The 57,671-nt window shown below is 29.5% G+C and carries 59 protein-coding genes; 56 read left to right on the forward strand and 3 right to left on the reverse strand.

Annotation, left to right across the window (positions count from 1 at the left end; genetic code table 11):
* Positions 1-32 precede the first annotated feature (32 nt).
* The 40 genes from flgK (at position 33) to BM119_RS01285 (ending at position 35,240) form a co-directional block, all read left to right on the forward strand.
* The gene (gene flgK, locus BM119_RS01090) at positions 33-1,802 is read left to right on the forward strand and encodes a flagellar hook-associated protein FlgK (protein WP_090037999.1); all 1,770 of its coding nucleotides are present in this window, start codon (positions 33-35) and stop codon (positions 1,800-1,802) included.
* A 12-nt stretch (positions 1,803-1,814) separates the two neighbouring features.
* Positions 1,815-2,876, forward strand: a complete 1,062-nt coding sequence (gene flgL / locus BM119_RS01095) for a flagellar hook-associated protein FlgL (RefSeq protein WP_090038001.1) — start codon at positions 1,815-1,817, stop codon at positions 2,874-2,876.
* 12 nt (positions 2,877-2,888) lie between these two features.
* A complete protein-coding gene (gene fliW / locus BM119_RS01100) occupies positions 2,889-3,314 on the forward strand; it encodes a flagellar assembly protein FliW (protein ID WP_090038004.1) in 426 nt (141 codons plus the stop codon).
* A gap of 4 nt (positions 3,315-3,318) precedes the next feature.
* Positions 3,319-3,528, forward strand: a complete 210-nt coding sequence (gene csrA, locus BM119_RS01105; RefSeq protein ID WP_090038006.1) for a carbon storage regulator CsrA — start codon at positions 3,319-3,321, stop codon at positions 3,526-3,528.
* A 26-nt stretch (positions 3,529-3,554) separates the two neighbouring features.
* Entirely contained in the window at positions 3,555-3,902 is a 348-nt protein-coding gene (locus BM119_RS01110; RefSeq protein WP_090038009.1) for a flagellar protein FlaG, read from the forward strand.
* A 24-nt stretch (positions 3,903-3,926) separates the two neighbouring features.
* Entirely contained in the window at positions 3,927-4,304 is a 378-nt protein-coding gene (fliS, locus tag BM119_RS01115) for a flagellar export chaperone FliS (RefSeq protein ID WP_090038468.1), read from the forward strand.
* Positions 4,305-4,320: 16 nt separating this feature from the next.
* On the forward strand, positions 4,321-6,348 hold the full coding sequence (gene fliD, locus BM119_RS01120; protein ID WP_090038012.1) for a flagellar filament capping protein FliD: 2,028 nt from the start codon (positions 4,321-4,323) through the stop codon (positions 6,346-6,348).
* Positions 6,348-6,674 carry a flagellar protein FliT gene (locus BM119_RS01125; RefSeq protein WP_090038014.1) on the forward strand — a complete coding sequence of 109 codons (327 nt, stop codon included), beginning with the start codon at positions 6,348-6,350 and terminating at the stop codon, positions 6,672-6,674. Before fliD ends, BM119_RS01125 begins: the two co-directional genes overlap by 1 nt.
* Before the next feature lie 250 nt (positions 6,675-6,924).
* The gene (locus BM119_RS01130) at positions 6,925-8,286 is read left to right on the forward strand and encodes a flagellin N-terminal helical domain-containing protein (protein ID WP_090038017.1); all 1,362 of its coding nucleotides are present in this window, start codon (positions 6,925-6,927) and stop codon (positions 8,284-8,286) included.
* A gap of 418 nt (positions 8,287-8,704) precedes the next feature.
* Entirely contained in the window at positions 8,705-9,559 is an 855-nt protein-coding gene (locus BM119_RS01135; protein WP_177199280.1) for a flagellin N-terminal helical domain-containing protein, read from the forward strand.
* An 879-nt stretch (positions 9,560-10,438) separates the two neighbouring features.
* A complete protein-coding gene (gene flgB / locus BM119_RS01140) occupies positions 10,439-10,849 on the forward strand; it encodes a flagellar basal body rod protein FlgB (protein WP_090038022.1) in 411 nt (136 codons plus the stop codon).
* A 1-nt stretch (position 10,850) separates the two neighbouring features.
* Positions 10,851-11,279: a flagellar basal body rod protein FlgC gene (gene flgC / locus BM119_RS01145; protein ID WP_090038025.1), complete on the forward strand. Its 429-nt coding sequence runs from the start codon at positions 10,851-10,853 to the stop codon at positions 11,277-11,279.
* Between the two features lie 10 nt (positions 11,280-11,289).
* Positions 11,290-11,595: a flagellar hook-basal body complex protein FliE gene (gene fliE / locus BM119_RS01150; protein WP_090038027.1), complete on the forward strand. Its 306-nt coding sequence runs from the start codon at positions 11,290-11,292 to the stop codon at positions 11,593-11,595.
* Positions 11,596-11,611: 16 nt separating this feature from the next.
* The gene (gene fliF, locus BM119_RS01155) at positions 11,612-13,201 is read left to right on the forward strand and encodes a flagellar basal-body MS-ring/collar protein FliF (RefSeq protein WP_090038030.1); all 1,590 of its coding nucleotides are present in this window, start codon (positions 11,612-11,614) and stop codon (positions 13,199-13,201) included.
* Between the two features lie 5 nt (positions 13,202-13,206).
* The gene (gene fliG / locus BM119_RS01160; RefSeq protein WP_090038469.1) at positions 13,207-14,223 is read left to right on the forward strand and encodes a flagellar motor switch protein FliG; all 1,017 of its coding nucleotides are present in this window, start codon (positions 13,207-13,209) and stop codon (positions 14,221-14,223) included.
* Positions 14,207-14,980, forward strand: a complete 774-nt coding sequence (locus BM119_RS01165) for a FliH/SctL family protein (RefSeq protein ID WP_090038033.1) — start codon at positions 14,207-14,209, stop codon at positions 14,978-14,980. The genes fliG and BM119_RS01165 overlap by 17 nt, the downstream gene beginning before the upstream one ends.
* Entirely contained in the window at positions 14,981-16,291 is a 1,311-nt protein-coding gene (gene fliI / locus BM119_RS01170) for a flagellar protein export ATPase FliI (protein WP_090038035.1), read from the forward strand.
* A gap of 14 nt (positions 16,292-16,305) precedes the next feature.
* Complete coding sequence (fliJ, locus tag BM119_RS01175) at positions 16,306-16,743, forward strand: flagellar export protein FliJ (RefSeq protein WP_090038038.1); 438 nt, start codon at positions 16,306-16,308, stop codon at positions 16,741-16,743.
* An 8-nt stretch (positions 16,744-16,751) separates the two neighbouring features.
* Complete coding sequence (locus BM119_RS01180) at positions 16,752-18,209, forward strand: flagellar hook-length control protein FliK (protein WP_090038042.1); 1,458 nt, start codon at positions 16,752-16,754, stop codon at positions 18,207-18,209.
* Between the two features lie 11 nt (positions 18,210-18,220).
* The gene (locus BM119_RS01185; protein WP_090038045.1) at positions 18,221-19,063 is read left to right on the forward strand and encodes a flagellar hook assembly protein FlgD; all 843 of its coding nucleotides are present in this window, start codon (positions 18,221-18,223) and stop codon (positions 19,061-19,063) included.
* A 2-nt stretch (positions 19,064-19,065) separates the two neighbouring features.
* Positions 19,066-19,449 carry a TIGR02530 family flagellar biosynthesis protein gene (locus tag BM119_RS01190; RefSeq protein WP_242948265.1) on the forward strand — a complete coding sequence of 128 codons (384 nt, stop codon included), beginning with the start codon at positions 19,066-19,068 and terminating at the stop codon, positions 19,447-19,449.
* An 80-nt stretch (positions 19,450-19,529) separates the two neighbouring features.
* Positions 19,530-20,564 carry a flagellar hook-basal body complex protein gene (locus BM119_RS01195; protein WP_090038050.1) on the forward strand — a complete coding sequence of 345 codons (1,035 nt, stop codon included), beginning with the start codon at positions 19,530-19,532 and terminating at the stop codon, positions 20,562-20,564.
* A 97-nt stretch (positions 20,565-20,661) separates the two neighbouring features.
* The gene (locus tag BM119_RS01200) at positions 20,662-20,853 is read left to right on the forward strand and encodes a flagellar FlbD family protein (protein WP_090038053.1); all 192 of its coding nucleotides are present in this window, start codon (positions 20,662-20,664) and stop codon (positions 20,851-20,853) included.
* An 18-nt stretch (positions 20,854-20,871) separates the two neighbouring features.
* On the forward strand, positions 20,872-21,681 hold the full coding sequence (locus BM119_RS01205; protein ID WP_090038055.1) for a motility protein A: 810 nt from the start codon (positions 20,872-20,874) through the stop codon (positions 21,679-21,681).
* On the forward strand, positions 21,674-22,399 hold the full coding sequence (locus tag BM119_RS01210; protein ID WP_090038058.1) for a flagellar motor protein MotB: 726 nt from the start codon (positions 21,674-21,676) through the stop codon (positions 22,397-22,399). Before BM119_RS01205 ends, BM119_RS01210 begins: the two co-directional genes overlap by 8 nt.
* Positions 22,399-22,893, forward strand: coding sequence for a flagellar basal body-associated FliL family protein (locus BM119_RS01215; RefSeq protein ID WP_090038060.1), 495 nt, complete (start codon positions 22,399-22,401; stop codon positions 22,891-22,893). The genes BM119_RS01210 and BM119_RS01215 overlap by 1 nt, the downstream gene beginning before the upstream one ends.
* Before the next feature lie 13 nt (positions 22,894-22,906).
* Positions 22,907-23,266 (forward strand): flagellar biosynthetic protein FliO, encoded by a 360-nt coding sequence (fliO, locus tag BM119_RS01220; RefSeq protein ID WP_090038063.1) that lies wholly within the window; start codon positions 22,907-22,909, stop codon positions 23,264-23,266.
* A gap of 5 nt (positions 23,267-23,271) precedes the next feature.
* Positions 23,272-24,054, forward strand: coding sequence for a flagellar type III secretion system pore protein FliP (fliP, locus tag BM119_RS01225; RefSeq protein WP_090038065.1), 783 nt, complete (start codon positions 23,272-23,274; stop codon positions 24,052-24,054).
* 13 nt (positions 24,055-24,067) lie between these two features.
* Entirely contained in the window at positions 24,068-24,337 is a 270-nt protein-coding gene (gene fliQ, locus BM119_RS01230; protein ID WP_090038067.1) for a flagellar biosynthesis protein FliQ, read from the forward strand.
* Positions 24,338-24,345: 8 nt separating this feature from the next.
* Positions 24,346-26,175: a fused FliR family export protein/FlhB family type III secretion system protein gene (locus tag BM119_RS01235; RefSeq protein ID WP_090038071.1), complete on the forward strand. Its 1,830-nt coding sequence runs from the start codon at positions 24,346-24,348 to the stop codon at positions 26,173-26,175.
* A 12-nt stretch (positions 26,176-26,187) separates the two neighbouring features.
* Complete coding sequence (gene flhA / locus BM119_RS01240; protein WP_242948267.1) at positions 26,188-28,257, forward strand: flagellar biosynthesis protein FlhA; 2,070 nt, start codon at positions 26,188-26,190, stop codon at positions 28,255-28,257.
* Between the two features lies 1 nt (position 28,258).
* Complete coding sequence (gene flhF, locus BM119_RS01245; RefSeq protein ID WP_090038074.1) at positions 28,259-29,431, forward strand: flagellar biosynthesis GTPase FlhF; 1,173 nt, start codon at positions 28,259-28,261, stop codon at positions 29,429-29,431.
* On the forward strand, positions 29,425-30,282 hold the full coding sequence (locus BM119_RS01250) for a MinD/ParA family protein (RefSeq protein ID WP_090038077.1): 858 nt from the start codon (positions 29,425-29,427) through the stop codon (positions 30,280-30,282). Before flhF ends, BM119_RS01250 begins: the two co-directional genes overlap by 7 nt.
* Before the next feature lie 24 nt (positions 30,283-30,306).
* Positions 30,307-30,939, forward strand: a complete 633-nt coding sequence (locus BM119_RS01255; RefSeq protein WP_090038081.1) for a flagellar brake protein — start codon at positions 30,307-30,309, stop codon at positions 30,937-30,939.
* A 2-nt stretch (positions 30,940-30,941) separates the two neighbouring features.
* Positions 30,942-31,667 (forward strand): FliA/WhiG family RNA polymerase sigma factor, encoded by a 726-nt coding sequence (locus BM119_RS01260; protein ID WP_177199281.1) that lies wholly within the window; start codon positions 30,942-30,944, stop codon positions 31,665-31,667.
* A 13-nt stretch (positions 31,668-31,680) separates the two neighbouring features.
* On the forward strand, positions 31,681-32,106 hold the full coding sequence (locus BM119_RS01265) for a DUF6115 domain-containing protein (protein WP_090038087.1): 426 nt from the start codon (positions 31,681-31,683) through the stop codon (positions 32,104-32,106).
* A gap of 20 nt (positions 32,107-32,126) precedes the next feature.
* Entirely contained in the window at positions 32,127-32,318 is a 192-nt protein-coding gene (locus BM119_RS01270) for a hypothetical protein (RefSeq protein WP_090038090.1), read from the forward strand.
* The gene (locus BM119_RS01275) at positions 32,311-33,081 is read left to right on the forward strand and encodes a flagellar hook-basal body complex protein (protein WP_090038093.1); all 771 of its coding nucleotides are present in this window, start codon (positions 32,311-32,313) and stop codon (positions 33,079-33,081) included. Before BM119_RS01270 ends, BM119_RS01275 begins: the two co-directional genes overlap by 8 nt.
* Positions 33,082-33,098: 17 nt before the next feature.
* The gene (locus tag BM119_RS01280; protein WP_090038096.1) at positions 33,099-33,887 is read left to right on the forward strand and encodes a flagellar hook-basal body complex protein; all 789 of its coding nucleotides are present in this window, start codon (positions 33,099-33,101) and stop codon (positions 33,885-33,887) included.
* 582 nt (positions 33,888-34,469) lie between these two features.
* Complete coding sequence (locus BM119_RS01285) at positions 34,470-35,240, forward strand: hypothetical protein (protein ID WP_090038099.1); 771 nt, start codon at positions 34,470-34,472, stop codon at positions 35,238-35,240.
* 783 nt (positions 35,241-36,023) lie between these two features.
* On the opposite strand, the gene BM119_RS01290 is transcribed toward BM119_RS01285, so the two are convergent.
* Positions 36,024-37,658 carry a putative manganese-dependent inorganic diphosphatase gene (locus BM119_RS01290; RefSeq protein ID WP_090038102.1) on the reverse strand — a complete coding sequence of 545 codons (1,635 nt, stop codon included), beginning with the start codon at positions 37,656-37,658 and terminating at the stop codon, positions 36,024-36,026.
* A gap of 216 nt (positions 37,659-37,874) precedes the next feature.
* On the opposite strand from BM119_RS01290, the gene BM119_RS01295 reads away from it, so the two are divergent.
* The gene (locus BM119_RS01295; protein ID WP_090038104.1) at positions 37,875-40,424 is read left to right on the forward strand and encodes a calcium-translocating P-type ATPase, PMCA-type; all 2,550 of its coding nucleotides are present in this window, start codon (positions 37,875-37,877) and stop codon (positions 40,422-40,424) included.
* Positions 40,425-40,502: 78 nt separating this feature from the next.
* Here BM119_RS01295 and BM119_RS01300 read toward each other — a convergent pair whose 3' ends face one another.
* Positions 40,503-40,907, reverse strand: coding sequence for a hypothetical protein (locus tag BM119_RS01300; protein ID WP_090038107.1), 405 nt, complete (start codon positions 40,905-40,907; stop codon positions 40,503-40,505).
* 211 nt (positions 40,908-41,118) lie between these two features.
* Here BM119_RS01300 and deoC point away from each other — a divergent pair, with 211 nt between their 5' ends.
* The 12 genes from deoC to holA all read left to right on the forward strand — a co-directional run bounded on the left by deoC (position 41,119) and on the right by holA (position 54,132).
* A complete protein-coding gene (gene deoC / locus BM119_RS01305; protein WP_090038110.1) occupies positions 41,119-41,793 on the forward strand; it encodes a deoxyribose-phosphate aldolase in 675 nt (224 codons plus the stop codon).
* A 412-nt stretch (positions 41,794-42,205) separates the two neighbouring features.
* Entirely contained in the window at positions 42,206-44,530 is a 2,325-nt protein-coding gene (locus BM119_RS01310) for an AAA family ATPase (RefSeq protein ID WP_242948268.1), read from the forward strand.
* Between the two features lie 317 nt (positions 44,531-44,847).
* A complete protein-coding gene (gene spoIIAA / locus BM119_RS01315; RefSeq protein ID WP_090038473.1) occupies positions 44,848-45,183 on the forward strand; it encodes an anti-sigma F factor antagonist in 336 nt (111 codons plus the stop codon).
* 14 nt (positions 45,184-45,197) lie between these two features.
* Positions 45,198-45,629 (forward strand): anti-sigma F factor, encoded by a 432-nt coding sequence (spoIIAB, locus tag BM119_RS01320; protein WP_090038113.1) that lies wholly within the window; start codon positions 45,198-45,200, stop codon positions 45,627-45,629.
* A gap of 11 nt (positions 45,630-45,640) precedes the next feature.
* Positions 45,641-46,396: an RNA polymerase sporulation sigma factor SigF gene (gene sigF, locus BM119_RS01325; RefSeq protein WP_090038116.1), complete on the forward strand. Its 756-nt coding sequence runs from the start codon at positions 45,641-45,643 to the stop codon at positions 46,394-46,396.
* A 360-nt stretch (positions 46,397-46,756) separates the two neighbouring features.
* Positions 46,757-47,215: a stage V sporulation protein AC gene (gene spoVAC, locus BM119_RS01330; protein WP_090038474.1), complete on the forward strand. Its 459-nt coding sequence runs from the start codon at positions 46,757-46,759 to the stop codon at positions 47,213-47,215.
* A gap of 159 nt (positions 47,216-47,374) precedes the next feature.
* Positions 47,375-48,403: a stage V sporulation protein AD gene (spoVAD, locus tag BM119_RS01335; RefSeq protein WP_090038118.1), complete on the forward strand. Its 1,029-nt coding sequence runs from the start codon at positions 47,375-47,377 to the stop codon at positions 48,401-48,403.
* Positions 48,403-48,759: a stage V sporulation protein AE gene (spoVAE, locus tag BM119_RS01340; RefSeq protein ID WP_090038476.1), complete on the forward strand. Its 357-nt coding sequence runs from the start codon at positions 48,403-48,405 to the stop codon at positions 48,757-48,759. Before spoVAD ends, spoVAE begins: the two co-directional genes overlap by 1 nt.
* 107 nt (positions 48,760-48,866) lie before the next feature.
* Positions 48,867-51,164: a P-type ATPase actuator domain-containing protein gene (locus BM119_RS01345; RefSeq protein ID WP_090038121.1), complete on the forward strand. Its 2,298-nt coding sequence runs from the start codon at positions 48,867-48,869 to the stop codon at positions 51,162-51,164.
* A 52-nt stretch (positions 51,165-51,216) separates the two neighbouring features.
* Complete coding sequence (locus BM119_RS01350) at positions 51,217-51,447, forward strand: hypothetical protein (RefSeq protein ID WP_090038124.1); 231 nt, start codon at positions 51,217-51,219, stop codon at positions 51,445-51,447.
* 5 nt (positions 51,448-51,452) lie between these two features.
* Positions 51,453-53,123, forward strand: coding sequence for a ComEC/Rec2 family competence protein (locus tag BM119_RS01355; RefSeq protein ID WP_090038128.1), 1,671 nt, complete (start codon positions 51,453-51,455; stop codon positions 53,121-53,123).
* The gene (holA, locus tag BM119_RS01360; protein ID WP_090038131.1) at positions 53,110-54,132 is read left to right on the forward strand and encodes a DNA polymerase III subunit delta; all 1,023 of its coding nucleotides are present in this window, start codon (positions 53,110-53,112) and stop codon (positions 54,130-54,132) included. Before BM119_RS01355 ends, holA begins: the two co-directional genes overlap by 14 nt.
* Positions 54,133-54,162: 30 nt before the next feature.
* Here holA and rpsT read toward each other — a convergent pair whose 3' ends face one another.
* On the reverse strand, positions 54,163-54,429 hold the full coding sequence (gene rpsT, locus BM119_RS01365; RefSeq protein ID WP_090038134.1) for a 30S ribosomal protein S20: 267 nt from the start codon (positions 54,427-54,429) through the stop codon (positions 54,163-54,165).
* Positions 54,430-54,638: 209 nt separating this feature from the next.
* Here rpsT and gpr point away from each other — a divergent pair, with 209 nt between their 5' ends.
* The 3 genes from gpr to BM119_RS01380 all read left to right on the forward strand — a co-directional run bounded on the left by gpr (position 54,639) and on the right by BM119_RS01380 (position 57,666).
* Entirely contained in the window at positions 54,639-55,613 is a 975-nt protein-coding gene (gpr, locus tag BM119_RS01370; RefSeq protein ID WP_090038137.1) for a GPR endopeptidase, read from the forward strand.
* Between the two features lie 167 nt (positions 55,614-55,780).
* Positions 55,781-56,839, forward strand: a complete 1,059-nt coding sequence (locus BM119_RS01375) for a stage II sporulation protein P (RefSeq protein ID WP_090038140.1) — start codon at positions 55,781-55,783, stop codon at positions 56,837-56,839.
* 488 nt (positions 56,840-57,327) lie between these two features.
* The gene (locus tag BM119_RS01380) at positions 57,328-57,666 is read left to right on the forward strand and encodes a hypothetical protein (RefSeq protein WP_090038143.1); all 339 of its coding nucleotides are present in this window, start codon (positions 57,328-57,330) and stop codon (positions 57,664-57,666) included.
* Positions 57,667-57,671: the final 5 nt, after the last annotated feature.

The following is a 57,671-nucleotide window of genomic DNA, read 5'->3' on the forward strand; positions in this document are numbered from 1 at the left end:
ATGGAAAAATAAAAAGATAAGGATGTGAAAAAATGTCAGGATTATTCAGTACTTTTAATGTGGCAAAGAGAGGAATATCTGTTCAACAAAGATGTATAGATGTTACTTCTCATAATATTGCCAATGCAAACACACCAGGTTATAGTAGACAAAGGGCAAATATAACAACAACAAGACCTTTTGGAATGCCATCTATGCAGGGGGCTTTTGAACCTGGACAACTTGGAACAGGGGCAGAAGTTTCGTCAATAAGTAGAATAAGAGATACATTTTTAGACTATCAGTTTAGAAGTGAGAGTAGCACTTATGGGAAGTATGAACAAAGATATAAATTTTTAACTGAGGTTGAAGGGATTTTTAATGAGCCTTCAGACTCAGGAATATCAGATTTGATGGGAAAATTTTTTGATGCATGGCAAGAAGTTTCGAAAAATCCAAGTATTTCAAGAAATGTTCTTGTAGAACAAAGTAAAGCATTATCAAATGCTTTAAATCATGCAAGTAATCAGCTTGATAAGGTAAGTAAAAATGCTGAAGGATTAATAAAAGATAGTGTATTTGAAATAAATAATATATTTAATCAGGTTAATCAATTAAATAAAGAGATAAGAGCAGTAACAGTATCGGGGAAGACTCCAAATGATTTAATGGATAGAAGAGATTCACTGTTGGACGAGCTTAGTAAAAAGTTCAATATAGATATAGATAGAGAGCAACTTAATACAGTAACAGTGGGAGCTAATGATTCAGAGTATGGTGATTTTACATTTATCCAAGATACAGATGATAAAGATTTTAATAGATTATCATATGTTAATTCTATAGAGCCTAATCTCAAGCCTGATGGTACACCAGATGGAACATACAATGTAACTTATTATGAATTAGGTGATTCTAGTAAACCCAAAACTATAAATATGAAGATGTCTAAGGATGATGCTAAAAAATTAGGTGATTCTAGAATACTTATGGCAGATAAGGATGGAAATCCAGTGGACAAGGATGGAAATCTTATTAAAGATGGTGGAGAGCCCGTGATTTTTGCTCCTACTAGTGGAGACTTAAAGGGACTAGCATCTATAAAAGATGATGTTAAGGTATACAGAGATCAGTTAGATAATTTGGCAAAAGCATTAGCTATGGCAATAAACTCAGTTCATAGTGGAACAAATAAATCTTCAGAAGATGAACTTCCTTATTTTGTGAGTAAAGAATTTAATGAAAAATTGAAAAAGATAAAAAATGATAATAGTTTAGATGAGGATGAGAAAAAAAAGGCAATAAAAGAATTAACTAAGACAGAAAATGAAAATATGGAGAAAAATATAACTTCGGGAAACTTAGAGCTGAATTGTGAAATTTCTGATGATCCAATGAAAATAAAAGTAGGAAAAGATGGGGCTGGAGAAAGCGACGGAAGCAAAGCATTGCTTATTGCTCAAATAAGAGATGCAATGTTACTAATACAAGATATGGATAAGGACATGACAAGAGATAAGTTTATAACGTTAACTTCAGAAGGTGGAATAGAATCAAATACTAAAGGAATGAAACTTGATGGGTATTTTAAAGACACAGTAAATAAACTTGGAGTTCAATGTCAAGAAGCTAAAAGAACAACAAAAAATCAATTAGATCTTTTGGCAGGATATGATGAGTCAAGACTATCAGTTTCAGGGGTTTCACTTGATGAGGAAATGGCAAACTTAATACAATTTCAACATGCCTATAGTGCAAATGCAAAAGTAATTTCAACAGTAGATGAACTTTTAGACGTTGTAATAAACGGACTAAAAAAATAGGAGGTATAGATTATGAGAGTTACTAACAGCATGCTTTCAAGCAATTTTTTAAGAGATATGAGAAATAACCTTGAAACAATGCAAACACTTGAAAATCAGCTTACATCAGGTAAAGAGATAAGAAGACCATCTGATAATCCATTTAAGGTTGCGAGAAGTATGCAGCTTCACGGGGATATACTAGCCAATAAGCAATACAATGAAAATATAAAAGACACAATAAACTGGCTTGATACAACTGATACAGCATTAAATCAAACAACAAACACTCTTCAAAGAATAAGAGAGCTTATGGTTTCAGCTGGTAATGGTGGATATGGAACAGATGAAAGAAAAGCTATATGTGATGAAATTAATGAGAAAATTGGGGAGCTTGGTCAAGTTTTAAACACAAATTTTGATGGGAAATATGTGTTTGGAGGCACTAAAGGAACCTCGAAACCTATGGCTGCAGTTGAGGATACAGATGGACGTAATCATATTGTATACGCTACGAAGGATGGAAATTATTTGAATAGTGAAGGTAAACTATTAAAGAAGACATCAGAGGGCAAGTTAGAAATATCAGGAGGGGAACCAGAGGTTGTAGAGCCTCCTAATGATCCAGATAAGTATAAAGAAGAATATATGCATATATCTCAGGATCTAGCTACAGAGATATCTCAAGGAGTTACAATAGAGTATAATGTTACGTCAAGGGACATATTTGAGTTTAAAGATAGCAAAGGAACTAATAGTAATTTAATGGATTTGCTTAATGATATAACTAAGAATTTGAATGACCCTGATGGGGTATCTAAGCTTACTGGCGAAAATTTAGATGATATAACAAAAGCTATGGATAATGTTTTGAAAATTAGATCAGAGGTGGGAGCAAAACAAAATAGAATGGATGCAGCAAAGGAACAAAATACAGAAGAAAACTTTAATTTAACTGATATATTATCTAAAACTGAAGATATAGATTTTGTAGAAAAACAAATGGAGTTTGCAACAATGCAGACAGTTTACGTTGCATCACTTCAAACTTCAGCTAGAGTTCTTCAACCATCTCTTATGGATTATTTAAGGTAGGGGTGGAGTAAAATGATATTAGAAAGTAAAATACATGGAACTATAGAATATGAAGAAAATGATATCATAGTATTTAAAAAATCCATTCTTGGGTTTAGTGATTTAAATAAATTTATTTTATTTGATTTAAAGGATAATGCCGCGTTTAAGGTGCTTCATTCAATAGAAGACACTTCAATAGGATTTATAGTAATAAATCCATTTGATTTTTTTAAAGAATATGAATTTAAACTTAATAATAAGGTTATAAAAAATGTAAAAATAGAAGATACAAATGAAGTTATGGTATTAAATACAATAACTATTAATAATGAAGTTAAGAAAATAACCACAAACTTAAGAGCACCTATAATAATAAATATAAATAAGTCCTTAGGGGAACAAATAGTATTAGAGAGTGAAAAATATAAAATAAAGGAACCCCTAGTTAAGGAGTGATAAAATGCTAGTTATTTCAAGAAAAAAAGGTGAAAGCATTCGTATAGGTGATGATATAGAGATTACTGTGGTTAAGGCAGAGGATGGTACTGTAAAACTTGCTATAGATGCACCAAGAAACATACAAATATTAAGAAAAGAATTATTAAGAGCCATAGAAGAAGAAAATAAAAAAGCTAGTAATATGGATTTATCCCTGCTAAAACATATCTAAAAATCTTTTAATAAGAGGTGTTTAACATGGAAGTTACAAAACTTGGTCAAGGAAGACAAGAAATGTCAAACAATGTTGAGAAAGTAGTAAGTTACTCAAACACTAAGGATGATAATGAAGCATTAGGATTAAAAGATAATGAATTAAAAAAAGAAGATCTAGATAAAGCAATGAATAAGCTAAATAAGTTTTGGGATGATGAAAATATAAAGGTTGAATATAATACTCATGAGAAGTTTAGAAATTCTATAATTATAAAAATAACTAATAAAGAAACTCATGAGGTTCTTATGGAAGTACCTCCAAAAAAAATCTTAGACATGGTAGCAAAGATGTGTGAAATGGTGGGGGTACTCATTGATAAAAAGGCATAATAATTGGAGGGTTTATAGAAAATGATGTATGGAAATAAAGGTTTCAATGCATATAAGAATAATAGTGTAAATTATGCATCAAAAGATCAACTTCTTTTAATGCTCGTCGATGGAGCAGTTAAGTTTGCTAAAATAAGCAGACAAGCCATAGCTGATAAAGATATAAAGAAAGCTCATGAAAGCATAATTAGAACTCAAGATATATTTATAGAACTCATGGCTACACTAGATAGAAGTAATGGGCAATGGTCAGAGCAAATATTTAGAGTTTATGAATTCATAAATTCTAGACTTGTTGAGGCAAATCTTAAAAAAAGTGTTGAGATAATGGATGAAGTATTACCTCTTATAGAGGATGTAAGAGATACTTGGAATGAAGCATATAAACTTTCTAAAAAATAAATAGGAGGATAGGTATATGAGAATAAATGGATTTAGTGGAATAGATGTAGATACTATGGTTAAAGATATGATGAAACCATATAATGTAAAGGTAGACAAGCAAAAGCAACAAAGGGATTTAATAAAGTGGAAACAGGATTTATATAGAGATGTAACAAAAGATATGAGGGGGATGTACAATAAGTACTTTGATGTTTTATCAAAGGATTATTTGCTTTCAACAAGCAATTTATCTTCTACAAAGGCGGAGTCAAAGGATTCAAGTATTTTAAATGTATCAGGATTATCGGGAGCTAAATCTGGAACGTATAAAGTTAATATAGATAAATTAGCTACCACTGCAAGTGTTAAGTCAGAGATTAATTTAAAAGATGGAATTAATACTAAATTAGACTTAGATTCAGATGTAACACTAACATTTAATATTAATGGAAAAGATAAAGAAGTAGTTATAAAACAAGGTTCTACTGTGGAAGAGATGATGAATACAATAAATGGATCTTTAAAGGATTCAGATATAAAAGCAAGCTATAGTGAATTTACTGGAGGATTAACTATAGAAAACACCAAAACAGGGAATAATAGCAGTTTGCAAGTAAAAGGATTAGATAATATAAAAATAGATGGGAAAGCTGTTTTTGGAATTGGTGGGACTACTCTTACAAAAGGTGATTTAGACTTTACTGAAATATTAGCTAAAAATAAAGAGTTGAGTTTATCTTCATTAAAAGGAAATACTATAAAGTTTAAGGGTAAAGATACTGATGGAAACGAAGTTGAAAAAGAGGTTGTTATCGAAGAAGAGGATACAATTGAAAGCCTTGAAAAAAAATTAACAGATGAAGGAGCAACTGTTAACTTTGAAGATGGTAAACTTAAGGTAAATGACGAAGAAAAGTTAGATGCAAGAAATGCTATAACAAAAGATACATCGTTAAAGCCACTTTTTGGTAAAGAACTTCAAATAGGTGATGAAAAAATAACTATACAAGATACTGACACACTAGAATCACTAGCTTTAAAAATCAATAAAACAACTGAAAGATCCGTATCACTTGCTGGTGGAAAAATAGCTCTTGAAGTTCAAGGAGATAAGGCAATATCTTTTAGTGATTCTGGAGTAAAAGTAGAGAGTCAAAAATTTAATGAAATAAATGGACATGATGCTGAGTTTGAAATTATCTTACCTGGAAGTAACAAACCAATTAAGCAAACAAGTGAAAAAAATATATTCACAAAAGATAATATAACCTTTAATTTTAATGATATTGGGGAAACAACCTTTACAGTTAAAAATGATGTTTCGGGTGCAGTAGATAAAATAACAGGATTTATTGATGATTATAATAAACTTGTTAGTGATATGTATTCAAAAGTTACAACAAAAAAGAATAAAATGGGAGAGTATCTTCCTCTTACAGATGAACAAAAAAAAGATATGTCTGAAGATGAAATTAAGAGATGGGAAGAAAAGGGAAAAACTGGATTGCTAAAAGGAGATATGCTTCTAAATTCTATATTGGGAGATATGAGAGGTGTATTTGATTCATATACTGGAATGGGTAAAGAATTAAACAAAATAGGCATAAGTTTAAGTGAAGATACTACTAAGCCAAATTGCCTAGACATAGATAAAGATAAATTAGCTAAGGCTCTTGAAAATGATGGTGAAGATGTTATCAATATGCTTATTTCAACAGAACAAATTCAAGCAACAAAACATAATGGAGAACCTATAGTAGATAGTAAAGGTAAGCCAGTTATGGTTTCTAAGGGAGTATTTGCTAAACTAAAAGATAAAACTCGGGATGCTTGTATGAAATATCAATCTACACTTTCTGAAAAAGCAGGTGTTTATGGAGCAACTGGTGATGATGAGCTAAGCAAAGCTATTACTAAAAGGAATGATAAAATAAAAGAAATGGAAAAAGATTTACAAGTAAGAGAACAAGCCTTTTATGTAAAATTTTCAAGGTTAGAACAAGCTATGAATAAATTTAATTCACAGCAATCAGCACTTTCTCAACAATTTGGAGGCATGTAATGTCAAATCCAAAGATCCTTTTAAATATATATAAAGAAGAAACAGAAAAAATATTAGAAGCAGTAGAAGAAGAAAATCTTGATGTTATAGATGAAATGTTTAACAAAAGGCAAGAAATAATAGAAGAGTTAAAGAAATATGATTTGAAAGTATATAAAAAAGAATTCAGCGATAATATAGTTCCACTAGAAAAAAAGCTTAAGATTGTAATGGAAGAAAAAAAACAATATTTTAAAGAAGAACTTTTTAAAATAAGAAAACAAAAAACAGCAAATAAAGCATATAATAATGGTAATTTTAATAGTATATTCAATAAAAAAGTTTAAATTTTTACTAAAGAATACTTTTGTTTATACGATAAAATTATTGTTGGCTATCTTAATAGTATTTTATTATAAAAAAATATAAAAACTATAAAGTATAAGACTTTTAACACGATAAAATAATTAGTTGATTAAAAATTTTATAAAAATATAAAGTTACTATATTTTTATATGATATTAACATTAGATAATCAACAAAAAATAAAAAATATACCACAAGGATGTGGAGAAAAACTCAAGGAGGATTTTTATTATGATAATTAATCACAATATGAACGCAATGAACGCTCATAGAAATATGGGTATGAACGTAGGAAATGCAGGAAAATCAATGGAGAAATTATCTTCAGGATTAAGAATCAACAGAGCTGGAGATGATGCTGCAGGTCTTGCTATATCTGAAAAGATGAGAGGTCAAATAAGAGGATTAGATCAAGCATCAAGAAACTCTCAAGATGGTATATCAATGATACAAACAGCAGAAGGTGGATTAAACGAAACTCATTCAATTCTTCAAAGAATGAGAGAATTAGCAGTTCAAGCATCAAATGATACAAACAATACTGCAGATAGGGGCCAAATCCAAAAGGAAATGGACCAATTAAGAAACGAAATTGATAGAATAGGAAACACTACAGAATTTAATACTAAGAAATTATTAAATGGTGATTCTGATGTTAAAGCTACATTAGGAGATACTCTTAAAGATGTAATTAAAATTACTGGAAGTTCTGATAAAACTAAAGTTGGTACAGAATTAGAAATAACTGATGTTACAAAAGCTACAGAATCTAAGTCAGCTGAATTTGGAACAGCTCTTGGAACTAACCAAGTTGCTGCAGCTGATAATGGTAAAGAATTAGAGATAAATGGTGTAAAAATAAAATTAGCAACAGGTGATACAGTAGATGATTTAAATAAGAAGCTTAAAGAAGCTGGATCAGATGTTACATTATCAGAAGATGGAACATCTAAGAAGTTAGTTGCAACTTCTAAAGCTGTAGGTTCAGATGCTAAATTATCTATAAAATTTGATGGTGCAGATGTAGCAGCAACCGCAGGTAAAGATGCTACAGTTAAGACTAAAGATGGCACAGTTTATACAGGAAAAGGTAATACTGTAACTTTAGGTTCTCAAGCAGGAGATGCTGAAGGATTGAAGATAGAAGTTGAGAAGGATGCTGCTGGATTAGCAGCTAAAAATACTGTGAAAGTTGATAATGTTGGAGCAAACCTACAAATAGGTGCTAATGAAGGACAAAACATAGCATTATCAATAGGAGATATGAGAGCGGAAGCTTTAGGAGTTAATGCTATAGATGTAAGCGATGCTAAAAAAGCTGATGCAACAGTTACAACTATACAAAGTGCTATAGATAAAGTATCAACTGAAAGATCAAAGCTTGGTGCTTATCAAAATAGATTAGAGCATACTATAAACAACTTAAGCACATCATCAGAAAACTTACAAGCAGCAGAATCAAGAGTAAGAGACGTTGATATGGCAAAAGAAATGATGAGTTTCTCAAAGAATAACATACTTCAACAAGCTGCACAAGCAATGCTTTCTCAAGCTAATCAACAACCACAAGGAGTACTTCAATTATTAAGATAGTAAATTAGATTATATAGAAGTCGGGGATATATCTCTCCGGCTTTTTCTTATATTACAAAATTTAAATAAATGCTTTAGATAAGGATAATATTTAATACAACAATATATGCTATTCTTAAATATTCATTTAATGAATGCATTTTAAATTGTTGTAGGGGACGGAAGATACAAATAGAAAATGAAAAAGGATTTCTAGATTTTAGAGGTCCTTTTTATGTTAAGAAAATCTTAAAACCTACGAAGAATATATATAGGTGTATTTAAAATCTATTAAGTAGTTATGAAAAACAGTTCAACTATTCTTAGAGATTTATATGAGCTTAAATGTTTTAATAATCTATTTTAACTTATTATATTTTCTAAGGAGCGGAAGAGTAATATTCATATAATTTAATGGATGGAAAAGGAGTGTGATGAAATGAGATTATATCATAATATGGCATCAATGAATGCATATAAAACATATACTAATAGCTTAAATAAGCAATCGTTAGTGATGAATAGAATAAATACAGGGTCTAGAATTAATAAAGCTAAAGATAACCCTAATGCAATGGCAAAATCTGAAACTATGCAGATACAAATAAGAGGACTTCAAATGGCTCAAAAAAATGTCCAAGATGGTGTTTCTATGATGCAAAGTGTAGATGGGTCATTATCAAGCATGAATGAGTATTTAAATAGAATTAGAGAGTTAACTGTACAAGCAGGAGGAGCTACTGGTAAAGAAGAATTAGGAGCAATACAAAATGAAATTAATCAAATGGTTGATGGAATGAAAGATATAATTAAAGGTAGCGATTTTAATGGGGTTCAACTTATAGGAAATGATGAGGTTACAGATAATTCTAGACCTAAGATTACTGAAATGTTAGCAGGAGCTAATAGTGGTGATGTTATAAAACTTCCAGCATATAATCTTGATCCAGCAAACTTAAAAAATGGTACAGGGGAGAGTCTTGAAAGCATAGATATAACAAATAAAGATATAGATAAAGCACTTAGTATAGTAAATTCTTCAATAAAAACTGTTACAGATGTAAGAACAAAGTATGGTGCAGTATGTAATAGATTAGAAACTGCATATGATATAACGGGGGAAATGGGAGTTACTTTGGAAGGTGCTCAAAGTTCTGTTGCAGATGCAGATGTAGCATTAGAAATGATGGATTTAGCTAAATACAATATATTAGTAGATTCAAGTCTTTCTATAATGCGTCAAACAAATAACTTTCCTCAAGATGTTCTCAGAATATTAGAAAATCTTAAATAAGAAAAAAACTCAAAAGTAAGAATACTTTTGAGTTTTTTGTTTAAAATACAATTATTTCATATTATGGTATAATAGTGATTGAGTTTTGAGTAAAAACACAAAATATAAAGAAGTATATGAATTTATATAAAATTATGTAGAATAAGTGATTACATAAAGAGATAAATAAGTTTATATAAGATTATTAATAGTAAGATATTAAGCAATATTATAGCCTATACTTAATTAAATAAAAAGTATTTAAAGTAAAATTATTCAATTATTATTTAGCAAGTTTAATTCATATTAAACTTATTAATGAAAAAAAATAAAATGTTAACATATAAAAATAAAATGTTAATAAAATTAATTTAATGTTAATTATAACTTAAGTAAACCTTAAATAAATATTAAATTAATCTTAAATAAAAAAATAAGGTTGATTTTTAATTTTGTATAATAATATGTATTATATTTAAAATAGAAATATAGTACATATATATGTAATTTATTTACTTATACATTAAAAAATTGTTAAAACGAAGGTTAAAATCACAATGTTAATGAAATATGTATTAATATAGATATAGTTGAGCTTTGAAATTACGACAAAATTCCAAAAAAAAATTATTTCTAAAGTATGTAATTAGGTGAAAACAAGGGTTTAGAGGGTTTTAATGAAAAGTTAAATGTAAATGTAATTAATATTTAAAAAATACTAGAAAAAACATGTCAATTACTTTATAATGGTATTTAAATTAGTAAATATTATCTAATCAGGAGTTTTAGTTGTATATTTGAACATAAACTTTAATATATTAACATGAGTTTCAATAAAATTAACATAAAAATCTACACATTTTTGATGTTTTCAACATATTAATACAAGGAGTTGATGGTGTGAGGGTAGATGGAAATTCATCAATAGATCAAAAAGTATATGATCTTTTAAAACAAGATTTAAATGCTGCATCTGTAAGAGGAAAAATTATTTCAAATAATATATCAAATGTTAATACTAAGGAATATAAAAGATTTGATGTTGTTTTTGAAGAAACTTTAAAAGATGAAGATAAAGACTTATCACTAAAGAAAACAAATAATAAACATTTAGATGGTGGAGATTTTCAAGATGGAGTAAAAGTTCAACAAGATAATTCATCAAGCATGAGAAGTGATGGAAACAATGTTGACATAGATATGGAAAAGGTTAATCAAGCAGCAAATACTTTGTTGTATAACACCTTAATAACAAGTTATAACAACAGGTTAAACTCATCAAGGTACGTAGTAACTGGAGGAGGTAGATAATATGGATGCTTTTAGGGCTATGAGAATAAGTGCAAGCGGTCTTTCAGCTGAAAGATTAAGAATGGACACAATAACATCTAACATGGTTAATGCTGAAACTACTAGAGGAGAAGATGGCAAACCTTATGTAAGAAAAATTGCTGTGTTTCAAGAAAACTTGGACAAGGCTCTAGGTAATGATAAAAAGTTAGGTGAAGATTTACTAGGGGTAAAGGCAGTTAAGATAGAAGAAGATAAATCACCATTAAGAACTGTTTATAATCCTTCTCATCCAGATGCTAATGAAGAAGGATATGTTACCATGCCAAATGTAAATTTATTAAATGAAATGGCTGATATGATAGCAGCAACTAGGTCATACGAAGCAAATGTAGATGCTTTAAATGCAATGAAGGGCATGTATTCTAAAGCACTAGAAATAGGTAGATAGGAGGATGAAAATGAAGATAAACGGATTTGTACCCAATAATGAAATTTTTACAAAAATGTCTGTTGGACAAGAGAATAAAATTGAAACATCTTCAAATAATACCTTTGGAAATGTTTTGAAGGGTGAATTAGATAAAGTTAATGAAAGTCAAATAGCTTCAGAAGATATTACTGAAAGATTCATAAAAGGCGAAGATATAGATGTACATAATGTAATGGTAGCTGGTGAGGAAGCAAAACTTTCCCTACAGTTAGCTGTTCAAGTGAGAAATAAACTTGTTGAAGCATATCAAGAAATAAGTAGAATGCAGTTATAGAATAGGAGTGCTTTAGATGGAAAAGCTTAAAGAGGGCTTTAGAAAAATTAAAGAAAAATTCCTTTCTCTCTCTAAATTGATGAGGATAGGAATTATTGTTTTGATAGCAGGGATAATACTTGCATTAATATTTCTAGGTGTATACTTACAAAACAACAAGTATGGTGTGCTTTTCTCGAATTTAGATCCTAATGATGCAAAGGTTGTTACAGAAAAGCTAAGTGATAAAAAAGTTGAGACTAAAGTAAAAGGTAGTTCTATATATGTTCCTAAAGAAAAAGTAGACGAGCTTAGATTAGAGCTTGCTACAGATATTACTAGCGGAAGTAAGGGATATGAACTTATGGATAGTGGTAGTTCTTTTGGAATGACAGATGATGAGTTCAAGGTTAAAAAGCAAAGAGTACTTCAGGGGGAGATAGAGAGAACTATAAAAAGTTTCCCTCAAGTAGAAAATACAAGAGTGCATTTAACCCCAGCAGAAGAATCAGCTTTTGTAAAGGAAAGTAAACCAGGAAAAGCATCAGTGTATTTACAATTAAAACCAGGAACTAATCTTGAAAAAGAACAGGTTAAATCAATAGTTTCACTTGTTTCGGGAGCGACATCAAATACACCAAAAGAAAGTATAGAAGTAATAGATGATAAGATGAATCTTTTAAGTAGAGATTTATTTGATGATAAGGATGAATTTTCATCGTCATCATTAGAAAAACAAAAGAATTTTGAAACGGATTTCGATTCAAAATTGGAAAAGGCTGTTTTAGAAATGTTAGAGCCTGTTCTAGGTAAGGATAAGGTTAAAGTAAAAATAAAATCAGATTTAGATTTTGATGCTAAAGAAAAAACTGATGTTATTGTAGATCCTAATACTGCAGTGGTAAGTGAATCTACATCAAAAGAAACATCTAATGAAAATGGCGGAAATGCAGCCCAAAGTCCAGTAGATAATAATATGACAAATAGCATTGATAACAATAATAAAGGAAATGCAACTTCTACAAAAGAAGATAAGAAAACAAATTATGAAGTTGGAAAATCAGAAACAAAAGTAATAAGTGCGCCAGGAGCAATTAAAAGAATATCAGCTTCAGTTATAGTGGATGGAAACTTAGATTCTAGATCAGAAGATAATGTAAAGAATGCAGTTTCAGCTGCAATAGGGTTCAATGAACAAAGAGGAGATCAAATAAGTGTTATAGGGATGACATTTGATCCAGCTCAAAAGGATGCAGCAAATAAAGCTATAGACGAAATGGAAAAAGCTAAAGCTCAAGAAGAAAAGACCAGTCTTTATAAGAAAATAGGATTAGGTACGGTAGCTGCTATTTTAGTTATAGGTGGAATAGTATTATTTATAATTAAACGTAGAAGAGATGAAGAAGATGAGGATGATGAGGAGGAAGAAGACTTTGAGGGAAACAACTTAAATGTTGTTATAGGTGATAATGTGAATCCTAAAGAAGAAGTTAAGTTAAGTCCAATAGATTTTGAGGGAAATAATGAGAAAAACCATGTTGAAAATGAACTTAAGCGATATGCTAAGGAAAAACCAGAACAGTTGGCAGAAGTAGTTAAAGCATGGCTTGCAGAGGATGAGAGGTGATGGAAATGTCTAAGGAATCAGAAAAGTTGACAGGAGTTCAAAAATCAGCGATTTTATTTATAACATTAGGACCAGAAGTATCTGCTAATATTATAAAAAAACTTCCTGAGGCAGAAATTCAAAAGATAACTTATGAAATAGCCAATATGACTCATGTAAGCCAACAACAAAGACAAGAAGTTTTGGAAGAGTTCATAGAGATGAATAAAGCTAAAGACTACCTAATGGAAGGTGGAATGGATTATGCTAAGAGTCTTTTAGGAAAAGCCCTTGGACCTCAAAGAGCTAAGGAAATCTTAGATAAGATAGTTGAAGTAACTCAACAGTATAGACCATTTGCTATAGCCAGAAAAGCAGATGCTCATCAGCTTATGAATGTAATTGCCAATGAGCATCCTCAAACAATAGCATTAATATTATGTTATTTACAAGCAGATAAAGCGGGACAGGTATTGTCATCATTACCAGAGGAACTTCAAAGTGATGTAGCTTTTAGAGTTGCAAGTATGAAAAACACTTCCCCTATGGTTGTGAAAGAAATAGAAAAGGTACTTGATTCTAAGTTATCTTCTGTTATTAGATCTGATGTTACAGTTATTGGTGGAGTTGATACTTTAGTAGGTATATTAAACCAAGTAGACAGAACAACAGAAAAGAATATAACAGAAGGACTAGAAAGAGAAGATATGGAATTGGCAGAAAGAATAAAGGAGTCTATGTTCGTATTCGAGGATATAGTAACTTTAGACAGTATGTCAATCCAAAGAGTTTTAAGAGAAATAGATCCGAAGGATTTAGCACTTGCTTTAAAAGGTTGCTCAGAAGAAGTTGCCAATACTATATTCAAGAACCAATCTAAGAGAGGTGCTGCTGCATTGAAAGAAGATATGGAATTCTTAGGACCAGTTAGACTTGTTGATGTTGAAAAAGCTCAGCAAAAAATTGTTGGTGTAATAAGAAGATTAGAAGATGCAGGAGAAATAGTACTTTCAAGAGGTGGAGAAGATGCCATCGTTTTATAGTAATATCATAAAAGATAGTAGTGCTGAAAAATCTGGAAGAAAAATAATAACTACAACTTATGAGGTTAAACCTAAAAAAATAGAGACATTAGAGGATGAAAAAGAAAAAGAGGATACTATTGATGACCCTTTAAGATTTGATCCTCTAGGTCAAATAATTATAGAAAAAGCTAAAAGAGATAGAGATGAATTGTTAAGAAAAACATATGAAGAAGTGGAAACTATAAGAAGTGATGCTTATAACGAAGCTTATAATATGGGGTATGAAGAAGGCAAAACAAGCGGATATGATGATGGATATAAAGAAGCATATGATAAGAATATAGAAAAAGCTAAAGAGGAAGCAGGTTCTATTATAGAGAATGCAAATAACATTTTATTAAGTGCAAAAGCACAATATGAAAATTACCTTAAAGAAAAGAAAGAGGAAATACTTGATTTAAGTTTATATATTGCACAATTAGCTCTTAATAAGGAAATCCTTAGAGATGATGCTATGGATGAAGTTATATTTAATGCACTTGAGGAATCAGCTAAGGCTAAAACTTATATTATTAAGTGCTCGGAGGAATATATAGACCATATAAATGAGAATGTTATTTTGTGGAAAGAAAAGCTTGCCTTAAATAATTGTGAGGTATTTATTATAAAAGATAATTCTTTAGAAAAAGGAAATGCTGTAATAGAGAAAAATAACGGTAAAATTAAGGTTGGAATAGATGTAGCCTTAGAGAATATAAAAAAGGAGTTATTCTAAATGATGGAAATAGATTTTCAAAAAATTAGAGATAGAGTTGGAAAATCTATAGTAGCTTACAATGAGGGCAAGGTTGAAAAAGTTATAGGTCTTACAGTTGAAGTTGAAGGTATAAAGTCCTTTGTTGGAGAGTTGTGTATAGTTTACAACAATAAAAACACTAAAATAATGTGTGAAACAGTTGGATTTAAAGAGAGCAGTGTTATCTTAATGCCTCTTGGAGAGCTTATAGGTATTGCTCCAGGCTGTAGAGTTGTTCCCCAAGGAAGGGCTTTGAATGTTCAATGTAGTGATGAGCTTTTAGGTCAAGTTTTAGATGGCTTAGGAAATCCCTTAGAGGATGGAGTAGAAAAAGTATTAGGGGAGGTATACAACTTAGATAGTAACCCCCCTGATCCTTTAAAAAGAAGAAGAATTAATGATGTACTTCCTACAGGGGTAAGAGCCATTGATGGCTTTCTAACCTGTGGAGAAGGGCAAAGAATTGGTATATTTGCAGGTAGTGGAGTTGGTAAGAGTACAACCCTTGGTATGATTGCAAAATATGCTGAGGCAGATATAAATATTATATGTCTAATAGGAGAAAGAGGTAGAGAAGTACGTGACTTTATTGAAAGAGACTTAGGTGAAGAAGGGCTTAAAAGATCTGTAGTAGTTTGTGCCACATCAGATAGGCCAGCACTGGTAAGAATAAAAGGAGCATTTACGGCTACTGCCATAGCAGAATATTTTAGAGATCAGGGAAAAAAAGTTATCCTTATGATGGATTCAGTTACAAGATTTGCTATGGCTCAAAGAGAGGTAGGACTAGCAATAGGAGAACCTCCAGCAACCAAAGGATATACACCATCAGTTTTTGCTATGCTACCAAGACTATTAGAAAGATCAGGAATGTCTGATAAAGGTTCCATAACAGCATTTTATACAGTATTGGTTGATGGCGATGATTTTAATGAACCAATAGCAGATGCGGTTAGAGGTATATTAGATGGACATATAGTTCTTTCAAGAGCTTTAGCACACAAAAATCATTATCCAGCTATAGATATTTTAAATAGCGTATCTAGACTTATGCCTGAAATAGCAGAAGAAGAGCATAAGAAATTAACATCCTTTGCTAGAGATTTACTTGCAACTTATAAGGACTCAGAGGATCTTATAAATCTTGGAGCTTATACAAAAGGCACAAATAATAAGATAGATATGGCAATCAACTATATAGATAGTATAAATGGATTTTTAAAGCAAGGGGTAACAGAACATACATCCTTTGAGGAAACTGTATTTAAATTAAAGTCCATATTTAATTAAAGGAGATGCAAGGTTTGAAAGGCTTTAAGTTTAAACTGCAAAAACTGTTAGACATTAGAATGGATAAGGAAGAGCAATGTAAAGTTGTTTTTCAGACTGCTCAAAATGAAAAAAAGTTAACAGAAGATACTTTAAATAATTTTAAAAATCAATATGTTAAATATAGAGAGCCTAAGCGTGAAGACTCAATCATAGAGAAAAAAATTAAAAACAACTATCTAAATATACTTAATATAAGAATAAGAGATACGGAAGTTGAACTTAAAGAAAAAGAAGAGGTAGTTGAAGAAAGACGTATTGAGCTTATTACTACCCAAGTTGAGAGAAAGACAGTTGAAATTTTAAAAGATAAAAGAAAAGATGAGTTTATAAAAATGCAAGATAAATTAGAACAAAATTTTATTGATGAACTTGCATTATATAGTTACATAAGAAAACTTGAAAGGAGGTGAGAAAGAGTATGGTGGCAACAATAGATATGATAAATAAACTTTCCAATGTGGATACTAAAACCAATAATGCTACTAAAAAATCTTCTACAGATACAAGTGGAAAATCAGCATTTAAGTCAAGCTTTGAGGATGAATTAAATAAATTTAATAAACCAGAAGAAAAAAGTAGTTATAAAGCTAATAATGATAATAGAACTTCAACTATGAATAAATCTATAAAAACAGATAATAGTAAGTCTAAAAACGTAAAAGATACAAAAGATTTAGATACTACAAATGTTAAAGAAAATAATAATGTTGATTTGGAATCTGGTGAGGATTGTAAAGAGAAAGATATTAATAAGGAATTGATTGAATTATTACAATCTTTATTAAACAATTCTAAGTTAAATAATGAAAAGCCTATAAAAGCTGAAGATGTAAATAAATTAAATGAGATGGTTGAAGAACTTACAAAAGGTAATAGTATTGATTTATCAAAACTTAAAGAAATACTAATAAGTAATAAATTAATACCATCTAATGTTGAAGAAAATAATTTAGTAGGCAAGGGTTTTAATTCACAATTACAAGATTTGTTAAATCTTATGAAGGAAAATAAAGATGGAACTTTAATTGATGATAAGGTAAAAGAATTAATAGAAAAAGTTTTAAATAAAGTTGATACATTACCTAAAACATCAAAAGTAGAAGATTTAGGCTTTCATAAAAAGAACTTAGAACAACTTAAAGATATGTTAAAAACCAACACTGATAACATGTCTAAAGATTTAGAAAATACTAGTGATAAAAACACTTCTTCTACTTTAAATAATGAATTATTAAACAAAGATGAAAAGTTTCTTAATGGATTATTAGGAGAAGATAGTTCTTACAAGAATACAAAAGCTATGATGTTTGGAACTATGAATTCTGAAAAATCTGAAGAAAAAGCACCTACAGCATTATCTAATATTGCAATTGGAGATGTTAAGAATTTTTCTTTATCAGAGGCACAGGTAACAGAGAATATTTCAGCGCCAACAATGATTAATAAGAATACTATGGCTGAGGATGTAGTTAAAAACATAAAATTTATGGAAATAGCTAATCTTAAGGAGCTAACAGTCAAAATTAATCCTAAAGATTTAGGAGAAATAGTAATAAGATTATCTCTAGAAAATAATGAAATGAAAGCTAAAATTCTAGCAGGAAATAAAGACACTTATGGTCTTTTAAATTCAAATTTAAATGAGATAAAAAACAATTTATTAGCACAAGAATTTAGAGTTCAAGAAATTTCAGTAAATATTTATTTCCAAGATTCAACTACTTATGGTGAATTTAAAGAAGGACAAGGATATGAGGAAAGAAATAAAAAAAATTCATACAATAATGGAGAGAATTCTTCGGAAAATGGAGAAGAACTATTAATTGATGATGCTGAAGATATTTATAGAGATAACAATGTTAATATGTTAGCTTAGGAGGGGATTCAATGTATACACTTAATTCAGTTAATCCTTATAAAAATGCAGTAATAGATAACAGTGATAATAAAACCGATGAAGAAAAACAAAAACAACAGATAAAAAAAGCAGCAGATGAAGGTAGAGCTACTGACAGAGGTACAAAAATAGTTAAGCAAGGTGGAGATTTAGATAAAAATGCATTTTTAAGAATCTTAGCAGCTCAAATGAGGAATCAAGATCCAACAGGTCAAAATAGTGATCCGTCAGCATATGTTGCACAACTTGCTCAGTTTGCAACAATGGAACAAATGCAAAATTTAAATAAATCAGCTACAACTCTTGCTGGTACATCTATGATAGGAAAAGGTGTAAGTTTAAAATATGGAGATGCAAATGGAAATCCAATAACAGGGATAGTTAGATTATCAGAGGAACAAAATGGAGAGATTGTATTAGGTATTGAGGTATACGATGAAAAGGGAAATGCTCAAATTATGCCTGCAATGATGTCTGATGTAGCTACTATTATAGATAATCCAGATTATAATATGGATAATATAAATGTAAATACAGCTCTTATGCAAGCAACTTCCATGATAGGTAAAAATGTTGTGTTAGAAATCCCCGATGAAGAAGAAAAGCCTGGAGAGGGTGGAGAAACAGGTGGCACTGAAGAAACTAATAAAACTGATGAGACAGAAGATCCTAAAGATCCAGAGAAACCAGAAGAACCAAAACCACCAATAACAGTTAAGGGAAAAGTTGTTAGTGTTGTTAAGGAAAGTGGTGGAATATTTATAAATGTAAAATTAGAAAGTGGTGAAATCAAAAAGTATCCATATAATTCAGTTGTAAAGATTGAGGAATAATTGTGGTTAGATTTATAAATGGAAAACCATATTCTGTAGGTCAGTTTCCAGAAAGTAATTATTCTAATAAGGATAATGTAAATAGACCTAAGAGTACGACATCTTTTAAAGATGTACTTAATGACAAAATTAATGACAATGGATTTAAGGTTTCTGCACATGCATCCCAAAGAATGAGGGATTTAAACTTAACAAAAGAGGACAATAAAAAATTAACAGAAGCATTTGATAAAGCAAAAGAAAAAGGATGTAAGAATTCGGTATTTTTATATAAAGACGTTGCCTTTATAGCTAGTGTTGAAAATAGAACAATAATCACTGCTGTTGAAAGAGAACGTGCAAAGGAAAATGTGTTTACAAACATAGATAGTGTAGTAGTTTTATAGGCTGGACCTGAAAAGGAAGCCGGAGCTCTGTGGAACGATGGAAACAGAGTATGAAAATAAATTTTAGGAGGACACATATTATGTTAAGATCAATGTACGCTGGTATTAGTGGAATGAAGGTTAATCAAACAAAAATGGACGTTATAGGTAATAATATTGCTAATGTTGGAACAACTGCATTTAAATCTCAAAGAACAAGATTTCAAGATGTTTTAAGCCAAAGTGAAGGTAGAGCTTTAGGACCAAGTGTTAATCTTGGAGGAGTTAACCCAAGACAAATAGGTCTTGGAGTTAAGCTTGCAGGAATAGATACTTTAGTAACTCAAGGTATGATGCAACCAACATCAAGACCTTATGATGTTGCTGTGGATGGAGAAGGATACTTTATGGTAGCGAGAGGTCCTGAAGCTTATGGGGATAAAAATAAAATAATTATAGGTGATCATGAAGTAAAAGATGCTTCAAGTCATGAAATATATTATTCAAGAGATGGGGCTTTTGGAGTTGATCATGAGGGAAACCTTGTAACATCTGATGGATATAGAGTGCTTGGATATATTATGAAAGATGGAGGAAAATCAAGCATGAATGCAGATGGGACAATAAACTATATGGATGCTGATTCTAAAACTTTAGAGGCCGATGAAAGTCAATTGGGAACACTTAAAATACCTGAAAAAATAAAGGCACCAAAATTAGATAAGGATGGAAAACCATTAGACCCAGAACAGATTGTAGATGTTAGAATAATATCTTTCTCAATAGAAAAAAATGGAGTAATTAAGGGGGTTCGTGAGGATGGTAATGTAGCAGTTCTTGGACAAGTTGCTATGGCATCTTTTAGTAATCCAGCAGGTATGGAAAAATGTGGTGGAAACCTTTATCAAACATCACCAAACTCAGGTACACCTGTTATAAGGAGTGGATTAAATTCTAAAACAGATAACTCAAAAGGATATGGAGCTGTGCTTCAAGGTATGCTTGAAATGTCAAACGTTGATCTTTCAGAACAGTTTACAGATATGATAGTTACTACAAGAGCATTCCAAGCTAGTGGTAAGATGATATCTACTGGAGATGAAATACTTCAAGAAATAATAAACTTAAAGAGATAATTTAAAGAGAAATTAGAGTCTTAAAAATCATTGTACAAATGAGGATGGATAGGTTAAACTTATCCATTCTCTTAAATAATATAAGGTGGGATTTATAATGATTAATTTGAAGGCCATGAATGGTAAGGAATTTATATTGAATGCAGAACATATTGAAAAAATAGAAAATGTTCCTGAAACCTTAATAACTTTAGTAAATGGTAAAAAATATATAGTCATTGAAGAATCTGAAGAAGTTATAAGAAGAATTATAGAATATAAAAATAAAATTTTTTACTTTAAAGGCTAAGGAGGGGGCTAAACTTTTATGAAAAAATTAGATATAGCAACAACAGTAGGGCTAGTTGCAGGTGTTGCTGTTGTAATTGGAGGTATACTTACAGGAGGAACTTTAAAAAGTTTCATAGACATTGGATCAGTGCTTATAACAATATTAGGATCCTTTGCAGCAGTTATGATTAACTTTCCAATGAAAGAATTTAAAAATATAGGAAAGGTTATAGTTCAGTGTTTTCTTGAAATTAATGTTTCTAAAAGTGACCTTATTTCAAAATTTTCACAGTTATCAAGAAAAGCAAGAAGAGAAGGTTTATTATCTCTTGAAGATGAAATTAGCCAAATTGAAGATGAATTCTTTAAAAAAGGACTTCAAATGGTTATAGATGGTGTTGAACCAGAAAATATAAGAGAAATATTAGAACTTGAAATATCAGAAATGGAAAACAGACATGATGTTGGATCTGGAATGATTAAGGCTTGGGGTGGATATGCACCAGGTTTTGGTATGATAGGTACCTTAATAGGACTTATAAATATGCTTGTTGACATGGATGATCAATCAAAAATTGCCTCAGGTATGGCAGTAGCACTTATAACTACTTTCTATGGAGCCTTTCTTGCAAACTTAGTTCTAAATCCTATGGGAGAAAAACTAAAGGTTAAAAGTGAAAAAGAGCTTGCTATAAAAGACATGATTGTTGAGGGGGTACTTTCTATACAGTCTGGAGTTAATCCAAGAATTGTTGAAGAAAAACTTGTTTGTTATCTTGCTCCAGGTGAAAAGAAAGCTCACTACAAATCACTTGGAAAGGAAGAAGGTGTAAGCATAGATGGCTAGAAAAAGAAAGAAAAAAGATAATGGTGGACTTTCAGGAGATGAATGGCTAACGACCTATTCAGATACAGTAACACTTTTATTAACTTTCTTTATACTGCTATATACAACTTCAATAGTAGATACTCAAAAACTTAAAGGCATAGCAAAAGAGTTTCAAAGCATGTTTTCAAGTAGTTCAGGAAATGCAGTTTTTCAGGTTACAGAGAATGCACAACTTCCTACTGATGGAGATTCTGAAGGACAAGGAAGTAAAGATGTATTTGATGTATATGAGCAGGTAAAGGAATTTATTGAAGAGAAAGATCTTAACGCGGAACTTCAAATAAAGGAAGATGAAAGAGGGGTTATCCTTCAAATAAAAGATAGCATATTATTTGAGTCTGGAAAAGCGGAGCTTAAGGACAATAGTTTACCTATGTTATCAACTATAAGTGAACTAATGGGAACCTTACCTAATAACATAATAGTAGAGGGACATACAGATAATGTTCCTATAAATAATTACATATTTAAAAGTAACTGGGAACTTTCAACTACAAGAGCAGTTAATGTTGTAAAGTTCTTTATAGAAAACAAAGGACAAAATCCTGTAAGATTTACAGCAGCAGGATATGGAGAATTTAAACCTATAGTTGCCAATGATTCAGATGAGAATAAAGCAAAAAATAGAAGAGTTAATATTTTATTAGTTGTGCCAGAGAAGGAGGACAAAAAATAATGAGTGCTAAGAAGGCAAAAAAAGCAAGTAAACCAGCAGCTGAAGTTACCGAAACTACTCAAGTTAAAAAAAGTAAAACAGGAACAATTATAATAATTCTATTAGTAATGATAATAGCGATTGGTGGTGTCGGAGGATATTTTTATATACAAAATATGAAAAGTAGTGCACCACAGCAAAAACAAATAAAACAAGCTATGGTTCCACTAAATGAAATGGTTGTTAATTTAGCTGATGAGGGTGGAAAAAGATATGTTAAGGCAAACCCTAGTATAGGATATAATTCAGAAAACAAAAGGTTAACAGAAGAATTAACAAATAATGCTCCAGTATTAAGAGATGTTACTATTTCAACATTGAGGAGTAAACAGTCTAAAGAACTAGACACAAAAGGCATTGAAGCGTTAAAAAAAGAAATAATGGAGAATATAAACTCCACACTAAATGAAGGAAGAATTACTAATATTTATTTTACAGATTTCGTTATACAGTAAGCAGGTGTAGAGTATGAATTTATTCCTAGAAATTATTAAAGTTATACTTTCTCTAAGTTTTGTAATATTTCTCTTAGTATTAGTATTAAGACTTGGAGAAGGTAAACTTAAAACAATTCAAAATAAAAAATATGTAAAAATATTAGATAAGACATCATTATCAAAAGAATCATCTATAGTAGTAACAAAGATGGGAGAAAAGGCATATGTTTTATCTGTTACACCTAATAATATAAGTATTTTAAAAGAGTTAAGTAATGAGGAACTTTTAAATATTGAAAATACTAAATTGGATAAAGAAAAAAGTAACAGTGAAAATTATGATAAGCTCATTAAGATATTTAAGGATAAATTAAAAATAAAAGGAAGATAAAAATAATGAGTAAAAAGAAGAAAATGCTATTAATAATAGCTTTAGTAGCTGTGTTTTCATGTGGATTAACCTTTATAGCACAAGCAGCTCCAGATAATATAGATATTCCAAAGGTTAATATAACAATAGACGGAAAATCACAGAGTTCACCAACAGAGTATGTAGGTAATATAAAATTACTTATAATGTTAACAATGTTAACACTGCTTCCTTCATTTATTATAATGATGACGAGTTTCACAAGAATAGCTGTTGTTTTATCATTTTTAAAGGGTGCTTTAGGGGTTCAACAATCCATTCCTAACCAGATACTTGTTGGATTAGCATTATTCTTAACAATATTTATAATGCATCCAGTATATACACAAATAAATAATAATGCTTTAAAGCCATATATGGAAGGAACAGTTTCACAAGAAAATGCTATAGAGGAAGGGTCTAAACCCTTAAGAGAGTTTATGTTAAAGCAAACAAGACAAAAAGATCTTAAGCTGTTTTTAGAAGCAGCAGGTATGGACAAGGATGAAAATATTACAATGGACAATGTACCATTAAGGGTGGTAGTTCCATCATTTGTAATAAGTGAATTAAAAACAGCATTCCAAATAGGATTTTTGCTATACATACCATTTATGTTAATAGACTTAGTTGTGGCAAGTATTTTACTTTCAATGGGTATGATGATGCTTCCACCAGTTATGATATCTTTACCGTTTAAGCTTTTGCTATTTGTAATGGTAGATGGATGGTATTTATTGGTTAAATCAATGATATTAAGCTTTATGTGATAGGAGAAAAACTATGAGTGAACATATGGTAATGGGAGTTTTAAAGGATGCTATATCAACAGGGATGTTAGTTGCTGCACCGATATTAGTAGCAGCAATTGTAGTAGGTCTCATAATAAGTATATTTCAAGCTACAACACAAATTCAGGAGCAAACACTTACATTTGTTCCTAAAATTATAACAGTTGCATTAGTAGGCTTATTAACAGGAGGGTGGATGTTAAACAATTTAGTAGCATTCACTGAAAGAATATTTACATTAATATCTAATATAGTTCAGTAGGAGGGAAAATCTTGGCATTATATTTATTAGCTATATTTTTTATAAGCATAAGATTAGGAGTTTTTTTCTTAACAGTGCCAGCTTTCTTTCCAACAGGAACACCTAAACCTTTAAAGGTAGGTTTTTCATTAATACTTGCTTATATGGTAGTGCCAACTATAGATTATTCAATCTTAAATGACTTAGCCAATTGGTATAATGTTATTATAATTGTAATAAATGAAACCATGGCGGGACTTTTTTTAGCAGTATCTACAATATTTGCATTTGAGATAATACAAATGGCGGGAGCTTTTATGGATTTCCAAATAGGACTATCTATGTTATCAGCTTATGATCCAAATACAAAGAAATCATCTACATTATTGGAAAGAATAATGTTTTGGGTAGGGATTATGATTTTTTTTATAATAGATGGTCACCACATACTTATAAGAGCTTTAATAGAAAGTTTTAATGTGGTAAAGCTGGGGAATTCCATAGTATTTCAAGATACCATAATGGCAGTTATAGAGAATTTTATAAAGTATTTTAGTATAGGATTGAAAATAGCAATACCAATCGTATTGATAATTATAATAGCAGACTTAGTTTTAGGATTAGTTTCTAGAACAGTACCGCAACTTAATGTAATGATTTTAGGGTTACCTGTAAAAATATTAGTAGGTCTTACAGCTTTTACATTTGCATTACCTATGATAATAAATGCTATTCAATATGTTATTGAAAGTTTTCCAGACCTAATTAAGAATATATACAAGGTATTACCACTAATAATTATATTTTCAAATGATAAAACAGAAGAAGCAACACCAAAGAAGCTTAGTGATGCACGAAAAAAAGGTCAGGTACCTAGAAGTAAAGAAATTTCAGTTGCATTTACATTAGGAGCAATAACATTAATTTTAATGTCTTTAAATTCATACATAATACAAGAATCATTGACATCACTACAATTTTCATTAAGTAATATACTTAATGATGAGATTAATTATTTGAACTTACAAAAAATACTATTAAAGTTTATAGTTGATTTTGCAAAAGTTTATTTACCAATAGCTATACCTATTATGGTTGTAGGTGTTTTTTCTAGTGTTGCACAGACAGGTTTAATGCTAACTACAGAACCATTAAAACCATCATTTTCAAAAATAAATCCTATAAACGGGTTTAAAAAAATGTTTTCAGTGAAAAGTGTTATGGATTTAGCAAAAAACTTGGTTGTAATTACTATAGTCGGATATATTGGTTATAGCTTTATACTAAGTAACTATATTAATATAATGGATACCATTAATATTAATATTAATTCTGTTTTGCCAAAGGCTATGGATTTAGTAGTTTCTATATTTTTTAAAGTAACTTTAGTACTTGTAGTTATAGCGATTATAGATTTTGTATTCCAAATAAGGCAGTTTAAGAAAGAAATGAGAATGTCCAAACAAGAGATAAAAGAAGAATTTAAACAAGCAGAAGGAGATCCACAAGTAAAATCTAAAATAAGACAAAAACAAAGAGAAATGGTAACTAAAAGAATGATGCAGGCGGTTCCAGAAGCTACAGTTATTATAACAAACCCAACCCATCTTGCAATAGCATTGAAATATGAAGAAGGAGGTAATGAAGCACCTAAAGTTATAGCAAAGGGTGCTGATCATGTAGCCTTAAGAATAAAAGAAAAAGCAAAAGAACATGAAATACCTATAATAGAAAACAAACCACTAGCAAGGCTTATATATGAGAAGGTTGATTTGGATAGAGAGGTGCCAGAAGATATGTATGTTGCAGTGGCAGAAGTTCTAGCTGTGGTTTATAAGATGAAAAAGAAAAAAAGCTAAAGGGTGATAATATTGTCAGAAGGAAAAATAAGTAAAATAAATTTAAAAGGTAGATATGATATATTAGTAGCATTTTTAGTAATTGCTATTGTTTTAATGATTATAATACCTATGCCTCCTATGATTCTAGATATACTTCTAGCTGTAAATATAACAATATCTGTAGTTATTATATTACTTACTATGTTTACAACAGAAGTATTGCAGTTTTCAGTGTTTCCAACACTATTACTTATAACAACATTATTTAGATTGGCCCTTAATGTTTCTTCCACAAGACTTATATTATCAGAAAGATATGCGGGAGACATAATAGAAGCCTTTGGTAGTTTCGTTGTAGGAAACAACTATGTTGTAGGTATAATAATCTTCTTAATTATAGTAATTATTCAATTTGTAGTTATTACTAATGGTGCTGGTAGGGTATCTGAGGTATCAGCAAGATTTACATTAGATGCTATGCCGGGTAAACAAATGAGTATAGATGCAGATTTAAATGCAGGTCTTATAGATGAAATGCAAGCTAAAGAAAGAAGAACGAATCTTCAAAAAGAAGCTGACTTTTATGGAGCGATGGATGGTGCGTCTAAGTTTGTAAAAGGAGACGCTATAGCAGGAATTATTGTAACAATAATAAACATACTAGGTGGAATAATTATTGGTGTTGCTATGTTTAAAATGGATATAGGACAGGCCGCAACAACATATGTAAGACTTACAGTTGGAGATGGACTTGTAGGCCAAATACCTGCACTTTTGATATCAACAGCTTCAGGTATACTGGTAACTAGATCAGGAAACAACGATAATTTAGGAACAGCCTTAACAGGTCAATTATCAGCGTTTCCAATAGTTTTTGCGTTAGGTTCAGTAGTATTATTTTCATTAGCAATAATACCAGGACTTCCAACAGTACCGTTTTTAATTTTATCAGCTGCAATGGCATTCTTTGCATATACATTATTCAAAGAAGAACAAGAAAAAGCTAGTATGGAAATTGAAAGAGAAGAAGCTGAAATTATAGAAACAGAAACTAGGGAACCAGAAAATGTGATGAATTTAATACATGTAGAACCTATGGAAGTTGAAATAGGCTATGGACTTATACCTCTAGCTGATGATAGTAGCGGGGGAGATTTATTACAAAGAATTGCATCAGTTAGAAGACAATGTGCAATTGAAATGGGAATAGTTGTACAGCCTATAAGAATAAGAGACAATTTGCAAATAAAAAACAATGATTATGTAATAAAGATAAGAGGAACAATGGTTGCAAAGGGAGACCTTATGCCTAATATGCTACTTTGTATGGATCCTTCAAATGAAGAAGCTCAAATGCAGGGTATAAAAACTGTAGAGCCTACGTTTAATCTTCCAGCTCTTTGGATAAATCATGATCAAAGGGAAGATGCTGAAATTAAAGGATATACAGTTGTAGATCCAACAACGGTAATGGTTACTCATTTAACAGAAACAATAAAAGTACACTGTTATGAGCTTCTTGGAAGACAAGAGGTTAAGACAATAATAGATTCGGTAAAAGAAAAATATGGAGCTGTAGTAGAAGAACTTATACCAGACCTTATGACTATAGGCGAGGTTCAAAAGGTATTACAGAACTTGTTAAAAGAAAAAGTTCCAATAAAAGATATGGTTACAATACTAGAATCTTTAGCGGATAATTCAAGAAATACAAAGGATGTAGAACTGCTTACTGAATATGTAAGGTTCTCATTAGCAAGGACTATATGCAATAACTTAGTTAATGAAGAAAATGCAATAGTAGTAGCTACTTTAGATGGGTATATAGAGGATATTGTAGGAAATAATCTTCAAAAATCTCCTCATGGAACATTCCCAGCAGTTGATCCAGACACCACAGGAAGAATTTTAAATGGAATTAGAAATGTTTTAGAAACAGTGTATTTTAATGATAATACACCAGTGCTTCTTGTTTCACCTAAGATAAGGCCAGCATTTAAAAAACTTATAGAAATGGTATATCCTCATGTAGTGGTTTTATCATTAAATGAGATACCAAATGATGTAGAAATAAGAACTGAAGGAGTTGTTTCAATATAAAATGGTTATTAAGAAGTTTATAGTCGGAAACATGAATGAAGCCATGATTAAAATGAAACAGGAACTAGGAAAAGATGCAGTTATTTTAAGCCAAAGAAAAATAAGAAGACCTGGATTTAAAGGCTTATTTGCTAAGAAGGTATTTGAAGTAACAGCTTGTGTTGACAATGAAGCTCCTAAAGAAGAACCTTCATCTAAAAGTTTTGAAGCTTTAAAAAGAGCAATGGAATTTGCAAAAAGCAATATTGAGAGAAATGAAAAAGTGGAAGAAAGTTCTAAGCAATTTGTAAAAAATGAGAATATTAAGTACAAAAGGGATAATTTTAATGATGGCGAATACATACTAAAGGAAGTTAAAGAAATGAAAGATTTAGTAACATCTTTAGCTACCAATATATCTAAGAATGAGCCAAGTGAAGAAAAAATTAAACTTCAGGAGTTTAAAGAATATTTAATGGATTTAGACATAGATAAAAGTGTCATGGAAAAAATATTAGAAGAGATTAAAGAGGGGGAGGATAGAGAACTTAAATTAAAAGAAATATTAAGAGAAATGTTAAATGTAGATGTTCCATCAAATAATGGAGTTATGGTTTTAGTAGGACCAACAGGAGTTGGGAAAACTACGACTATAGCAAAACTTGCAGGAAAGCTTTCTCTTGTTGATAAAAAGAAAGTAGGGCTTATAACTATAGATACTTATAGAATAGGAGCTGTAGAGCAACTTAAGACCTATGGGGAAATTATAAATATTCCTTTTAAGGTAGTTATGACACCAAAAGAAATGGATGATGCATTAAAATCCATGAGTAATTGTGATGTTATTTTGGTTGATACTACAGGAAGAAGTAGTAAAAATATTATGCAAATCTCGGAGCTTAGATCATTTATAGATAAGATAGAAGAAAAACATGTATTTTTAGTAATCAGTTCTATTACTAAGAGTAAAGATATAGAAGCTATATTAAATGGATATAGCTCTTTAAATTATTCAAGTTTAATAATAACTAAACTTGATGAGACTTCAAGCTATGGCTCGATACTTAGTATAACGAACAAAAGCAATAAGAATATATCTTATATAACAACAGGTCAAAGTGTACCAGATGACATAAAAAATCCTGATCAGGAAGAGTTAGTAAGGCTTATTCTAGGAGAAGAGAGTGTATGTTAGATCAAGCGGAAAATTTAAGGAAATTGGCACAAGGCATTGAAGAAAAACCAAAGCCTAAAATGATCACTGTTACCTCTGGAAAAGGTGGAGTTGGTAAGAGTAATTTAGTTGTTAACTTAGCAATATGCCTTCAGAATATGGGGAAGAGAGTAATGATTTTTGATGCTGATATAGGTATGGGAAATGATGATATATTAATGGGGATAGTAAGTGATTACAATGTGTTTGATGTTATATTAAATGGAATGTCAATAAATGATGTAATAAAAGATGGCTTATATGGAGTGAAGCTTTTAGCTGGAGGGACAGGACTCAATAGAGTTGAGGATTTGGATGAAAGCAAAAGGAAATATTTTCTGAAAAAGCTAGAGGAAATCAATGATGTAGATTATATATTAATGGATACAGGGGCCGGTATAAATAGAAGTGTTCTAGCTTTTATAGCAGCAGCAGATGAAACAATAGTTATAACAACACCTGAGCCAACATCCATGACTGATGCATATAGTTTAGTTAAGGCAATAAGTCATTTTAATTTAAAATCAAGAATAAGTTTAGTGGTTAATAGAGTAATGGATGAGAATGAGGGTAATCTTACATTTAATAAATTTAAATCAGCAGTAACAAGGTTTTTAAAAGTCGATATAGATCTTATAGGGCTAATATGGGAAGATAGAAAAGTTACAATGTCTGTTAGAGAACAAAAACCTTTTGTAGTAGGATATCCTAATTGTCATGCAAGTATAGACATAAAATATATTGCAAAAAAAATAATTGGAAATACTAAAAATAATAATACTGGAAGTGGCTTTAAAGAAGTATTTAAGAAAATTTTTAATATATTTTCATAAAACATTTGAGGGGTGTAAGACTTGATGAGAATTGATATGGATGTAAATGGGAAGTTGGATTTGTACTGGAATGATGAGATTTTTAAAACAGATGTACAAGATGTTACAGAGGAGTATATAGCAATAGGAATACCAATGCATAATGGATCATATTTAGCTTTAGCTAAGGGAGATTTAATAGAATTAGTATATTATGATGATCTTTCTCTTTATGGTTTTACAAGTGAAGTAATAGGTAGAAGTAGAGAGGGAATGGTTCACCAAATATTTATTAAGCATCCAGAAAGCTGGAGAAAAATACAAAGAAGAAACTTTGTAAGGGTTGGAATTATTCAATATATAAATTATGAAGTTTTAAAAGACGGAGACTATAGTGAAAAGAAAAATGGAATAATAATTGACTTAAGTGGGGGCGGACTAAGATTAAAAACAGCAGAGAAATTAGGTCAAGGTGATATTATTAGAGTTTTTATAAAAAATGAAGAAGTTAACATAGTTGGTAATGGTAAAATTGTAAGAATCGAAAAAGATACAGATGGAAGATTTTTATATGGAGTGAGCTTTGAGGAAATAGATGGATTAAGCAGAGAAAGAGTAATACAATATGTATTTAATATTATGAGAAAACAAAGGAAATTAGCTTTGAAGGAGGAGTAACGTTGGCTACTGTTAGTGCTTTAGATTTAAGAGAACAAGTAATAAAGAAGTATATACCCCTAGTTAAGTATATAGCTTCTAGAGTTATAATTGGGAAAACTAAATATATAGAATTTGATGATCTTGTGGGATATGGCATGCTAGGGCTTATGGATGCACTAAGTAAGTTTGATGAAGAGAAGGGAATGAAATTTTCAACTTATGCATCTATAAGAATTAGAGGGTCTATGATTGATGAAATAAGAAGAATAAGTCCTATTTCAAAGGGAGCAATGGATAAATTAAACAGATATAATGAGGCTGTAGAAGGTCTACAAAAGTCCTTAATGAGAGAACCCAATAATGAGGAAATCGCTAAAGCACTAGGAGTATCACTAGGAGATGTTACAGAAGTAGAAAAGTATATAAACTATATATCTGTAGCTTCACTAGAAGACTTAATATTCTCAAATGATGAGGATATGACATTGATAACAACTATTGAGGATAGAAATAGTCCTAGCCCCGAAAAGGCTATGGAGGAAAAAGAAGAACTAGAGATTCTAGTAAAGGCAATAGACCTGTTAAATGAAAAAGATAAGTTGGTAGTAAGCTTATATTACTATGAGGAACTTACGTTAAAAGAAATAGGTAAAATACTTGAAGTTTCAGAATCAAGGGTTTGTCAAATACATTCAAGAGCTATAATTAATTTGAAGAAAGCTATTAAAAAGCTTAAATATGATTAGGAGCGGGAAAAACATGCCTATTTTATTACTTGGAATAGGGGTTGCATTAATAATACTTAATGTAAAATCTATAAAAAATGAAAAAAATAAAAATTTGAATTTTAGTGAAGTGTTAAAAGAGAAGGAAAATAATATATCTGATGTGGAAGTCAAGGTAATAGAGCTAAGAAGAGAGATTGCAGAAACTATACTTGAGCTTCAAAAAGATATTGAAGATATTAAAGAGTTAGTTAAAGTGGACGAATATAAAACTATAAAGCCTACCCAAGTTAATGTTGAGAATACAAAAGATGATATTACCATGAATGAAATTAAGGGTGATAAAAGTAGACAAGTAATGGAACTTTTACATAATGGATTAAGTGATGATGACGTATGTAAGGAACTTAACATAGGAAAGGGTGAGCTTTTATTAATAAGAAAATTATTGGAAAATTAAAACAAAGCCTAAAAGTATTTATGGATAGAAAAGTTTTATTTGGAATAGGTATAGGAATTATTATAGGAACATTATTTATGATTAGCTATAAATTTTCAATGACATTAAACCAAGAGGAAATTGAAAATAAAGCGAGAAATTTAGGAATGGATTATCCTTCAGAATTTAAGGTTATAAACAAGGATAAAAAGGAGGTGAATGGAAATGATTAGATCACTATATACAGCTGTATCAGGCCTTATAACCCAAGAAGCTAAACAGGATATAATAACTAGTAACTTAGCTAATGCCAATACCACAGGATATAAATCAGAGAATTTAGCAGTAAAGAAATTTGAAGATGTACTTCTATCAAACTATGATAAAAAGGTGTTAAATAAGAATCAAAAAAATACTTTGGGTACAATAAGCTTAGGGTCAAAAATAGATGAGACTTTAAGCTATTTTACTCAAGGAACTTTAGTAGATACTAATAGTGCTACTGATTTTGGTTTATATGGTAGAGGATTCTTTACAGTTCAAGGTCAAAATGGCTCTACATACTATACAAGAGATGGAGGATTTCATGTAGATCTTCAAGGATATCTTACAAGTAAAGATGGTTATAGAGTCTTAGGAATTGGAGCTAATGGCCAACAACAGCCTATATATGTTGGGGATGGTAAATTAAGTGTAGATAAGAGTGGAAATATAGCTATAAATGGTAATAATACATATAAATTTGCTATTTCAGACTTTGAAAACTATGATAGTTTAAAGAAAGTTGGAGATAACCTTTATTCAGGACAAAATGCTACACTAAGCCAAAATTTTATGGTTAATCAAAATTCATTAGAAGCTTCTAATGTAAATACTGTAAGTGAAATGGTTAATATGATGACTACAATGAGACAGTTTGAAACAAATCAAAAGATGGTCCAGATGATAGATGAATCTTTAGGTAAAGCTGTTAATGAAGTTGGAGTAGTAAGATAGATTAAAGGAGTAAAATTATGCTAAGAATTCTTTGGAATAGTACAAGTGGAATGGTTGCAAATCAAGATAAGTTAGATGCTATATCTAATAATTTAGCTAATATGCAAACAGATGGATATAAAAGGGTTGATGTTTCGTTTAAATCGCTAATGAGTGAAACTTTAAATAGAACAGGTTATCCAATTACTAATAATCCATCAAGGGCTCAAGATCCTTATACGGGAACTGGAGTAAGGGCAGATTCATGGTATAGAGATAATAGCCAGGGTGTTCTATTGGATACTAAGAACCCATCAGACTTAGCTATAGAGGGAAATGGTTATTATAGAGTTACAACTCCAGATGGACAATATGCTTATACAAGAAGTGGAGCATTTATAATAGATGTTAATGGTACTATAGTAGATAGTAGAGGTAATAAGCTTGATATACAGTTTGATCAAGGTTTCTCAGAAGATAATGTGAAATTTACTAAGGAAAATTTACTGGTTGATAAAACAGGAAATGTATTCACAAATCAAAATGGTGAGACTGTTAAAGTAGGGAAGATACCTTTATTTGATAGTATAGGCTCTAATGCTATGTTATCAGTTGGAGAAAGTTTATATATGCCAGTAGATGGTGCACAGGTTCATCAGGTTGAAAATTCACTTATACATCAAGGTCTTTTAGAAGGATCAAATGTTGATGCAAGTAAAGAATTTAGTGATTTAATAATGACACAAAGAGCATTTCAATTAAGCTCAAAAGGAATTAAAACAGCTGATGAAATGTGGGGAATGGTAAATAATCTAAGAGGTAAATAATTTAATATTTAGAGTATTAAAAGTGGTTGAGTACTTTCATGGTGCTTAATCACTTTTTTGCTTTATAGGATATTATAAAATTTCAAATCTGTGGATAACTTTGATAACTATTAAAATATATAGATTTTTAGTTGAGAATTGAAGGTTGAGAGTTGAGAGTGAAGGATAAATCTTCTTAGGAAGATTTTAAAAATAAAAAAATATAATTAAAGAAAATCTGTGATTTTCAACATCAATTTGTCACTTGTCACTTTTAACTTGTCACTAAAAAAGGGCATAGCCTCTTTTCATATTAAATTATAGAGTTTTAATCAGTGACAGGTTAAGTAATTTCATATTCACTTGTTCATAAAAGCTAATAAGTGAATATGTAATTTCAAAATAATGATAAAATCAGGGATAAAAAAATTTAAATTTTACAATGAAAGATGAAATCTTTTTAAGAAAACCTATGGTTTTTAACTTTAACTTGCAAAGTGTAACTATAAACTTGTCACTAAAAAACTATCTTTTTAATATAAATATCTTTCTAAGCATATAATTTAACAATAGCACATTATGGATAAGGGGGAATGTTAAGTTATGGGTGAAGGATATTTGTTTGGATGCTTGTTGAGTCTTTTGTTATGGAAGTTTGATAGGAAAAGGGTGTTTGAAGCTATTGACAACACACTAACAAAGATTATATCAAGTTATTTTATAAGAGAAAGTATTTATTTAGGAATTATAATATTATTATACTTTCCTTTTTTATATAAAACCAAATATAATGAAATTATTAATTTATTAGTGGCATTTTTAATAGTAGATATAAGTAATAGCGAACGAAAAACATTAAAATTAAAAGAAAAAATAAAATTTTATGAATCACTAGCATTAATGACTAAGGGTTTACTTTGTGGATTTGTTACACCTTTTTTACTAATATTAGTTTTCAAAAGTAATTATGCTGGAATAGCATACTTTCTTATTTATAATATTAATGAAGTTTCAAATTATAAACTTATTAATATTATCTTTAAAATAGTTACAACAGTACCTTCACTTATGGTTCAAATTCTATATTATTTAATATATATTTTTAGAAATAAGAAGTTTAAATTAAGCTTTAAAGGGAACTATTTAAGCAATTTAATAGAAGATCCATGTTTAAATTTAAATATAATAGGATCATATATTGAGAGTGTTAATTATTATTACTATTTTAAATTTCATGGTACAAGTTATATAAAAAGTTATGGAAATTACAACAATAGGATAGATGAGGCTTGCGTAAAAGATTATTTATCTATTAGTTATGGAACTGCATTTTTATTATTTGGAATTTTTATTGTATGTAATTATTATAGATAAACTTGAGTCAGTGACAAATTAAATATCTGGCGAACAACTAGTATTGTTGGTATAAAAGACTTATCTAGCATTAAGAATTGCAATTATATGAATAAAGTGAGTTGCTGGAATTTAGCAATAAATACATTTTTATAACTTAGAATGATAAGCGTTAGTAAGCCAATTCAATTAGTGACAAGTTGTGAATGTCAAGTGACAAATTAAGTGTGGTGTGGGATTGTAATTTAAGAGGTTATAATAATTGAAAATTGGCGATTGATATTTTTCTTAACGTTGTTCAGAATAACTTGTAATTTTTTTAAAATAAAGAAAAAAGAGGTCTAAGCGTTAGCAAAATATCTGACGAACAACTAGTATTGTTGGTATAAAAAATTTATATGGCATTAAGGATTGCAATTATATGAATAGAGTGAGTTACTGGAATTTAGCCATAAATATATTTTTATAACTTAGAATAATATGTGCAGTGAACTAGTTTGTGTTACTTATGTCTATACACTTTTATATGAATTTATATTTTGAAGTATAGATTCTTATAACAATAAAATTATGTAATGAAAATAGAATGATAAGCATTAGTAAACTATCAGATAAACCGTAAGTATTCTTAGTGAAAAAAGCATTACTTCCGTTAAAAATTTCAATTGTTTGAACGTAGTGAGTTATTGAAATTTAGGAAGTAATGCTTTTTTTACTTTAGAATACTAGGTGAAAGCTGCTTGTTTACGGTGCTTATCATTCTATTTTCGTTTATATGGATATTTTAATGTATAAATATAAACTCTATTTAGATATTGCAGCTGTAATTGGAGGAATAACTTGTTTCTTTCTTGAAAGTACTCCTGGTAAGTATACAGAATCATTCTCTAAAGGTTTATCATAAGTTCTAGAAATTACCTCTTTATCTGGTCCAGCTGCATACATTAAAGATGCTTCAGCTAGTATATCAGTTAACATGAATGCAATAAGGTTAAAGTTTTCCCTTTTAACTTTGTCATTCATAAGTTCTAACATTTCATCTTTTCTTGAACTAAAACTTTCAAGATCCATAGTATTTACTTGAGCAACTCCAATTTTCATTCCATTTATATTGAAGACTTTAAAATCTTGATGTAAAATTTGCTCAGCAGTTCTATCATCTAAAGAAGTTCCAGCTTTAAACATTTCTTTAGCAAATTTTTCAAGATCTATTTTTGCTATTTGTGATAGTCTGTTAGCTATCATTTTATCTACTTCAGTACAAGTAGGTGATCTAAATAATAGAGTATCAGAAATTATAGCTGAACATAAAGCACCAGCAGCCTTTTTAGATGGTCTTATGCCATTTTCAAAGAACATAGATGCAACTATAGTAGATGTACTTCCTACAGGCTCATTTCTAAAGTATATAGGATTTCCAGTTTGTATGTCTGCTAATCTATGATGATCTATTATTTCAAGAATTTCAGCATCATCAAGACCGTGAACAGATTGACCTTTTTCATTATGATCAAGAAGTATAACTTTCTTCTTGTTTTTAGAGATTAAATGGTACCTAGAAATACATCCGATGACCTTATTACTAGAATCTACAACTGGATAACTTCCATATCTAGTTTCAAGCATTATATCTTTTATATCATCTACAAAATCATCAGAAGAAAAATAAACTAAGTTTTCTGTAGTCATAACATAACTTACAGGTATACTTTGAGTTATAAGTCTTGCTGTTGTAAATGAATCATGTGGTGTAGAAATCATAGAACAATTATTTTCTTTAGCAAGAGCTACAATTTCTTCATTTATTGGATGATTTCCTGTTATCACAAGTAAAGATATACCTGATTTGATTAACATTTCTTGAGAATCTTCTCTATCTCCACAGATTGCAATATCGCCTTTTTCAACTATTTGCTTTATGCTTTCAGGTTGCATAGCAGACACTATAATTTTACCATTAAGGTTAACTTCAGAGGCAGTGCAAACAGCCTTGCCACAAAGTGTTTCTATTACATTTTCAAGACTTGTGTTACTTTTTGATAGAATATCATTATCCCAAACATCCATATAGTTAGATGTTAAATTGGATACAGATACTATACCCATTAGACACTCATTTTCATCAACTATAGGTAAAGTTTTTACGTTATTTTTTTTCATTATGCTCCAAGCCTTTTTTAATGATATATCTTGGGCAATTGGAGATATATTATCTATTGCAAGATCTGCAACCTGCAATTTAACAGTTTCTAAAAAAGTAGGCTCTTCTATACCAAAATAGTCTAGTATAAATCTAGTTTCTTTGCTAATATCTCCTAATCTTACCGGCATAGCACCAGTATGTCCTAATTTATTTTTTAATTCTGAGTATCCAATTGCTGCACAAATGGAGTCAGAGTCAGGATTTTTATGTCCTGTAACATATATTATGTTCTTCAATTTATTACCTCCTCATTTGAAATATACAATAAAATGTATAAAAATTCCAAAAATTCTAAATCAATGTTAAAAATATTATTACTTTATATTTTTACTTTATACCATAATTTATACTGTGTAGGCAAGGTATATAGAAAAAAATCTTTAATATTCAAGCAATGTAGTGAATATATTTAAATAGAAAAGCAATTAAAGTATTAAGAGAGGTGAATTTAATTGGTTGAAGAAAAGGAATTAAAATTAGGGCTGGATAGTGATGAAGCTGAAAAACGATTAGAAACATATGGTCCTAATATATTAAAACAAAAGAAAAAAGTATCTCCAGTATTTATATTTTTCTCACAATTTAATGATTTTATGGTTTGGGTGCTTTTGGGAGCTACATTAATATCTGCTTTTATGGGGGAAATAGCAGATGCAATAACCATAATAATAATAGTAGTAGTAAATGCCATATTAGGATTTATACAAGAATTTAAAACAGAAAAATCTTTGGAGGCATTAAAAAATTTAGCGGCGCCTACTACTAAAGTAATAAGAAATAAAAAAATACAAGTTATTAATGCAGAATTTTTAACTCTAGGGGATTTAGTTGTTTTAGAGGCTGGAGATAGAATACCAGCAGATGGAATAATTGTTCAAGGAACAGGAGTTATAGATGAATCCTTACTTACGGGTGAATCTGTTGGAGTAAGTAAAAGTACATTAAATAAAGAAAATAAAATTTATATGGGTACAATATTGTTAAAGGGAAAGGTATTAGCTAGAGTTACAGAAGTAGGTATGAGTACAGAAATGGGAAAAATAGCACATATGCTTTCTTCTATTGAAGATGAGAAATCTCCACTTAAAGAAAAATTAGAAGGGCTAGGAAGAATTTTAGTAATTGTTTGTATTGCTATTTGTATAATAGTAACATTTGTAGGTATATCAAGAGGACAAAAGGCATCTGAAATGTTCTTATTGGGCGTTTCATTGGCTGTAGCAGCTATTCCAGAAGGATTACCAGCTATAGTTACTGTTTGTTTGGCTATAGGCGTATCAAGGATGTTAAATAGAAATGCTTTGGTTAGAAAATTACCAGCTGTTGAAACATTAGGATGCACATCTGTTATTTGTAGTGATAAAACAGGAACATTAACTGAAAATAAAATGACTGTTAAGGCTTTATACTTTAACAATACTCTATACAATATAGATGATAATAAAACTCCAGATAATTTACTGCTAAAAAAGGCTTTCGTTTATTGTAACGATTGTAATTATGATTATTCTCAAAAAGATATAGAAAAAGGATTGTTAGGAGATCCTACAGAAACATCCTTAATAAAAACTTATTTTAAGGGAATGAAGGACATTAAGGAATTTAATGGAGATATTAGAAGAGTATATGATATACCTTTTGATTCCACAAGAAAAATGATGTCTGTTGTTATTGAAGAAAACAATAGAGAATGTTGTTATGTAAAAGGTGCTCCAGAGAGACTATTAAGCAGATGTAATCAAATACTTATAAATGGACAGGTTGTGGCATTCACATATACATTAAAGGAAAAGGTAGCAAAATCTATTGAAGATATGTCATCTAAGGCCCTAAGATGTATAGCAGCTGCCTACAAGTATAAAAACATAGCTAAAAATAACTCATTAGAAAATGATTTAATATTTTTAGGTCTTGCTGGCATTATTGATCCACCAAGGAAAGAAGTAAAAGACGCTGTTTTAGAATGTAGAATGGCAGGAATAAAACCAATAATGATTACAGGAGATCATCAAAATACAGCATTTGCCATAGGAAAGGAAGTAGGTATTTGTAATTCTATTAATGAAGTATTAACAGGAGATGAAATAGAAAAGTTAACTGAAAAAGAATTAGATTCTAAGATAGATAAAACTAAGGTTTTTGCAAGGGTTAGTCCAAATCACAAGTTAAGAATAGTAAGGGCGTTTAAAAGAAAAAATAATATAGTAGCAATGACTGGCGATGGAGTAAATGATGCTCCTGCAATTAAGGAAGCTGATATAGGTATTGCTATGGGTATATCAGGAACTGATGTATCTAAAGAAGCTTCTTCTATGATTTTAATGGACGATAATTTTACTACTATAGTTGCAGCAGTTGAAGAAGGAAGGGTTATATATAATAATATAAGAAAATTTATAAGATATCTTCTTTCTTGTAATTTAGGAGAAGTTTTAACTATGTTCTTAGCATCATTGTTTTATTTGCCAAATCCATTAAGTCCAATACAAATATTATTTGTAAATTTAGCCACTGATGGATTACCAGCATTAGCATTAGGAGTTGATCCACCAGATAAGGATATAATGGATGATAAGCCAAGGGGAAAAAATGAAAGTATATTTTCTCATGGGTTAATGGAAAAAATATTAGTTAGAGGAACACTGATAGGAATATGCACTATATTTGCATTTATAGGTGGAAAGTATTTTGGATATGATTTAGCTGCATGTAGAACTATGGCATTGTCTACACTAGTATTATCTCAATTAATACATGTATTTGAATGTAGATCAGAGAAACATTCTATATTTAAAATAAATCCCTTTACAAATATATATCTTATAGGTGCTGTTTTAGTATCTGTAATAATGTTAATTGCAGTTATTTATCTTCCGTTTTTAGAGGGAATATTCCATACTTCCTCAATGAATGGTATACAATGGATGGTTGTTATTTTCTGTTCAGGAATAATAGCATTAATAAATAGTATATATTTAATGATTAAGGAAAGACATAAATAATTAAAAAAAGCCATATAGAAAGGATTCTAAACAATAAAAAATCCTTCTATATATGGCTTTTTTTCTTTAACAAATATATTATCTTCTTTGAACAGTTCTAACTTGTTTTATTTGAGATTCATCCATAGGAACTAAATCTTTCTTTGTTGAAAGATTTCTGATGTTCATAATATCAATTGTCTCCCTATGTTCTTTACCCTTTTTACCCTTTAAACCTTGTATAAGAACTGAATTACCTTGAGATACAGCTATGAAAGGCGGTTTTTTAAACCATTTTTTCTTTGCATATACGCATTTAGTAATAGTTTTACTACCAACGGGTCTAACTATTATTGTAGCGGTTATTCTATGAAGAATCCAAAGGGTAGTCTTTGTTTCTACCTTTACAGATATTACATTTCCTTGAACTTGAGCAAGTCTATCTCCATATTTCTTTAAGTAAGATTGGGTATAATGTTTAGATAATTTTTCTTTCCATCCCATAATAATGACTCCTTTACATATATTAAACTAAGAATAGTGTTCTACTATATATATTATAATTCCTCAGATAAATTGTATTATAACATAGTATATTTTTTTATAAAATACTTAAAATCAATTTTAGAGATTTTTATTGTGTAATGTATCCCAATAATATAGAATGAAAATGATGTACATAATGAAAAGGATTTATATTTAGGAGGAGATAAATATGGAAAAAAGAGATATAGCTAAGATTATAGATCATACAATCTTAAAACCTGAAGCATCAGTAAAGGCTGTAGAAAAAATATGTAAAGAAGCCTTAGAGCATAAATTTGCATCGGTTTGTATAAACCCATGTCATGTTGCTTTATGCTCAAAACTTTTAAAAGATAGTAGTGTTAAGGTATGTACAGTAATAGGTTTTCCTTTAGGCGCTACAACTAAAGAAGTAAAAGTTTTTGAAACAAAAAATGCAATAGATAACGGTGCCGAGGAAGTTGACATGGTTATTAATATAGGAGCATTAAAAGATAAAAATTATGATTATGTAAAAGAAGATATAAAAGCAGTAGTTGAAGCTGCAAGAGGCAAGGCATTAAGCAAAGTTATAATAGAAACATGTCTTCTAACTGATGATGAAAAAATAATAGCATGTAAATTATCAAAAGAAGCAGGGGCAGACTTTGTAAAAACATCAACAGGTTTCTCAACAGGTGGAGCTACTAAAGACGATGTGAAGATTATGAGAGATACTGTAGGCTTAGATATGGGAGTTAAGGCTTCAGGTGGTGTTAGAAGTACTGAAGATGCTTTAAATGTTATAGAAGCAGGTGCAAGTAGAATAGGTGCATCAGCATCAATATCTATATGCGAAGGAACTAAGTCAAACTCAACATATTAATATTTTGATTATAAATAAAAGTAAGGCATAAATCCATAATGGATTTATGCCTTATTTTACTTTATAGGATATTATAAAATTTCGAATCTGTGGATAACTTTGATAACTATTAAAATACATAGATTTTTTAGTTGATAATTGAAGGTTGAGAGTTGAGAGTGAAGTAAACACTTTGTTTATAAAAAATAGTAACAAAAATACAGAGGGTTTAATAAGATGTATAACAATCGATATATTTTATTTGCAAAATCTTTACTTATGCTTAAATTAAAGCAGATTTAAAGAGGGTAATTAAAAATTAATATATTTTTTTTACTTTCTTTTAAAAATTGTTACTAATTTCTATATATGAGAATATTATTATAATAGTAATCTTTTGAAGGGAGGACTTCTCTTAGGGCTTTTGGCATCTTTGAGAAAAGATATTGATATGATGAGAATTTTAAAACCTACTGAAGTTATATACGATTTTTCATTAGACGATATAGACACGAATCAAAAAGGAGGTAATGTTTGCGAGTATGATAATATATATACAAAGATAAAAGATGTTTTATCAATAAATAGAGATAATTTTAATATATATTTAACAGATGATTATTCAAAAGATAAGGTCGAATATTTAAGGAAATATATAGAGGATATATACAAAGAAAAGGCAGCTCCGAAAGATATATGTTATGTTGTTTATGATGATAGAACTCCAAAGGTATTAATAGTTGGAAATGGTATAGGAAGTAAATTAAAAAGTTCCCTTGAAAAAATTCAAAACAATATTAATGAGGCAGTATATAAATTTTATAATAGTACAGTATTTGAGGATAAGGAAGATATATTAGATGAACTTCATAAAAGGAGAGCAGTCTTAATTGAAGGATTAATGGAAAAAGCTAAAGAAGAAGGTTTTGATATAAAAGCAACTACTCATGGATTTGCATTTTTACCTCTTAAAGTAGAGGGGGAAAGCATGAGTACTAAAGAGTATGATGATTTGGATCTTTTAATAAAGGAAGATATATTAGAAAAAGTTAGTAAATTGAAGCTTATGGCAGAAGAAGTTCTAGATGAACTTAAGGGGATGGAAGTAAAATCTATAGAGGAAATAAAAAAGATCTTAATAGACTTTCTTACTGGCATAATAGAAGAACAAAAGGGAATATTTTATGAAAAACTTCAAGGGGAGAATGAAGCAATAGAATATCTAGATACTGTATGCAAACACATGCTTAAGGATTTAGTTGATGATTTTACTGGAGTATATGAGGATGATGAAGAAAAAATTAATATTAATATATTAAAATATAATATTAATGTTTTAGTAGATAATAAAGGTATGGAACATCCTAGCGTATTTTATGAAGAAAATCCAACTGTATTTAATTTAATTGGAGAAATAGAATACGAAAACCATAATGGCACATATATAACAGATGTTACAATGATAAAGGCAGGAACCTTGTTAAAGTGTAATGAGGGAGTAATTATTATAAGATTAGGCGATCTCTTAAACAATGGAGGTGCTTATTATTATTTAAGGAAAGCATTGCTTACAGGAAAATTGAATTTTAATTATCATAAAAGTTATTTAGAAATTCTTTCTCTAAATGGGCTTAATACTTCAGATATAGATATAGATGTAAAAGTTATTGTTATAGGTGATATGGAAAGCTACGATATACTTTATAATTATGATGAAGATTTTAAAAGAGTATTCAAAATTAGAGTTGAAAGCGATCCATTAATAGATATAAGTGATTCAGGAAAAGAAAAATTTATTAATAGAATAAAATTCATAATAGATAAAAATAAACTATTTAGTGTAAGCTCAAGTGGAGTAAAAGAAGTTGCTAAATATCTATCAAGAAAAGCTGAAAATAATAAGAAAATTATTATAGATGAATTAGAAATTACAAGGATTCTTAACTTGGCTAATGTAAGAGCCCTAAAGGATAATAAGTCTTTAATTGAAGGAAAGCATATTGTTGATGTTGCTTATGAAAAAGATTTATTAGAAAAAGATTTTACAAGAATGTATGAGGATGGTCATATTCTTATTAATGTGAAAGATAGAATAGTTGGGTCAATAAACGCTCTTTCAGTAATAGGGACTGAATATTACTCATTTGGAAGGCCTATGAGAGTTACTTGTGTATGTTATAAGGGAAATGGAAGTATTATAGATGTTCATAGAGAAAGTAAGTTAAGTGGAAGTATACATGAAAAATCTATAAATATATTAAGAGCCTATTTAAATCAAATAACTGACCCCTATAAAAAGCTACCTATTGATTTTCATTTAAGCTTTGAACAGGTATATGGGAAAATAGACGGAGATAGTGCATCTGTTGCAGAAACAGTATGTATGCTGTCCGCTCTAAGTAAAATTCCAATAAGGCAAAATATAGCGGTAACAGGCTCCATAAATCAATTTGGCAATGTTCAGCCTATTGGTGGAGTAAATGAAAAGATAGAAGGGTTCTTCAGCGTTTGTAAGATGCTAGATACAATGGAAGGAAAAGGAGTATTAATTCCAGAAACTAATGTTAATAGTTTGATATTAAGCGAAGAAGTTGAAAAAGCTATTGAAGAAGGTAAATTTAAAATATATACAATGACATCTATAAGAGATGCAGTTGAAGTTTTAATGTCAGATGAAGAAGAAAATGTTGGTTATATTTTTAATGAAATAAACAAAGAAATTCAAAAATACTATGGCAAGGATGAGGAAGAAAGCTAGGAAATAGACTGATAAGATTAACATGACAAGTTATGAGTTTAGGAAAGTGGGAATTGGGAAACTTGTAACTATAAACTTGTAACTTTCAAAAGTATCACTGACAAATTCTAATAATCATTAGAATTGTATAAGTCAGTGATATTTTTTTATAAATTAAAAAAATTAAGAAATACAGCCATAAATATAGAGAAATATAGTAAATAGAAAAAAAGCTGTGGAAAAAGAAGGAAACAGGTGACGGGTGTAGAATACTTATATATGTAAATTTATGTAAGGAGGTGTGCTGCTCTTAAACAAAGTTTGGAGTGGAAAGAAGTATGTATATAAAATTTGATAGAGTTGATGACAAATTAATAGCCACCCTTATAGGAGAACTTGATCATCATAGTTCTCAAGAAGTAAGAAATAAAATTGACAATAATTTAGATAATGAGGATGTGAAAAAATTAATACTTAATTTTTCAGGAGTAACATTTATGGACAGTTCAGGAATTGGAGTTGTTATAGGGCGATATAAGAAACTTCAAAGCAAAGGTGGAACTGTTTGTGTGACAGATGTAACTAATAGGGTTAAGAAAGTTTTTGAGCTTTCTGGCATTTATAAGATAATCAATGAATTTGATACTGTAGATAAAGCTATCAGCAGCATTTAGGTGGAGGTATGGAAATGGTGGATAATAGCATGAAAATAGAATTTTTAAGTAAATCAGAGAATACAGGTTTTGCAAGAGTAGCTGTTGCAGCATTTGTATCTCAATTGGACCCTACTATAGAAGAGTTATCTGATTTAAAAACTGCTGTTTCAGAAGCTATAACAAATTCAATAATTCATGGATATGAAAATAAAAATGATAAATTTGTAAAAGTGGAAGCAAGTATAGAAAAGGGATCAGTTACTGTAATAGTAGAAGATAGTGGAGTAGGTATAGAAAATATACCTAAAGCTATGGAGCCTTTATACACATCAAGACCTGATTTAGAAAGATCAGGAATGGGATTTACAGTCATGGAAAGCTTTATGGATGGTTTAAGAGTTGAGAGTGAAAAGGGAAAGGGAACTAAGGTTATAATGAAGAAAACTTTTTATAGTTTAAGTTAGGTGGAGATTATATGGATGATGCTATTTTAAAGAAAGAACCCTATGATTATAACCAAAATGAAGCTCTCCTAATAAAAGCTAAAGGTGGAGATCAAGAAGCGTTAAATAGACTAATAGAAACAAATCTTCCTTTAGTTTCTTCCATAAGTAAAAAATTTTTAAACAGAGGATATGAATACGAAGATATATATCAAATAGGTTCTATGGGGCTTGTAAAAGCAATAAATAATTTTGATACAACCTATAATGTTAAGTTTTCTACGTATGCAGTACCGATGATTATGGGTGAAATAAAAAGATTTTTAAGAGATGATGGTATGATAAAAGTTAGCAGAGGTACTAAGACAACAGCAAAAAAACTTCACTATGACAAAGAAAAGTTAATGGCAAAATTAGATAGAGAACCAACCATAGATGAGCTAGCTGAATTTTCTGGAATAGATAAAGAAGAAATAGTTTTTGCATTAGAATCTATGAACAATATAAATTACTTATATGATACCATCCATCATGATGAAGGATCACCAGTTTTACTTATAGATAAACTAAGTGAGAAGTCTAATGACGACTGCTCTCTTGTTGATAGAATAGCATTAAAAGAAGCGATAAGTGGCTTGGATACTAGAGCTAGGCAAGTAATATTGCTTAGGTATTTTAAAGATAAGACACAAATTCAAGTTGCTAAAATGTTGGGGATAAGTCAAGTTCAAGTATCGCGTATAGAAAAGAAGGTATTAAAAGAGATGAAAAATATGCTTGAGGAATAGAGTAACAAACTCTATTCTTTTTTTACTTTATAGGATATTATAAAATTTCAAATCTGTGGATAACTTTGATAACTATTAAAATATATATTTTTTTAGTTGAAAACTTTAATGAGTGAAAAATTACAAGTGGCAAGTTGCGGATAAATCTTCTCAGGAAGATTTTAAAAATAAAAAAATATAATTAAAGAAAATCTGTGATTTTCAACATCAATTTGTCACTTGTCACTTTTAACTTGTCACTAAAAAGGGCATAGCCTTTTTCATGTAATTAATTAAAAGATTATATTTATTGTATATTATGTTTGAAATTATGGGAAAATAACTTTTAAAGAAGGAGGAGGAAATATGAAAAAAGGAAATATGAAAAGCGATGAAAAAAATATAAAGAAGAAATTTATTGATCTTTCGGCTAAGTTGGAACCTAAAAATCATCTTTTAAGGAATTGTTTTTTTGCATTTGTAATAGGTGGTTTAATTTGTGATATAGGTCAATTTTTTACTAATACATTTACGGCAATGGGATTAGAAGAAGAGGTTGTGTCAGCAAGTGTAGCTATATGTATGGTATTTATAGGAGCTAGTCTTACAGGTATTGGAGTTTATGATAAAATAGCTAACTTTGCAGGAGCAGGAACTGTTGTGCCTATAACTGGGTTTGCTAATTCAATTGTTGCTCCGGCTATAGAATTTAAAGAAGAAGGATTTATTTTTGGAGTAGGAGCTAAAATGTTTACTATTGCTGGTCCTGTTTTAGTTTATGGAATAAGCACATCTGTAATAGTTGGGTTAATACATTATTTGGTTGAGTATATTTTTTAAAAAAACAGTGACAAGTTAATGAAGAAATCTTTTAAGGAAGGTTTTTGAAGTAAAAATATATTATTAAAGAAAATCTGAGATTTCCAACCACAACTTGTCACTAAAAAATGGTATAGTGATTTTTAAATTGTTGGTTTAAGAAAGGAAGTTAATACATATATGGATAAAAGAATTGGTCTTCAAACTGTAAAATTAGAGCATAGCCCTAAGATAATGGCAACTACAAGTATAGTAGGACCTAAGGAAGGGAATGGACCTTTAAGTGAGTATTTCGATATAATCTTAAAAGATGATAAGAATGGTATGGATAGTTATGAACAAGCAGAAAGTTCACTTATGTATCATGCAATAAAGGAAACCATAAGAAAGGCTAAACTAGAGGAAAAAGATATAAATTATTTATTTGCAGGGGACTTGTTAAATCAACTAACATCATCAAGCTTTGTAGCAAGAGAATTAGATATACCATTTGTTGGTTTATATGGTGCTTGCTCAACAATGGCAGAATCATTAAGTATGGCATCAATGATAGTAGATGGTGGATTTGCAAAGTATGCAATAGCAACTACATCATCACATTTTAGTGCTGCCGAAAGGCAATTTAGATTTCCTTTAGAGTTTGGAAGTCAACGTTCAGAAACAAGTCAATGGACAGTTACAGGTTCTGGATCAATGCTTATAGGATTAAAGGGTAATTTTCCAGAAATAACTTATATAACAACAGGAAAAGTAAAAGATTATGGTATAAAAGATGCTAACAATATGGGAGCAGCTATGGCGCCAGCAGCAGTTGATACCATATATAGACATTTTGAGGATACAGGGTTTAAACCAAGTGATTATGATTTAATTGCTACAGGTGATTTAGGTAGAGTTGGAAGAGAATTAACAGAAAAGTTATTGTTGGAATACGGATATGATATTAAAGGAGTATACATGGATTGTGGAGAGGAAATATTTGATAATCAGGTTCAAAAAACATCTTCAGGTGGAAGTGGATGTGGATGTTCAGCCGTAGTATCATGTGGATACATATATAAAAATATGATTCAAGGAAAATTTAAAAGAGTACTTTTAGTTTCTACTGGTGCATTAATGAGTCCAACATCTTCATTTCAAGGTGAAACAATACCAGGTATAGCACATGGTATAACCATTGAATATAATTTAGGTGGTGAAAAAAAATGATGAGTTATGTAAATGCATTTTTATTTGGTGGAACTATGTGTGTAATAGCTCAAATACTAATGGATAGAACAAAGCTTACTCCAGCTAGAATTTTGGTAGCGTTTGTTACGTTAGGAACTATACTTGGAGGCCTTGGTCTTTATGATAAACTTATAGTAATTGGTAAAGCAGGAGCTACAGTGCCATTACCTGGCTTTGGTAATGCATTGGCAAAGTCAGCTATAAAGGAAGTAGATAAGATAGGAATTGTAGGTGCTTTTACTGGAGGAATTAAAGGAACAGCAGCAGGAATAACAGCAGCTATATTTTTTGGGTATATAATGGCTATAGTATCTAATCCTAAGACTAAAAATTAGTATTTTTATAATTGAACTCAACATTTTATTAAAAGAGCCCTAAATATATGCAAAGTTATGGACGATTATGGTATTATAGTTTTAAGGCTATGTAAAGGAGAACTATAATGGATAAATGGTATAACAGAGCATGGCTCCATGTATTAGAGGAGTTACAAGTAAATCAGGAAAAAGGGTTAGATGAAAGTGAAATAGATTCTAGGAAAAATGAATTTGGTAATAATATTATTTTTGTAGAGACAAAAGAAAGTGTACTTAAGGTTTTGCTAAGACAAATTATAAACCCATTTGTAATTTACATATTAATATCAATAATATTTAGTTTTTATTTAAAATCATATTTTTTAGCTATAATTAATATTATATTTATCTTTGGATTTGTTACCATATTTTATATGGATTATAAGAAGACATATGGTTTTATAGATGAATTAGATGTTTTAAATAATATAAATGTAAAAGTTATGAGGAATTATACAACAAGAATAGTTAAGTCCTCTGAACTAGCTGTTGGAGATATTGTGCAATTGTCAAGAGATTCAATAGTTCCAGCAGATATAAGAATTTTAGAATGTAAAAGATTAAAGGTAGATGAGTATTTAGTTACAGGGGAACGAGAGCCATCATCAAAATATAGTACAAAAATCGAAGAAAAAGACATTCCGTTAAGTATAGTTAGCAACATGGCTTTTATGGGAAGTAGAGTTATAAGTGGAGAAGCAGTAGGTGTAGTTGTAGAGGTTGGAGAAAAAACTCAAATTGGGAAAATAATAAGTTTTGTAAGAGTAAATAACTCTGGAGAAGAAGTTCTTAAAAATACTATAATAAAGTACTTAAATAAAGTAGTTGTATACATATTAATATCTTTAATAGCAGGTAGTGGATTACATTATTTATATTATAGAGATTTAAATCTTACAAATGATGTATTTATGAACTCATTTATGGTAAGTTATCCTATATGGGCTTTTGTAGTGCTTTTTTTTGTGGCTTATTATGAATTAAAATCTTTACAAAAAAAAGGTATTCACATTAACTCACTAGAAACTTTAAGCAAAATATCTCATATTCACGGAATCTTTATGAATAAACTAGGTGCATTAAGTAAAGAAGAATGTGAGGTAAGAAGGATTTATGCTGATGGTAATTATATAAATTTATATGATGTAGAAGCGTTTAAAGAAATAAGTGCTTCAAGATTAATTAATATAGCATATTTAGCCTCAGCATCTAACATAAATAGTATAGATAAGGCTATTAATCATTTTATTGAACAAAATGGGATTATAGATACTTTGGAGGAAGAGCCAAGATTAAAAATTTTTGATATACCATATGACAATAGTAAACGTCTTAAGACTAGTGTAAACAAGGTTGATAGTTTTTATAGAGCTCATGTGATTGGTGACGTAGATGCTATTTTAGATAGTTGTATACACATAATGAAAGACGGGTTCGAAGTAGAATTAACAAGAGAAGAAATTGATGATATAAAAAATGCTCATATAGAAATGAGTAATATCGGATTAAGGGTAGTGGCTCTTGCTTATAGAAATTTTAGTTATGAGCCATCACCTAAAGAAAATATAGAAAGTAATTTAGTACTTGTGGGACTAATAGCTATAAAAAATGAAATGAATATAAATGCAAAAGAGGATATAGGATATTGTAAGGATACTGGGATATTACCAATAATTTTTACAGATGATGACAAATTATCTTGTTTATATGGGCTAAAGACGTTAGAAATAAAGGGTGGACTAGATAAGATTCAAAGTGGAATAGAAATAGATTATACAAATCATGAAGAATTTATTAGAAATATTCATAAATATAGGATGTTTTCACGTATAAATTCTTATCATAAATATATAATTTTAAAACAACTTAAAGAACGTGGGACAAACATGATGATTTTTTTAGATAATATGACACATATACCTCTTATGAGTTTATCATGCTTAGAGGTAGGGGTAGGCAAAAATCTAACTAATATGATAAAAAAACTATGTCATATTTATATAGAAGATGACTATCTTCACAATATGCTTCTAGTTATAAAAAGATGTAAGTTTATAGATAAAGGTAAAGGTTATATGGAAAAATTCCTATTATCAATAACACCATTAACTACACTTATGGCATTTGCATATATAGTATATTTTAATGGTGAAAATTTAGTTTTAGCATATGCAGTATATTCTATAATTCCAGCCATACTTGCTTTAAAAATGTTTTATGGTGGAATTAAAATATTCAACATCTGGTCATATGTTATATTAATGTTTATATTTATAGGAATAATTGCTTTAATATATTTTACTAATATGGACTTAAGTTTTTTAATATTTTTTATAGTATATATTGCAATAAATATGCACTTATACAGAACCATAATTAAATAATAGTAATTAAATCACCTATTTTGGTTAAGAATACAAAAGAGGTGATTTTTTTATGTTTATGAACATATATGAAATAAATAATTTCCAAGGAAATGTAATGGAGTTAGTTGTAGATAGTAACTATTATTTTAGCTGTTGTGATGATTTAAGTAGTGTAGAGGCAGAAAAAGTAGTAAAGGCTTATTTATATGATTCATATGATAAAATGAACATACCATCTATAATATCCGTATATATGGATTATTCAACAAATCAAATAAGAATAGCGTTAAAAAGTAACTAGTATATATGAATAAGCAAGTAGTTTATCTTACAATATCATTTATATTTGGAAATATTGTAGGGTATTTATGTTTTAATAATTTTAATATAGCCATAGCATTTTCTATAATTATAATTTTAATTATGTTTTTTACGTTAGATATAAAAAATTTTATGCTATGGATAGGATTTTTTTTTGTAGGCATTGCAAGTTTTTATATGTTCTTTAATATTAAATTTAATAATGAAAGTATAGAACTTAGGGTTAAAGATGTAAATGGATTTTATGTTAAGTCGTCATATAAGGGCCGTAATTTTATAATGAAGGATTATACAAAGAAAATAGTTCCTGGAGATAGGATTACAATTAAGGGCACTCTGAAAAGAGATACTAATTATAGTACAGGAGTAATAGGAAGTTTTGAGAATTATAAAATATTAAGTTCTAGAAGAGATTTTATATCCAAAATATATGATTTAAGAATTAAAATAAAAGATAAATTTCAAAATGAGCTCGGAGAAAGTAGAGGGGCAATTGTAACAGGAGTATGTTTTGGTGATTTAAGGGGAGCAACTGAAGAACAAAAGGAAGAGTTTAAACAACTTGGAATTATTCATAGTGTATCAGTTTCAGGGTTTCACTTGAATTTGATATATAGTTTTTTAGAGGGAATATTAGGAACTAGTTTTGGGATTTTAATAACAGGAATATATGTGGTTTTCACAGGGGCTAAGGCTTCAAGTTTAAGGGCTTTTATTATGATAATCTTTTTAAGATTATCAACCAAGGTATACAAAACATATAGACCTTTACCAATATTAACATTTACGGCTTTGGTATTAGGATTTTATAGACCATATTATATATTTAATGCTGGATTTCATTTATCTTTTTTAAGCACTCTTGGAATCATACTATATAATAAAAAGTTAGATAAAATTTTATATAAAATTCCTAATTGTATAAGAAGTACAGTAGCCTTAACTTTCAGTTCTCAAATATTCACATTTCCCTATATAATTATAGCTTTCAATTATTTTTCTTTTGGATTCCTTTTAGGAAATCTATTAATTATGCCATTTATATCAATTTTAGTTATACTAGGGAACGTAGGATTAATCTTTAGTAATTTTGATTTTATATTTAACATTATAGTAAAAATAATTTATTTTATTTTGGTAATAATGGAAAACATAAGTGATGTTTTAAAAATTATATCTCCTAAAATAAGCTTTATGGATTATAAATATAGCGTCATATATTGTTTGATTATAATGTCATTTTATTTATACAGTAAAGGCTATAAAAGTCTAAAGTTTTTTCCAGTTGCAGTAATATTATCAGGATCCCTTTGGATATATAATACCTTTCCTACTATAAATTTTTATAAGGTAGATAATTGCTATATATATGATATAGGTTATAAATGGGAAAGAGTGGTTTTAACTAAAGGAGATATGAAGGACTTTTACACTAAAGAAAAACTGAAATATTGCAATATTATAGAAGAAGATGATAATAAATATAAAGTGAATTTAAATAAAAAGTATGATATTATATTAAATAATGAAAATTTATATTTGTATTCAAAAGGATGTTTTGAAAATAAAATTAGTTTAAAAGATGGAGTAACTGTAAAGATACTTCCTAATAGGATTTTAAGCATAGGGGAAGAGGAAAGAAATGAATTTAGATGACTTAGAGAAGAGTTTGAAAGACAAACAAATATATAATGCATATATATTTTATGGTATGGATGAGGGTCAGATTAAAGAAACCATAGAAGAAATGGTAGATATAATAGTGGATCCTAATTTTAAGGATTTAAACTATATGAGACTAGATGGAATGAACTTTGAAATGACACAGTTTATAAATGCTTGTGAAACACTACCTTTTATGGCGGAAAAAAGGGTTGTGGAAGCTTTTAGACTAGAACATTTACGAAGCAAACCAAAAGAAAAAACATCAAAGGAATTAAAAGATCTTATAGCATATGTAAAAAATATGCCGGAATACACGGTTTTTATAGGATATTATATACTAAAAGATAAACGAGAAAAAAACAGAGAGTTAGATAGATTAAAAGGTAACATAGCTGTTATAAAAGTAGAAGATTTAAAGGGAGATAGGTTATACAAAAAAGTTCAAAAAATCTTTTATAATAAAAATGTAGAAATAGGAAAAAATGAATTAAGATATTTTGTTGATAGAGTAGACAAAGATTTAAACATAATAAATATGGAAATAGAAAAACTCATATCATATACGTATGGGAGAACTATAAAAAAAGAAGATATAAATATGTTGTTACCAATAACAAAAGACGAAGATGTCTTTGATTTGGTGGATGCAATAAGCACTAACAGGACACAGAGAGCATTAATGTTATGTAATGACCTCATATTTAAGGGAAATAAAGAAACAGCCATATTAGCAATGATAGAAAGGCAATTTGATCTTTTATTGAAAGCTAGGGCAAAGGTGAAAAATAGACAAAGTCCTGATGAATTTTCTAAAGAGTTTGGACTACATCCATATGTTGCTAAAAACTTAATGGAACAAAGTAAGAAATTTAATGAAAAGCAATTAAAGAATTGTTTAGAGGTATGTTTAAGAGGAGAAAGTAGAATGAAATCCTCAGGTTCAAACAATAAAATAGAAATAGAAATGGTACTTGTAGATTGTGCCAGGACAAAAAAATAAATAACCGGTAATAAATTACCGGTTTATTTATTATGCTGATAATCCATTTAACTTCGCTGATAATCTAGATTTCTTTCTAGCAACCATGTTCTTATGAACTATTCCTTTAGAAGCAGCCATATCTAAAGCTTTAACTGCATTAGTGAAAGTAGCTTGAGCTTCCTCAACGTTTTTAGCAGCTATTGCAGCTTCGAATTTCTTTATTGTTGTCTTAAGAGCAGACTTTATCATCTTATTTCTAAGAGTCTTAACTTCAGTTACTCTTATTCTTTTTTTAGCTGATTTTATGTTTGCCATATGTTTTCACCCCCTTCAATTTAATAGGGCCTCTGCAGTTTGGGGAAATCTGCGTACGAGTCTTCTTTTAACAAAGGTTATTATAGCATTAAAAAATCAATACTTCAAGGGTAATTTTAAACTTTCACAAAAATACTACATTAGTAGTTATATAAAAGATATAAATTACAAAAGATATAAATATATCTTTTATAAGGAGGATTTATAATATGTTTGATGTCAGAACAGATTTAGCTTTAGAAGCTAGGGAAATGTATGTTAAAAGCAATAAACGAGAATGTGATGGGGTGGAGATTGAAGAAAGGGAGGAAGATGATATAAAAATCTCTATAGTGAAAGTTTTAAATGAGAAAGGAGAAAAAAATATAGGAAAACCTAAGGGTACATATGTAACTATGGATATGCCTAAGTTAACATTATATGATGGAGGACTTATGGATAATGTTAGTAAAGCTCTAGGAAAAGTTTTATTAGAAATGGTCAAAGTAGATGAGAAAACAACAACTTTAGTGGTAGGACTTGGTAATTGGAATGTAACGCCAGATGCTCTTGGACCAAAGGTTGTATCTAAACTCATGGTAACAAGACATTTAAAGAAATTAATGCCTAATGATATAGATGAATCAATAACTCCAGTTTGTGCTATAGCGCCAGGAGTATTAGGATTAACAGGAATAGAGACAGGAGAAGTTATAAAGTCATTAGCAGATAAAATAAAGCCAGACTATATAGTGTGTATAGATGCATTGGCATCAAGAAGACTAGAGAGAGTTAATACAACAATACAAATAGGCAATACTGGAATAGCACCAGGAGCTGGGGTTGGAAATCATAGGATGGAGATAAACGAAGAAACACTAGGAGTTCCTGTAATTGCCATAGGTGTTCCAACAGTAGTCTACGCTTCAACAATAGCAAATGATACTATAGATTTAGTTATAAATGAGATGGTAAAACAATCTACAAAAGAAAGTAAAGTTTATGAAATGTTAAATTCAATAGATAAATCTGAAAGAAGTGGACTTATAAAGGAGATATTAAATCCTTATGTAGGAGATCTTGTAGTTACACCTAAAGAAGTAGATTCAGTAATAGATTCAGTATCAAAAATAATTTCTATGGGTATAAATATAGCTCTTCAGCCAGGATTAGATATGGAGGATATAAATAAGTTTTTGAATTAAGCTAGGTAAATGCTTGCTTTTTAAATGTTTAAGTAATATTCACTATCCCTCTATACATATATTTAAGATATGTGGGAGGGAGGTGAACTGTTGCAAAACATTTAATAAAATCCTTTTAATAATATGTGGATGGTGGGATTTTATTTGATTTTAGCAATGGGATATAGATGAATAACAATGAAATAATAAATATTAGAAACATAAAACTAAAAATAGCGCTATTTTTATTAGTTACTTTAGCGCTGTTTATTGGAATTGTTAATTGTTTAAAACACAATATGACAAGTGGAGTAAATGGGAGTGCTATATATACAAAATTATTAAATTATTCAATGCCAATAGTATCTCAATATGGACAAGACGGGGAAGAACATAGTGGTCAATTTAAAAATTTAATAATGGATGCCCTTGGAATAAACATATATAACCCGATTTCTATACTTGAAAAAGAATTGCCTTTAATATCTATGGAAAATAGGGGGTTAAATAAAGAAAATGGATCTATTGAAAGCCTGAATCCATTTAAACTAAATGATAATAGCATATCTAAAAATAATAACAAGGCAAATCCTACAGAAAATGATTTGAAACTTTCAAATAAGGTTGTTCCATTAGAAGATAACACCTTAAAGAAAAAACTAGATGCAAATAAACCTGATATATTAATATATCATACACATAACAATGAAGATTTTGCACCAGGAGGGCCTAATAACACAGTAGTTACTGTTGGGGATGAGCTTCAAAAAATATTGCAGGAAACATATGGTATATCAGTTATACATGATAAGACAGTTCACAGTGACAATTATGCAACTTGCTACAATAAATCTGGGCAAACTGTAGACAAATATTTAAATCAATATAAAGATTTTAAACTTATAATAGATATTCATAGAGATTCTGGTCCAAGTAGAGAAACTATAACTACAAGGATGAATGATGAAAATATTGCTAAAATAATGTTTGTAGTCTCTAAAAACAGAAAAAATATAAATGAAAATATGAAACTGCTTAATGGTTTAATAGGAATTAGTGATAAATTATATCCTGGATATTGTAGAGGTATATTCTCTTATAATCATGGTATAGGAAGTTTTAATCAAGATAAAAGCAGTAATTCAATACTTGTAGAAGTTGGTTCTGATACAACAAAGATAGAAGAGGCAACAGCAACTGCAAAATATTTAGCAAGAATAATAGCTGAGCAATTAAATAGAAAATAACTTTTAATATAAAGAAACCATGTAAGAAAATATAAACTTATGTGGTTTCTTTATTTTTGTACGGGAAATTATAGAAATTTTTAGTCGGTGACAAGTTGTAAGTGATAAGAGTTAAGGGAATTTTTATTCACAGTGTTCATAAAAGCCAATAATTTAATTTTAGAAGGTTAATAAAATTTAGGAGGAAAGAGATTTTCAACATCAACTTGTCACTTGTAACTATTAACTTGTCACTAAAAATATGGAAGAGCCACTTTTTTAAATCAAGGTTGTTTAACTTTACAAATACATGGCAAATATTATAATTAAGTGGATTTTTTAGTCAGAAGTTAAAAAGGGAGAATTGAGTGTTAAGGTTTTAAAGAAAACATGCTGTTTTCAACCTCAATTTGTTACTTTTAACTTATCACTTAAAAATTACTTAGCCATTTTGGGGTTTGTAAAAAAACCAACAATAACTTTCAATTCGTAATAGTAGAGGTGGTAAAATGAAGTTTTCTAATAGATTTAAGTATTGTATTGTGTTTATAACAAGTTTTTTTATTTTTATATATGGTTTCATAAGTATAAATACATTGTGTACAGAGAAATTTAATTTAGGAGAAAATAAGAATAACAATAGATATTTGGGTGAAACTAAAAGCAGTATAATTAAAATAGAAGAAGATAAAGCACCCATAAAGATTTCAACAAATTCTGGTGAAGGATTCAAAATATCATTAAAAGAATATGATATAGTGTTTTCAAGAAAGGCATTCGTAGATTTTAAGGATAAACTTGTGAAAAAGGGAGAAAACTTGCTTGATTTTTCCAAAAACGATGACTAAAGCTT

This window comes from Clostridium frigidicarnis (genome assembly GCF_900111985.1).
Lineage (GTDB): Bacteria > Bacillota > Clostridia > Clostridiales > Clostridiaceae > Clostridium_Z > Clostridium_Z frigidicarnis.

Bases quoted from the DNA above. Each gene is read 5' to 3' on its own strand.
- flgK (WP_090037999.1), top strand. From the start codon at position 33: ATGTCAGGATTATTCAGTACTTTTAATGTGGCAAAGAGAGGAATATCT.
- flgL (WP_090038001.1), top strand. From the start codon at position 1,815: ATGAGAGTTACTAACAGCATGCTTTCAAGCAATTTTTTAAGAGATATG.
- fliW (WP_090038004.1), top strand. From the start codon at position 2,889: ATGATATTAGAAAGTAAAATACATGGAACTATAGAATATGAAGAAAAT.
- csrA (WP_090038006.1), top strand. From the start codon at position 3,319: ATGCTAGTTATTTCAAGAAAAAAAGGTGAAAGCATTCGTATAGGTGAT.
- BM119_RS01110 (WP_090038009.1), top strand. From the start codon at position 3,555: ATGGAAGTTACAAAACTTGGTCAAGGAAGACAAGAAATGTCAAACAAT.
- fliS (WP_090038468.1), top strand. From the start codon at position 3,927: ATGTATGGAAATAAAGGTTTCAATGCATATAAGAATAATAGTGTAAAT.
- fliD (WP_090038012.1), top strand. From the start codon at position 4,321: ATGAGAATAAATGGATTTAGTGGAATAGATGTAGATACTATGGTTAAA.
- BM119_RS01125 (WP_090038014.1), top strand. From the start codon at position 6,348: ATGTCAAATCCAAAGATCCTTTTAAATATATATAAAGAAGAAACAGAA.
- BM119_RS01130 (WP_090038017.1), top strand. From the start codon at position 6,925: ATGATAATTAATCACAATATGAACGCAATGAACGCTCATAGAAATATG.
- BM119_RS01135 (WP_177199280.1), top strand. From the start codon at position 8,705: ATGAGATTATATCATAATATGGCATCAATGAATGCATATAAAACATAT.
- flgC (WP_090038025.1), top strand. From the start codon at position 10,851: ATGGATGCTTTTAGGGCTATGAGAATAAGTGCAAGCGGTCTTTCAGCT.
- fliE (WP_090038027.1), top strand. From the start codon at position 11,290: ATGAAGATAAACGGATTTGTACCCAATAATGAAATTTTTACAAAAATG.
- fliF (WP_090038030.1), top strand. From the start codon at position 11,612: ATGGAAAAGCTTAAAGAGGGCTTTAGAAAAATTAAAGAAAAATTCCTT.
- fliG (WP_090038469.1), top strand. From the start codon at position 13,207: ATGTCTAAGGAATCAGAAAAGTTGACAGGAGTTCAAAAATCAGCGATT.
- BM119_RS01165 (WP_090038033.1), top strand. From the start codon at position 14,207: ATGCCATCGTTTTATAGTAATATCATAAAAGATAGTAGTGCTGAAAAA.
- fliI (WP_090038035.1), top strand. From the start codon at position 14,981: ATGATGGAAATAGATTTTCAAAAAATTAGAGATAGAGTTGGAAAATCT.
- BM119_RS01180 (WP_090038042.1), top strand. From the start codon at position 16,752: ATGGTGGCAACAATAGATATGATAAATAAACTTTCCAATGTGGATACT.
- BM119_RS01185 (WP_090038045.1), top strand. From the start codon at position 18,221: ATGTATACACTTAATTCAGTTAATCCTTATAAAAATGCAGTAATAGAT.
- BM119_RS01195 (WP_090038050.1), top strand. From the start codon at position 19,530: ATGTTAAGATCAATGTACGCTGGTATTAGTGGAATGAAGGTTAATCAA.
- BM119_RS01200 (WP_090038053.1), top strand. From the start codon at position 20,662: ATGATTAATTTGAAGGCCATGAATGGTAAGGAATTTATATTGAATGCA.
- BM119_RS01205 (WP_090038055.1), top strand. From the start codon at position 20,872: ATGAAAAAATTAGATATAGCAACAACAGTAGGGCTAGTTGCAGGTGTT.
- BM119_RS01210 (WP_090038058.1), top strand. From the start codon at position 21,674: ATGGCTAGAAAAAGAAAGAAAAAAGATAATGGTGGACTTTCAGGAGAT.
- BM119_RS01215 (WP_090038060.1), top strand. From the start codon at position 22,399: ATGAGTGCTAAGAAGGCAAAAAAAGCAAGTAAACCAGCAGCTGAAGTT.
- fliO (WP_090038063.1), top strand. From the start codon at position 22,907: ATGAATTTATTCCTAGAAATTATTAAAGTTATACTTTCTCTAAGTTTT.
- fliP (WP_090038065.1), top strand. From the start codon at position 23,272: ATGAGTAAAAAGAAGAAAATGCTATTAATAATAGCTTTAGTAGCTGTG.
- fliQ (WP_090038067.1), top strand. From the start codon at position 24,068: ATGAGTGAACATATGGTAATGGGAGTTTTAAAGGATGCTATATCAACA.
- flhF (WP_090038074.1), top strand. From the start codon at position 28,259: ATGGTTATTAAGAAGTTTATAGTCGGAAACATGAATGAAGCCATGATT.
- BM119_RS01250 (WP_090038077.1), top strand. From the start codon at position 29,425: ATGTTAGATCAAGCGGAAAATTTAAGGAAATTGGCACAAGGCATTGAA.
- BM119_RS01255 (WP_090038081.1), top strand. From the start codon at position 30,307: ATGAGAATTGATATGGATGTAAATGGGAAGTTGGATTTGTACTGGAAT.
- BM119_RS01265 (WP_090038087.1), top strand. From the start codon at position 31,681: ATGCCTATTTTATTACTTGGAATAGGGGTTGCATTAATAATACTTAAT.
- BM119_RS01270 (WP_090038090.1), top strand. From the start codon at position 32,127: ATGGATAGAAAAGTTTTATTTGGAATAGGTATAGGAATTATTATAGGA.
- BM119_RS01275 (WP_090038093.1), top strand. From the start codon at position 32,311: ATGATTAGATCACTATATACAGCTGTATCAGGCCTTATAACCCAAGAA.
- BM119_RS01280 (WP_090038096.1), top strand. From the start codon at position 33,099: ATGCTAAGAATTCTTTGGAATAGTACAAGTGGAATGGTTGCAAATCAA.
- BM119_RS01285 (WP_090038099.1), top strand. From the start codon at position 34,470: ATGGGTGAAGGATATTTGTTTGGATGCTTGTTGAGTCTTTTGTTATGG.
- BM119_RS01300 (WP_090038107.1), bottom strand. From the start codon at position 40,907: ATGGGATGGAAAGAAAAATTATCTAAACATTATACCCAATCTTACTTA.
- deoC (WP_090038110.1), top strand. From the start codon at position 41,119: ATGGAAAAAAGAGATATAGCTAAGATTATAGATCATACAATCTTAAAA.
- spoIIAA (WP_090038473.1), top strand. From the start codon at position 44,848: ATGTATATAAAATTTGATAGAGTTGATGACAAATTAATAGCCACCCTT.
- spoIIAB (WP_090038113.1), top strand. From the start codon at position 45,198: ATGGTGGATAATAGCATGAAAATAGAATTTTTAAGTAAATCAGAGAAT.
- sigF (WP_090038116.1), top strand. From the start codon at position 45,641: ATGGATGATGCTATTTTAAAGAAAGAACCCTATGATTATAACCAAAAT.
- spoVAC (WP_090038474.1), top strand. From the start codon at position 46,757: ATGAAAAGCGATGAAAAAAATATAAAGAAGAAATTTATTGATCTTTCG.
- spoVAD (WP_090038118.1), top strand. From the start codon at position 47,375: ATGGATAAAAGAATTGGTCTTCAAACTGTAAAATTAGAGCATAGCCCT.
- spoVAE (WP_090038476.1), top strand. From the start codon at position 48,403: ATGAGTTATGTAAATGCATTTTTATTTGGTGGAACTATGTGTGTAATA.
- BM119_RS01345 (WP_090038121.1), top strand. From the start codon at position 48,867: ATGGATAAATGGTATAACAGAGCATGGCTCCATGTATTAGAGGAGTTA.
- BM119_RS01350 (WP_090038124.1), top strand. From the start codon at position 51,217: ATGTTTATGAACATATATGAAATAAATAATTTCCAAGGAAATGTAATG.
- BM119_RS01355 (WP_090038128.1), top strand. From the start codon at position 51,453: ATGAATAAGCAAGTAGTTTATCTTACAATATCATTTATATTTGGAAAT.
- holA (WP_090038131.1), top strand. From the start codon at position 53,110: ATGAATTTAGATGACTTAGAGAAGAGTTTGAAAGACAAACAAATATAT.
- rpsT (WP_090038134.1), bottom strand. From the start codon at position 54,429: ATGGCAAACATAAAATCAGCTAAAAAAAGAATAAGAGTAACTGAAGTT.
- gpr (WP_090038137.1), top strand. From the start codon at position 54,639: ATGTTTGATGTCAGAACAGATTTAGCTTTAGAAGCTAGGGAAATGTAT.
- BM119_RS01375 (WP_090038140.1), top strand. From the start codon at position 55,781: ATGAATAACAATGAAATAATAAATATTAGAAACATAAAACTAAAAATA.
- BM119_RS01380 (WP_090038143.1), top strand. From the start codon at position 57,328: ATGAAGTTTTCTAATAGATTTAAGTATTGTATTGTGTTTATAACAAGT.